General features: G+C 67.8%; 49 protein-coding genes and 1 pseudogene. 15 read left to right on the forward strand and 35 right to left on the reverse strand.

The window, feature by feature from the left end; genetic code table 11:
- Positions 1 to 191, reverse strand: a 191-nt coding sequence (locus ACTMTI_RS51195; protein ID WP_441128179.1) for a zinc finger domain-containing protein, incomplete at its 3' end; no start/stop codon positions are given.
- Between the two features lie 126 nt (positions 192 to 317).
- On the reverse strand, positions 318 to 572 hold the full coding sequence (locus ACTMTI_RS51200) for a helix-turn-helix transcriptional regulator (RefSeq protein WP_441128180.1): 255 nt from the start codon (positions 570 to 572) through the stop codon (positions 318 to 320).
- A 153-nt stretch (positions 573 to 725) separates the two neighbouring features.
- On the opposite strand from ACTMTI_RS51200, the gene ACTMTI_RS51205 reads away from it, so the two are divergent.
- Positions 726 to 2138: a hypothetical protein gene (locus ACTMTI_RS51205; RefSeq protein WP_441128181.1), complete on the forward strand. Its 1413-nt coding sequence runs from the start codon at positions 726 to 728 to the stop codon at positions 2136 to 2138.
- 100 nt (positions 2139 to 2238) lie between these two features.
- Here the strand turns inward: ACTMTI_RS51205 and ACTMTI_RS51210 are convergent, their stop codons facing one another.
- The 6 genes from ACTMTI_RS51210 to ACTMTI_RS51235 all read right to left on the reverse strand — a co-directional run bounded on the left by ACTMTI_RS51210 (position 2239) and on the right by ACTMTI_RS51235 (position 14491).
- Entirely contained in the window at positions 2239 to 3507 is a 1269-nt protein-coding gene (locus tag ACTMTI_RS51210; protein ID WP_441128182.1) for a Wadjet anti-phage system protein JetD domain-containing protein, read from the reverse strand.
- Positions 3494 to 6886, reverse strand: coding sequence for an ATP-binding protein (locus tag ACTMTI_RS51215; RefSeq protein WP_441128183.1), 3393 nt, complete (start codon positions 6884 to 6886; stop codon positions 3494 to 3496). The genes ACTMTI_RS51210 and ACTMTI_RS51215 overlap by 14 nt, the downstream gene beginning before the upstream one ends.
- A complete protein-coding gene (locus tag ACTMTI_RS51220) occupies positions 6879 to 7814 on the reverse strand; it encodes a DUF4194 domain-containing protein (protein ID WP_441128184.1) in 936 nt (311 codons plus the stop codon). The genes ACTMTI_RS51215 and ACTMTI_RS51220 overlap by 8 nt, the downstream gene beginning before the upstream one ends.
- Before the next feature lie 10 nt (positions 7815 to 7824).
- Positions 7825 to 9351: a DUF3375 family protein gene (locus ACTMTI_RS51225; protein ID WP_441128185.1), complete on the reverse strand. Its 1527-nt coding sequence runs from the start codon at positions 9349 to 9351 to the stop codon at positions 7825 to 7827.
- A gap of 517 nt (positions 9352 to 9868) precedes the next feature.
- Positions 9869 to 13162: an AAA family ATPase gene (locus tag ACTMTI_RS51230; protein WP_441128186.1), complete on the reverse strand. Its 3294-nt coding sequence runs from the start codon at positions 13160 to 13162 to the stop codon at positions 9869 to 9871.
- A 27-nt stretch (positions 13163 to 13189) separates the two neighbouring features.
- Positions 13190 to 14491 (reverse strand): metallophosphoesterase family protein, encoded by a 1302-nt coding sequence (locus ACTMTI_RS51235; protein ID WP_441128187.1) that lies wholly within the window; start codon positions 14489 to 14491, stop codon positions 13190 to 13192.
- 107 nt (positions 14492 to 14598) lie between these two features.
- On the opposite strand from ACTMTI_RS51235, the gene ACTMTI_RS51240 reads away from it, so the two are divergent.
- The 4 genes from ACTMTI_RS51240 to ACTMTI_RS51255 all read left to right on the forward strand — a co-directional run bounded on the left by ACTMTI_RS51240 (position 14599) and on the right by ACTMTI_RS51255 (position 19537).
- Positions 14599 to 15462, forward strand: coding sequence for a hypothetical protein (locus tag ACTMTI_RS51240; protein ID WP_441128188.1), 864 nt, complete (start codon positions 14599 to 14601; stop codon positions 15460 to 15462).
- A gap of 69 nt (positions 15463 to 15531) precedes the next feature.
- Positions 15532 to 16665: a hypothetical protein gene (locus ACTMTI_RS51245; RefSeq protein ID WP_441128189.1), complete on the forward strand. Its 1134-nt coding sequence runs from the start codon at positions 15532 to 15534 to the stop codon at positions 16663 to 16665.
- On the forward strand, positions 16662 to 18182 hold the full coding sequence (locus ACTMTI_RS51250; protein ID WP_441128190.1) for a hypothetical protein: 1521 nt from the start codon (positions 16662 to 16664) through the stop codon (positions 18180 to 18182). Before ACTMTI_RS51245 ends, ACTMTI_RS51250 begins: the two co-directional genes overlap by 4 nt.
- A complete protein-coding gene (locus ACTMTI_RS51255) occupies positions 18179 to 19537 on the forward strand; it encodes an AAA family ATPase (RefSeq protein WP_441128191.1) in 1359 nt (452 codons plus the stop codon). Before ACTMTI_RS51250 ends, ACTMTI_RS51255 begins: the two co-directional genes overlap by 4 nt.
- Before the next feature lie 322 nt (positions 19538 to 19859).
- On the opposite strand, the gene ACTMTI_RS51260 is transcribed toward ACTMTI_RS51255, so the two are convergent.
- The gene (locus ACTMTI_RS51260) at positions 19860 to 20210 is read right to left on the reverse strand and encodes a restriction endonuclease (RefSeq protein ID WP_441128192.1); all 351 of its coding nucleotides are present in this window, start codon (positions 20208 to 20210) and stop codon (positions 19860 to 19862) included.
- On the opposite strand from ACTMTI_RS51260, the gene ACTMTI_RS51265 reads away from it, so the two are divergent.
- Entirely contained in the window at positions 20209 to 20550 is a 342-nt protein-coding gene (locus tag ACTMTI_RS51265; protein ID WP_441128193.1) for a hypothetical protein, read from the forward strand. The two genes, ACTMTI_RS51260 and ACTMTI_RS51265, sit on opposite strands and share 2 nt — an antisense overlap.
- 70 nt (positions 20551 to 20620) lie before the next feature.
- Here the strand turns inward: ACTMTI_RS51265 and ACTMTI_RS51270 are convergent, their stop codons facing one another.
- The 4 genes from ACTMTI_RS51270 to ACTMTI_RS51285 form a co-directional block, all read right to left on the reverse strand.
- The gene (locus ACTMTI_RS51270) at positions 20621 to 20959 is read right to left on the reverse strand and encodes a MazG nucleotide pyrophosphohydrolase domain-containing protein (protein ID WP_441128194.1); all 339 of its coding nucleotides are present in this window, start codon (positions 20957 to 20959) and stop codon (positions 20621 to 20623) included.
- A 78-nt stretch (positions 20960 to 21037) separates the two neighbouring features.
- On the reverse strand, positions 21038 to 22234 hold the full coding sequence (locus ACTMTI_RS51275) for a DNA glycosylase AlkZ-like family protein (protein ID WP_441128195.1): 1197 nt from the start codon (positions 22232 to 22234) through the stop codon (positions 21038 to 21040).
- A gap of 23 nt (positions 22235 to 22257) precedes the next feature.
- Complete coding sequence (locus tag ACTMTI_RS51280; protein WP_441128196.1) at positions 22258 to 23568, reverse strand: B12-binding domain-containing radical SAM protein; 1311 nt, start codon at positions 23566 to 23568, stop codon at positions 22258 to 22260.
- Between the two features lie 3 nt (positions 23569 to 23571).
- Positions 23572 to 24186: a dTMP kinase gene (locus ACTMTI_RS51285; RefSeq protein ID WP_441128197.1), complete on the reverse strand. Its 615-nt coding sequence runs from the start codon at positions 24184 to 24186 to the stop codon at positions 23572 to 23574.
- Positions 24187 to 24407: 221 nt separating this feature from the next.
- Here ACTMTI_RS51285 and ACTMTI_RS51290 point away from each other — a divergent pair, with 221 nt between their 5' ends.
- The gene (locus tag ACTMTI_RS51290; protein ID WP_441128226.1) at positions 24408 to 24599 is read left to right on the forward strand and encodes an ArsR/SmtB family transcription factor; all 192 of its coding nucleotides are present in this window, start codon (positions 24408 to 24410) and stop codon (positions 24597 to 24599) included.
- A gap of 32 nt (positions 24600 to 24631) precedes the next feature.
- On the opposite strand, the gene ACTMTI_RS51295 is transcribed toward ACTMTI_RS51290, so the two are convergent.
- From ACTMTI_RS51295 to ACTMTI_RS51325, 7 genes are all read right to left on the reverse strand, one after another.
- The gene (locus tag ACTMTI_RS51295) at positions 24632 to 25336 is read right to left on the reverse strand and encodes a cytidylate kinase family protein (RefSeq protein WP_441128198.1); all 705 of its coding nucleotides are present in this window, start codon (positions 25334 to 25336) and stop codon (positions 24632 to 24634) included.
- 60 nt (positions 25337 to 25396) lie between these two features.
- Complete coding sequence (locus tag ACTMTI_RS51300) at positions 25397 to 25621, reverse strand: hypothetical protein (protein WP_441128199.1); 225 nt, start codon at positions 25619 to 25621, stop codon at positions 25397 to 25399.
- Between the two features lie 375 nt (positions 25622 to 25996).
- Positions 25997 to 26395, reverse strand: a complete 399-nt coding sequence (locus ACTMTI_RS51305) for a DUF4145 domain-containing protein (RefSeq protein WP_441128200.1) — start codon at positions 26393 to 26395, stop codon at positions 25997 to 25999.
- Positions 26396 to 26520: 125 nt separating this feature from the next.
- Complete coding sequence (locus ACTMTI_RS51310) at positions 26521 to 26805, reverse strand: hypothetical protein (protein WP_441128201.1); 285 nt, start codon at positions 26803 to 26805, stop codon at positions 26521 to 26523.
- Positions 26792 to 31285, reverse strand: a complete 4494-nt coding sequence (locus tag ACTMTI_RS51315; RefSeq protein WP_441128202.1) for an AAA domain-containing protein — start codon at positions 31283 to 31285, stop codon at positions 26792 to 26794. The genes ACTMTI_RS51310 and ACTMTI_RS51315 overlap by 14 nt, the downstream gene beginning before the upstream one ends.
- A gap of 448 nt (positions 31286 to 31733) precedes the next feature.
- Positions 31734 to 33665 (reverse strand): WD40 repeat domain-containing protein, encoded by a 1932-nt coding sequence (locus tag ACTMTI_RS51320; protein ID WP_441128203.1) that lies wholly within the window; start codon positions 33663 to 33665, stop codon positions 31734 to 31736.
- Positions 33643 to 34860 (reverse strand): AAA family ATPase, encoded by a 1218-nt coding sequence (locus ACTMTI_RS51325; protein WP_441128227.1) that lies wholly within the window; start codon positions 34858 to 34860, stop codon positions 33643 to 33645. The genes ACTMTI_RS51320 and ACTMTI_RS51325 overlap by 23 nt, the downstream gene beginning before the upstream one ends.
- Here ACTMTI_RS51325 and ACTMTI_RS51330 point away from each other — a divergent pair.
- Positions 34815 to 35156, forward strand: a complete 342-nt coding sequence (locus ACTMTI_RS51330) for a hypothetical protein (protein WP_441128204.1) — start codon at positions 34815 to 34817, stop codon at positions 35154 to 35156. The two genes, ACTMTI_RS51325 and ACTMTI_RS51330, sit on opposite strands and share 46 nt — an antisense overlap.
- 186 nt (positions 35157 to 35342) lie before the next feature.
- On the opposite strand, the gene ACTMTI_RS51335 is transcribed toward ACTMTI_RS51330, so the two are convergent.
- The 3 genes from ACTMTI_RS51335 to ACTMTI_RS51345 all read right to left on the reverse strand — a co-directional run bounded on the left by ACTMTI_RS51335 (position 35343) and on the right by ACTMTI_RS51345 (position 38953).
- Positions 35343 to 36194, reverse strand: a complete 852-nt coding sequence (locus tag ACTMTI_RS51335; RefSeq protein WP_441128205.1) for a Mu transposase C-terminal domain-containing protein — start codon at positions 36192 to 36194, stop codon at positions 35343 to 35345.
- 771 nt (positions 36195 to 36965) lie between these two features.
- Complete coding sequence (locus ACTMTI_RS51340; RefSeq protein ID WP_441128206.1) at positions 36966 to 37736, reverse strand: AAA family ATPase; 771 nt, start codon at positions 37734 to 37736, stop codon at positions 36966 to 36968.
- A gap of 455 nt (positions 37737 to 38191) precedes the next feature.
- Positions 38192 to 38953, reverse strand: coding sequence for an AAA family ATPase (locus tag ACTMTI_RS51345; RefSeq protein ID WP_441128207.1), 762 nt, complete (start codon positions 38951 to 38953; stop codon positions 38192 to 38194).
- 854 nt (positions 38954 to 39807) lie between these two features.
- Between ACTMTI_RS51345 and ACTMTI_RS51350 the strand changes: the two genes are divergently transcribed.
- The gene (locus ACTMTI_RS51350) at positions 39808 to 39948 is read left to right on the forward strand and encodes a hypothetical protein (RefSeq protein WP_441128208.1); all 141 of its coding nucleotides are present in this window, start codon (positions 39808 to 39810) and stop codon (positions 39946 to 39948) included.
- Positions 39949 to 40334: 386 nt separating this feature from the next.
- On the opposite strand, the gene ACTMTI_RS51355 is transcribed toward ACTMTI_RS51350, so the two are convergent.
- Positions 40335 to 40562 (reverse strand): winged helix-turn-helix transcriptional regulator, encoded by a 228-nt coding sequence (locus tag ACTMTI_RS51355; RefSeq protein WP_441128209.1) that lies wholly within the window; start codon positions 40560 to 40562, stop codon positions 40335 to 40337.
- Between the two features lie 13 nt (positions 40563 to 40575).
- Positions 40576 to 40839 carry a hypothetical protein gene (locus ACTMTI_RS51360; RefSeq protein ID WP_441128210.1) on the reverse strand — a complete coding sequence of 88 codons (264 nt, stop codon included), beginning with the start codon at positions 40837 to 40839 and terminating at the stop codon, positions 40576 to 40578.
- A gap of 744 nt (positions 40840 to 41583) precedes the next feature.
- Between ACTMTI_RS51360 and ACTMTI_RS51365 the strand changes: the two genes are divergently transcribed.
- Positions 41584 to 42828: a tyrosine-type recombinase/integrase gene (locus ACTMTI_RS51365; protein ID WP_441128211.1), complete on the forward strand. Its 1245-nt coding sequence runs from the start codon at positions 41584 to 41586 to the stop codon at positions 42826 to 42828.
- A gap of 506 nt (positions 42829 to 43334) precedes the next feature.
- On the opposite strand, the gene ACTMTI_RS51370 is transcribed toward ACTMTI_RS51365, so the two are convergent.
- Complete coding sequence (locus tag ACTMTI_RS51370) at positions 43335 to 44306, reverse strand: GlxA family transcriptional regulator (RefSeq protein ID WP_441128212.1); 972 nt, start codon at positions 44304 to 44306, stop codon at positions 43335 to 43337.
- 72 nt (positions 44307 to 44378) lie between these two features.
- Between ACTMTI_RS51370 and ACTMTI_RS51375 the strand changes: the two genes are divergently transcribed.
- The gene (locus ACTMTI_RS51375) at positions 44379 to 45584 is read left to right on the forward strand and encodes an MFS transporter (RefSeq protein WP_441128213.1); all 1206 of its coding nucleotides are present in this window, start codon (positions 44379 to 44381) and stop codon (positions 45582 to 45584) included.
- On the opposite strand, the gene ACTMTI_RS51380 is transcribed toward ACTMTI_RS51375, so the two are convergent.
- The 6 genes from ACTMTI_RS51380 to ACTMTI_RS51405 form a co-directional block, all read right to left on the reverse strand.
- Positions 45533 to 45709, reverse strand: coding sequence for a hypothetical protein (locus ACTMTI_RS51380; protein ID WP_441128214.1), 177 nt, complete (start codon positions 45707 to 45709; stop codon positions 45533 to 45535). The two genes, ACTMTI_RS51375 and ACTMTI_RS51380, sit on opposite strands and share 52 nt — an antisense overlap.
- A 23-nt stretch (positions 45710 to 45732) precedes the next feature.
- The gene (locus tag ACTMTI_RS51385) at positions 45733 to 46113 is read right to left on the reverse strand and encodes a hypothetical protein (RefSeq protein ID WP_441128215.1); all 381 of its coding nucleotides are present in this window, start codon (positions 46111 to 46113) and stop codon (positions 45733 to 45735) included.
- A 253-nt stretch (positions 46114 to 46366) separates the two neighbouring features.
- A complete protein-coding gene (locus ACTMTI_RS51390) occupies positions 46367 to 47110 on the reverse strand; it encodes a hypothetical protein (protein ID WP_441128216.1) in 744 nt (247 codons plus the stop codon).
- Entirely contained in the window at positions 47103 to 48728 is a 1626-nt protein-coding gene (locus ACTMTI_RS51395; protein WP_441128217.1) for a hypothetical protein, read from the reverse strand. Before ACTMTI_RS51395 ends, ACTMTI_RS51390 begins: the two co-directional genes overlap by 8 nt.
- Positions 48725 to 49522: an AAA family ATPase gene (locus ACTMTI_RS51400; protein WP_441128218.1), complete on the reverse strand. Its 798-nt coding sequence runs from the start codon at positions 49520 to 49522 to the stop codon at positions 48725 to 48727. Before ACTMTI_RS51400 ends, ACTMTI_RS51395 begins: the two co-directional genes overlap by 4 nt.
- Positions 49523 to 49580: 58 nt before the next feature.
- Positions 49581 to 51179, reverse strand: coding sequence for a Mu transposase C-terminal domain-containing protein (locus tag ACTMTI_RS51405; RefSeq protein WP_441128219.1), 1599 nt, complete (start codon positions 51177 to 51179; stop codon positions 49581 to 49583).
- A 510-nt stretch (positions 51180 to 51689) separates the two neighbouring features.
- Here ACTMTI_RS51405 and ACTMTI_RS51410 point away from each other — a divergent pair.
- The 4 genes from ACTMTI_RS51410 (at position 51690) to ACTMTI_RS51425 (ending at position 55558) form a co-directional block, all read left to right on the forward strand.
- Positions 51690 to 52271: a hypothetical protein gene (locus tag ACTMTI_RS51410; protein ID WP_441128220.1), complete on the forward strand. Its 582-nt coding sequence runs from the start codon at positions 51690 to 51692 to the stop codon at positions 52269 to 52271.
- Between the two features lie 103 nt (positions 52272 to 52374).
- Complete coding sequence (locus ACTMTI_RS51415; RefSeq protein WP_441128221.1) at positions 52375 to 53550, forward strand: hypothetical protein; 1176 nt, start codon at positions 52375 to 52377, stop codon at positions 53548 to 53550.
- On the forward strand, positions 53532 to 54050 hold the full coding sequence (locus ACTMTI_RS51420) for a hypothetical protein (protein WP_441128222.1): 519 nt from the start codon (positions 53532 to 53534) through the stop codon (positions 54048 to 54050). Before ACTMTI_RS51415 ends, ACTMTI_RS51420 begins: the two co-directional genes overlap by 19 nt.
- Entirely contained in the window at positions 54047 to 55558 is a 1512-nt protein-coding gene (locus ACTMTI_RS51425) for a hypothetical protein (RefSeq protein WP_441128223.1), read from the forward strand. Before ACTMTI_RS51420 ends, ACTMTI_RS51425 begins: the two co-directional genes overlap by 4 nt.
- A 61-nt stretch (positions 55559 to 55619) precedes the next feature.
- Here the strand turns inward: ACTMTI_RS51425 and ACTMTI_RS51430 are convergent, their stop codons facing one another.
- The 3 genes and pseudogenes from ACTMTI_RS51430 to ACTMTI_RS51440 form a co-directional block, all read right to left on the reverse strand.
- Positions 55620 to 56321 (reverse strand): ATP-dependent DNA ligase, encoded by a 702-nt coding sequence (locus ACTMTI_RS51430; RefSeq protein ID WP_441128224.1) that lies wholly within the window; start codon positions 56319 to 56321, stop codon positions 55620 to 55622.
- Positions 56300 to 56587 carry an ATP-dependent DNA ligase gene (locus tag ACTMTI_RS51435; RefSeq protein WP_441128225.1) on the reverse strand — a complete coding sequence of 96 codons (288 nt, stop codon included), beginning with the start codon at positions 56585 to 56587 and terminating at the stop codon, positions 56300 to 56302. The genes ACTMTI_RS51430 and ACTMTI_RS51435 overlap by 22 nt, the downstream gene beginning before the upstream one ends.
- Positions 56547 to 57203 (reverse strand): annotated as a pseudogene (locus ACTMTI_RS51440) (IS256 family transposase); the annotation flags it as partial. The gene ACTMTI_RS51435 and the pseudogene ACTMTI_RS51440, both read right to left, overlap by 41 nt.
- Positions 57204 to 57437 lie beyond the last annotated feature (234 nt).

Here is a 57437-nt window from a genome sequence, read left to right on the forward strand (position 1 = left end):
ACCAGCAAAGATCGAGTAGCCTGACACTGGCCGCATGACACACCCCACCGCGTGTCCACTTCCGTGGGGGAAGGCCCCGGCATCCGTCGTGATGGATGAATCTGCGCCAACTCCTGCCCCTGGGAAATGCAGCTTGTTCCGGGCAATGCCCCGCATACAGGGCACGTCAGGTGATGGGTCTGGTGAGCCATCCGCTCATTGTGGCGGCGCTCACCCCGAGCTTACGGAAGCCGCGGCGGCGCGGCGCGCGGAAATCCAGCGAAGACGAGGCCAGGGGCGACGGCAGTCGAAGCCGGCGCCCGGGGGAAATGGCTGCATCAGTGGCGGCTTGACGCGCCCTCCCATTCAAACAGCTCCCTGACGGAGACTTTCAGCGCGTCAGCGATCTGGAACACCTTGTCTAGATGCGGGCTGTACATGCCGTTCTCGATCCGATTGATCGTCTTACGGTCGACCTCCGCCAGTTCGCCCAGTTGTTCCTGGGTGAGGCCGTGCCTTTCGCGAAGCTCACGCAGGCGCAGGCCGAACTGTCTGCGCAGCTCAGTGAGGCGTGGCGTGATCGGATCGGGCACTCACCCACGGTGACGTGAATGATCACCACAGGTCTGTACCAACGTTGGTACAAATGGCGGTAGTGGTGCCGGACCGCACAGCTGTGACGTGCAAGCATGCAGCCGCACCCCGACGCGTGCAGCCGTTCCCGCAGCCCCTTTGGAGAAAGAGGCATGACCCGTTCCCGCCAGCCCCGATCCCTCCCGGCCCGCACCATCACCCCGCCCCGACGCGACCGCCACGGCGGCTTCTCACCCGCCTGGCTGCTCATGCAGGCCGCCCGGCTGTCCTGGGAGATCCGCAACGTCCTGCAGCTGATCAACGGTATGCGGCTCAACCTCAGCGAAGAGCTCCATATCCACAGTGAGGCCAGCGACATGCTGCTCAACGCCGCCCACGCCACCGCCATCATGGAAGCCCGGCTCCCGCTGGCCCCGGCCTGGGGCAGCGGCCCGCCCCGCGCCCGCTCCATCTTCGCCCAAGCCCGCGAGGCCGGCACCGACCCCGCCGAGGTCCGCCCGGACGTGGAACTGGCGAGGCCGCCCATTGACCCGCAGATCATCTGCGACGTGGAGGCCGCCTATCGCGAGGATCCGGACCCCGACGCGCAATGCGCCGGCACCACACTGAAGAAGGACCGCTGCGCCAAGACCATCGTCACCGGCATCGGCTCAGAGCACTGCGCCGTGCACCTCACTCCCGCCGAACGCCAGCGCCGTGACAAGCTGCGCGCCGCCCAAGACCGGCGCATGCAAGCCATCCAGGACGCGCTCGAGGAACACCGCCTGACGTTGGCCACCGCCTGGATCGACCGCTACGGACACCGCCCTCACCGGGTCGAGTTGCCCGCCGCACCGAGTCGACCCCGCCAGATCATTCCCTTCGACGGGCATCCCGGGCTGACCCTCGGCAAGGACGAGCAGGCCATGCTGGCCTTGTTCGACACCGGCTGGCCGACGCTGTGCCCCCGCTCGGCGGAGATCGTCGGCGCCCTGCTGGACTGCCCGCGAGTTACCACCACGGGCCTGGCTGAAGTCGCCGCCGCCCGGACACCAGAGCGCTGGTCCAGCCCGGAGCAGTGGCTTGACTCCAGCATCTGGGACGGCATCCGACCCCCTGATCTCACCCTGCCCGCCGCCGGGGAAGACCCTGAACTGGACGAATACCCTGCCGTGCAAGAGTTGCGCCGTCACCTGCACGTGACCCGGCGCGAGTGGGAATGCTGGCAGGCCGGTTTCGCCACCCTGATCGAGGCCTGCGACGACCCGCCCATCGAGACCATGGCCGAGCTGCTGGCCTTCTGGCAGGACGTCGGCCTGCTGGTCACCGACAACGGTGAGGCCGGCAGCGCGGTCTGGTCTCTTCCAGCCTCGCCGCCCTCACCGTGGCGGGTGGTGTATGCCCGAGGGCCTCTCGTCCCGCCGTACGTCCTGGCGGCCGCATTGGATTGGCTGCTCGACGGTGACGTGCCCTTGGACGCCGAACTCCCGCCGCGCGAAGTCTTCAATCTGATCATGACATCGAGCGCGCCCCACGGCCCTGGCACCAACATCGTCACCAGCGGCACCGTCCCTGCGGTGTCATGAACGGTGCACGGCTTCGTCAGCCCGAGCGGCTTTCGGCACGATGCCACCCAGTTGGTCGCGGGACGCCGCCGAGGTTCATGGCCTTCCGGAGCGTGGAGGGTCAGTCATGCGCAACGGGCGTACTGGGCTCGGCGCTGTCCGTCACGACCTGCTCGTGCAGAGCCGACGTGAGGGTTTCATAGGCATGTGGCCACGGGATGCGTTCTTGTTCCAGCAGGAGTCCGTCGTGATGGGTATCCGCATGGTGGACAAGCCGCGCGTACACGGCGCTCTCGGAGGCGGTCAGGCGCGAGAGCGCTGCCCGTTGGGGGATGGCGCCGTTGGTCGACAGATGTCGGAAGCGGTCGAGGGTGGCGGTGTCCATCAGGACGGTGGTGACGGGGATGCCGTATCCGCGGAGGTCGCTGACGAATTGGAGGCCGGGGGCATCGATGTCGCCCCAGTAGATGATCGTCTGGGCGCTCCGTATCCAGGTGATGCGGGCGTAGCCGGCCACATTGAATCCTTGCCCGTGAAGAACGACGGTGCCCGGGTGGTCCTCGGTGATGGCGTAGCCGGTTTCCTTGTTCTCGATCATGATCACGGTGTGGGGGTGGTGTGGCCATCGATTGAGGTCGTCGATGGAGGCGGCGAAGTGCCGCATGCCGCCCACGTGGGCGCGGAGGGCGGGGTCGAGGACCGCGACTTGGATGAGTTCAGGCGGGGTACGCAGGCCGAGCCGTTGATGCAGGCGCAGCCGGGCCGTGGTGGGCACGCTGTCATCGAGGGCTTCTTCCGGGGCGTCAGGGGCGTCACCTTCACCGTTGCTGTCGTCGGCGGCGTCGCCGAGCAGGGCGAGGACCAGGACGCGGTGCTTGGCGAGCCATTTGGTGTCGATTCCTTCGATGGGCAGTTGCCGGAGCAGCAGCCCGGAGGTGGGGTGGGCACTCAGCCATTGCACGGTGTCCGCCAGTCGCCGGTAGTCGCGCTCGTCCAGTTCGGTGACGCGGCGGATGATGCCGTCGAAGCATGCTTGCGGGAAGGCGTGCTGCAGGTGGACGAGTCGCTCGCCGCACCGCTGCCAGGTGGCCTGCGTCTGCGGGTGCAGGGCGGCCGCTTGGCTCGGGTGGGCGAGGATCAGTACTTTCGGCATGGCGTGGGTGGCGGTGGAGAAGCGCAGGCCGGCGTAGTGAACCTCGCCGGGCCCGGTGTAGGCCTTCCAAGCCGCGGCCCAGCGGTGGCAGGCGATGGGGTCGGCCGAGCGTTCGCTGACGGTGGGAGGCTGGAGGTTGATCCGCATCGGCCAGGTGCCGCGACCGCGTGCCCAGTGCGGGTAGTCGCGTTCGAAGCGTGCCCGCAGCCGCTGAGTGATCTCCTCAGGCCGCAGCATGGCCGGCTCCGTCGGTCTCGGCGGCGTGCCGCGTGGCCAGTTCACCGAAGGTCGCCGATGCCGCGTTGGAGTGGGCGCCGTCGGCCGTGATGCGTTTTTCCACCAGGATGGCCTGGCCGATGAAGGGCTCCAAGACGCCGGACATACGGATGGGCGCGGCGATGAGGAGTTGGAAGCCGAATTCGTCGAAAGCCGCCAGCGCCTGCGCGGCGAAGGTCTCATCGGACTTGCTGAACGCCTCGTCGAGCATGAGGGGAGCAAAACGGGGCCGGCCACCGGAGCTGGCGTCCGCGAGGTTGTAGCTGAGGGCGGCGGCCAGGCAGAAAGCGACCAGCTTCTCCTGCTCGCCGCCGGAGCCGGCGGCGGTGTTGCGATAGGTGTGCACCGTGCCGTGGTCGGCGCTTTCCTCGCGGCCGTAGAAGGAGAAGGACAGACGGACGTCGAGGACCGCTTCACGCCATCGCTTGGCTTCGGGGTCGTCAGCGGTGAAGCGGATCATCAGGTCCCGGACACGGGTGAACTGATCGAGCAAGGGATCGCGCTTCCGACCCGCTGCTGAGGCGTGCAGGTGCAGGTCGTCGACGATGCGCCGGAATTCCTTGGCGGCTTGGAACTGGCGGGGGTTGTAGGCGATCTGCAGGGAGGTTCCCTCGTTGAATTCCACGCGCCGCAGTCCGGCGTTGACCATGTCGATTTTCTTCTTGATGGCGCTGGTGGCGGTTTCGATGGTGCGGTACAGGACGCTGACCGAGGGCACCATGTCCTCGCTGATCATCTTTTGGAAGCGGGTCATCGCCTCCGGCAGGCGCCGATCGGCGATCTCGTGGTAGAGGGCGACGTAGGCGGCGCCGCACCGGTCGATGTCGTCGCTGTCGTCGGGGGCCACATCGCGCCACCGGTGCTGGAACATGCCGATGGCGCTCTTGATCTCGCCGGCGGCGGTTTGCTGCTTGGCATCGGCGGCCCGCCTGCGGTGTTCGAGTTCCTTGTGCAGGGCTCGCTCCAGTTCGGACCTGCGGTCGACGGACGGTGTGATGTCGAGGCCGGCGTACACCTCGTCCAGGAAGACCCGGTCGTCCTCGTCGACGTGGTGGCCGTGGAAGCGTTCCTTTCGGTGCTCGTCTTCGAGCTGCCTGTGGCGGGTCTTCGCAGTCGCGATGGCGGCCTCGGTCTGTGCGCAGGTGCCGATCTTCTCCTCCCAGATGGACTTGGCCTGGTCGCAGTCGTCCTGCAGGCGCTTGAGGTTCACATCGCGCGCCTTGATGTCCTCGATGCGCCGGTGCAGGTCGGCTGCGGCGCGGGCGCTGGCCCAATGGTCGAGATCTGTCCACGTGGGGTACGCCTCCAACTGGGCGGCGGCGTCGATGGCCGTCTGGCTCGCCTGCCATTGCTGGTCCAGGTCGTCGGCTTCGGCGTCGGCCCGCTCCTGGGCGGCTTGGAGCTCGGCGACTTCGGCCTCCAGTGCGGCGATCTTGGCCGTGGTGTTGGCGCCCAGGATGAAGGACGAGGGCGCGGTCAGTTCGGGCCGGTCGTCCTTGCGGTAGTGGTTGCCGCGCATCTTCACGGTGCCGCGCACGGTGACGGCGACGGGATGGTGGCGCAGATCGAGGGCTGTCTCCACGCACACGTGGTCGAACTGTCTGGCGATCTGGGCGGCCAGCCACAGGCCGCTGGGGTGGCCGCGGTCGACGGTCAGCTTACCGGCGAGGGTGCGGGGGGAGGGCTGCGGCTGATGTGCCGAGGTGGCGGTGACGATGCTGTATTCGACGATGCCGCGCATGTCGTGGTCGTCGATGAAGGTCTTGACGGCGTCACTGTGTCTCTCGGGTACCAGCAGCCGCAGGCCGAAGCTGCGCAGCACCCTCTCGGCCGCGGGCCGCCAGCGCTCCTGCCCATCGGCGATGTCGATCAGCTCGGCGGCGTACACGAGGTCCTGCAGCGGTACGCCCGCGCCGTGGGCGATGCGCTCGCGGCGTTCGGTGGCCTTGAGCGGGATGAGGGTTCCGGCCTGGCGCAGGGCGGCCAGTTCTGCTGCGCGGTCGCGGTGCCGGGCGGCGGCTTGGCCGGCGCGCTGGCCGGCGTCGCGACGCCGGGGCTGGATGAGCGCCTGCTTGGCGCGGGCTTGCTGCAGGAGCGAACCCAGCTGAGCCCGCAACGCGGTGAAGCCTTCTTGGTCGTGCGGGGCGGGTAGGCCGAGCCGCTGAACGTGGCTGCTGAACAACTGGTAGGCCGTCTTGCGGGTGTTCTGCTGTGTGGTGGCCTGGTCGTATTGGGCCTGCAAGGCCGTGAGCGCTTGGCCTTGCTCGCGCAACTGCTCGCTGAGCGAGGCGTAGGCCCGCTCAGCTTCCCCTTGTTGTACCCGCTCATCGGCGAGTTGCTCGGTGAGCCGGCCGATGTGCTGGCCGAGGCGGGTGATCTCCTCATGCAGGAGACGCAGGTGCACGCCGCGCAGATACCGTTGGGCCGCTTCCCCGTGCAGGGTGGCGGCGCGGCTGGAGTCGTGTTTGGCGCTGCGGTAGCGCTGCCAGCTGGCCGGGATCGGCTCGAGGACCTGTTGTTGCGCGTGGGCCCGGTAGGCGGTCTGATACGCCTGGTCCAGCGGCTTGAACAGGGCGATCATGGTGTCGGCGGCGGTGAAGGTTTCGGGTTCGTCCAGCATGTTCTCGCGGATGAACAAGTTCAGGTCCCCGACGTTCTTCATCGCCTTGGCCTTGCCCAGCAGTGACAGGGCCGTCTTGGACTCGCCCAGGCCGATGCGAGCGGCCAGTTTCCGCGTGTAGTCGATCTCGCTGGGGGGATAGACGGTCGCCGGAGCGGGGTAGGCGGCCTTGAGCCATCGCAGGTCAAAGGGTTGTTGCTGCCGGTGAGCCCAGCCGTCCAGGGCGGTCAGGTCGAAGTGGCCGTCGTGGATCAGGTGCATGGTCTTCAGTGCACTGCCGTCGTTGTCGGTGCCGGTGAACCACTTGACCACGATCCCGGTGGTGACCGTCTCGTGCCCGTCGTCGTAGGTGGCGGCCACGGCCGACCATGTGGGCTTGCCGCCGCGCAGGTATCGCACCTGTGATTGGCCGTGTTCGTCATCGTTTTCCGACCATGCTCCGCGCACGTAGTCGGCTCCGTTGCGGGTGCTTTGCTTGGCGCCTTTGGCGGTCAGGTCCGCCGAGGCGTTGAAGCGCTGGTCCCGGCTCGGCAGCAGCGCGACGGAGTGGGCGTCCAACAGCGAGGATTTGCCTGATCCGGATGGTCCGGTGAACAGAACGCCGCGTTCGTCGATGGGCAGGTCCTTGTAGCCGCAGAAGGTGCCCCAGTTGACGACCTGCAGGCGGGTCAGCCGGAACTGCCCCAGGTTGACCGATCGGGCGCCGGTGGAGTCAGTCATCGTCGTGCTCCCTTCCATAGTCCCCGTCGGTGTGCCTGCCGTGGCCGCCGTCGTGGCCGCCGTGGGCGTCTGCTTCGGCAGGGGCGTCCGCGGCCTGCGTGGTGGTGATGGGCGTCGGGGAGGGTGCCGTGGTGGTGTCCCTCGCGCCTGGCGTGCCGGCTGAACGGGAGGCTGTCTCGGCGGGTGCGTCAGGTGCGGTGAGCGTGCCGGCCGCCAGGGCCTGGTATCGGGCATCGAGCGCCTCGACGCGTTCGGCGGTCAAGATGGCGGTGATGACGCCGTAGATGACGTACCGGCTGGTTCCGATGACGGGTTTGATGATGGAGGCCTCCTCCAGCACCTTGATCGCCGTGTGGATCTTTTTTTCGAAGCCCGCCTCGTCGGTGTTGTCGGCTGGTTTGTAGCCGAGCATGTGCTCGACCATGTCGGAGGTTTCCACGACGGGGTCGTCCGGCGCGAGCAGATACTGGTTGTACAGGTACAGGGCCAGGGCGCTGGCCGCCAGGCTCAGAGTCCGGGTGCGCAGCAGGACACGGCTGTGCGGGCTGGGATCCTCGGCCTGGCGGGTGAAGGCGTAGCCGCGGTCCCGGTTGATCTCCAAAATCAGACCCAGTTCCGACAGGCGGCTGCGCAGGATGTCCTCATACTGCAGCAGAACCGGCCAGTGTTTCTTGGACTTGTCTTCGCTGATGTGCGGCGCTGCGACCAGTTCCTGTAGCGTCCAGCACGCCTCGGGCGGCAACTGGCTGGTGTCTCCGTCGAAGCGTGGCATCGGCCGACCTGGATCGACGTGTGCGCCGACCTCGGCGGGGCCACAGGCGGAAAACAGCTCCTCGATGGCCTGAGGTGTGGCCGCGGCGGCCGGATCAGCCGATGCGCCCTGGTCGTGGAAGACGTCGTGGAACAACGGCTGGGTGGTCTCCCGCATCGGTGGCTCCTTACAGGTCCAGGGGTGTCAGGGCGGGCGTGTGCAGATGCCGGCGGCGTGGGGCTGCGGCGACAGGGGCGGGCAGTTCCTCGCCGAAGAACAGGTAGGGCACGATGAGCTCGCGCATGCCGCGGCTGGTGTGAGCCCAGACGCGCTCGCAGGCGGTCTCCTCGACGATGCCGTGCCGGGTGGCCAGGGCCCAGATGGCGATGACATCGCCGGTGCGTGGCTCGCTCAGGTGGGCCATCACCTCCGGCAGGGTGGCGTAGCCGCCGTGGGTGTCCATGGCGGCGTGCACCGCGGCGTGTACCGCGGCCCAGTCGATGGCTTCCCGACCGGCCAGGGCCGCCGGATCGATGACGAATTCTCCGCTGGAGTCGGTGACCGGATCGGGCGCGGTGCCGGTGCCGTCATCGAGGTGCAGCCGGCCTACCGACGTGGTGACGGCCGGGCTCATGGGCACGGCGAAGCCCGTGTCGCGGCCGCCGTGACTGGCTTGGAAGGCGCGCGCCGCCGCGGCCTGGGCCTCGGTGATGCGGGTGCGCATGCTGCGGTAGTGCAGGGCGTCCCCGCCTCGTACGAAGTTGCTGATGCGCCTGAAGGCGCCCTTGCGGACGTCTTCGACTTCCCGCATGCGCTTCCACATGGTGTCGATGAAGGCGCCGAGGGTGTGGGCCAGGTGCCCGGGCAAGGGCTGCACGCGTAGGAGGATCTCGTTGATGTCGCTTTCGAGCTGGGCGCGCTGGGTCGGGTTGCCCAGCAGGGTGGCGAAGGCTCGAAAGGCCTGACCTTCGGGGGAGGCTGCGATCACGTCATGCCCGTCGAACATGTTGATCAACGTCTCGGCGAACTCGGCCGGTTGCCCGGTCAGGCTCTGGCGCAGCAGGGCTGCGGTGTTGGCGTGCATGTGCTCGCCGTAGCGCGCCACATCGGTGGGGATGCGGTCGATGAGCTGCGCCAGCGCGGCCACCTTGTCGACGAGTTCGCCGAGGTTGATTTCGGGGACTGCACCGGCTTCCAACTCCTCGCGCTGGGCCGTCAGCATCGCGATCTGCTCGTCGAGGGCCTTCTTGCGCGCGCCCGGGTCGGGGTTGGCCGCGACGGCGATCTGCCGCAGTTCAGCCATCACCATCGACAGCGCCGACTCCGTGGCGATGGAAGTGTGCTGGCGCAGGCTGCGCATCTGCCGGACGGCCTGCGCGGCTCCGGAGGCCAACTGGTAGCGCTCGAGCCGGGTGGCCGGGTCGAGGCTGCGGTGCACCCATCCCTTCTTGGTCCACTTGCGCAGCAGGCTCTCCGAGGCCGCCTCGCCGTGCCGGTCGTCATCGGCGCCAGGGTTCTTGCCGGGCAGGGTGAGCAGATCCTCGCCGATCGACGCCGTCAGGGTCATCCCGTCGACGATCTGCCCGTCGCCCAGGTGCGCGGCCATGAGCGCCACATGCACCATCGCGTCTGGGGAGCGCAGCAGCGACATCGCGGCATCGGCGGCTGCGTTCGTCGTGAACTCGTGGAAGTAGTGTTCCGCGCTCTTGGCCATCGTTGCTGCACCTCACCTTTTCGCACGCGGGTGTCGGTGGTTCGTCGTTGCTCGGGCTCGATTGCCGGGGCCGGTTGCCTGGCCCGATGGGGCCGTCTTGGCGCTCACCTGGTCGGCTCATGGGCGTAGGGCGCTCTCGCGGTCGGGGTACGCAGGCAGTCTTACAGACGAGTGTGACAAAACGCTGTGGCACGATTACGTATAGTTCGCAACCGTGTTTTTCGATGGCCCGATTCTCCGGCGGTGCTCGTTTCGGAGCCGTCGTGGCGGAGCCGCTGCCGGAACCGCGGTCTGACGAGGTCAGGTGACTGGGGTGTCCGGGCGGGGCGGTGAGGCCGTGCCCGCAGGACTCGATGATCATGTCGTGGGCTCCTCGCCAGGATCGGTGCGTCTGGTAGCGGGCAGCGCAGCGGCACGACAGCGCCGGGCCAGAGCGGGGGCCGCACGGATCGGCGATGAGGATGTCCGCAGAGGTGCGCGAGCAGGTGTGCGTGCCTTGCCGATACCGGTGCGTGCTTCAGCTCGCCTGCTCCGCAAGGCCCAGCAGCCCGGCCTGGGCGTGATCGTCGATGAGGGCTTCGCGCTCGGCGTCGCTCAGCCAGTGCGCTTGGGAGCCATCGGGCGTGCGGGTGATCCACAAGACGTGGTCCACGGCCTCGGCGACGGCGTGCAGGTGGCTGATGACGGTGACGAGCTTGTCGCCGCCGCTTTCGCGCCGCAGGATGCTGAGTGCCGAGGACAGGGCGGTCGAGTCGAGGGCGCCGAAGCCTTCGTCGAGGAACAGCGAGCCGAGCCGGGCGCCGTTGCGGCTGTGCAGCTCGACCAGAGCCAGCGCGAGCGCCAAGGAAGCGAGGAAGGTTTCGCCGCCCGACAGGGTTTTGGGGCTGCGGGCTGTGCGTGTAGCGAGGTTGACGATGCGGAAGTCGTCGCTGAATCCGAACCGGCCGGACGACAGGCGGGAAAACAGCTGACTGGCCAGGATGAGCAGGGATCGGGTCCGCTGGTCGGTCAGGTAGCGCAGGAACTTGCCGTCGGCCAGGTGGCTGTGCAGGCGGGTGAGCGTGTCCAGGCGTGCTGTCGCGTGCTCGATGGCGCGATCGAGACGTTCGGCCGGATCGATCTGTGCTTCGGCGCGCTGGGCGAGAGCGATGTGCTCGGTGTGCTTGAGCCGGGCCGCGCCGATGGCCTCCGACACGGGGGTGAGCGCCTGAGGTTCGGACAGCGGGATGTCGTCGGCGAAACGCACCAGGGGTGCGGCGGGGTCGCCGCTCTGGCCATCGGCTTGCAGGCGGCGGGCCTGGAGGCGCAGGCCGGAGTGGGTGGCCTCCAGTTCGGCCGCGGCCTGGTGGCGGGCGGCTCGCAGGTGCCCGAGCAGGGTGGCCGTGGCGGTGGCGAGGTCCTCGCAGAAGACGCGCAACGCTTCGGCGTCCAGCTCAGCGTCCATCCCGGCGTCCGGCGTGGCGGAGGGGAGCGCCATCTGGGGGGCAGAGTCGGCGTCGAGCATCTGATGGGCGCGGTGGAGCGTGCCAAGGTAGGCGGTGGCGGCGGTGTGCAGTGTGGTGAGCGGAGTTTTGATCTCGGTGTCTCGCCGGTGCTCGAGCCGGGCCTGTTCCGTTTTGATCTCCGCCAGGTCGGCTATGGCCTGCTCCAGGTCGCTCTGGGCCTGTGTGACCTGTGCGCTCAGCCTGGTGCAGGTGGCGGTGGCGGTCGTGATGTCGTCGCGGGTGATGGTGGTCGCCATGGTGGGCAGCGGGTCACCTACCGCGGCCGGCAGGCGGCGCAGGCTCTCGCGCACGGCGTCGATGGCGGCCAGGTGCTGCCCGCGGGCTTCGGCGTATGCGGTGTTGCGGGCGGCGTTCTCTTGTTGCCGCGTGGTCAGGAGGGCGGCCGCGCTGCGGGCATCCGCGGCCGCGCTCTGAGCCTGTTGCCGAGCGGTGTCGGCGGCCTCGGCCAGCGATCGGGCCAGGCGGTGCGCAAAGGCGCACAGCGATGCGGTCAGCTGGACGGCCCGCGCGTCGTCGTCGCCGTTGCCCGCCTCACTGTTGCCCGTCTGGCCGTCGGTTGCCTGGCCGAGCAGCCTTTCGGCGGTTTCCTCAAGGCGACGGGCGAAGGCGGCGCCGCCGTGGCGCGCGGCTGTGGCGAGCGAGGCCGCCGCCATCAACGTGGAGCAGGCGGCGGCGGCCTTGGCCGCGGCCAGGCGCTCGGCCAGACGGCCCGATGCGGTGGTGTGCTGCTCGGTGAGGGCTGCCAGCGCCTGCTCGGCGGTCTCGGCGTGACCTTGCGCGCGGATCAGGGCCTCCGAGGTGCGGGTGAGGGTGTCGTCGGCTTGCGCGCGTGCCTGCTCCAGGTGCTGTAGGCGAGCAGGGTCGACGGGAGCGGGTGGCTGGAAGCCGGCAGGCAGGTCGCGGGCGCACACGGTGCAGCTGTCGCCGGGACGGAGCCCGTGGCCGGCGGCGTGCGCGGCCTCCTGTCGCCGGGCCGCCTCGTGTTGTCGTGTCGCGGCGCGGGCGGCGGTGTGCGCCTCCTGGCGGGCCGCGTGCAGCGCGGGAAGTTCGCGCTGCACAGCCAGGTGGGTGGCACGGGCGGCGGTCATGGCCGTGGCCAAGTGCCCGGCCGCGATGGCGGCGGCCAGCGCGGCCCGGGTGGCACTGTCCAGCGTGGCGACGTCGGCGGCGACGCGCTCAGCCCGCTCGTGGGCGGTGCCGACGTGAGCGGCCAGTTTGCCGGCGCTGCCGCGAAGCTGATCGAGGTCGGCGGCCATGCGCTGGAGGTCGCCGCCTTCCTCGCACAACTTGTGCTCGTCGTCGGTCAGCCGGGCCTCGGTGCGCTGCAGCGCATCCTGCCGGGCGGGCAGATCGGCGAGCACGGCCCGTGCACCGGCGATCGTCTCGGCGGTGATGCCCTGGGCCGCGGCCTGCTCCAGCCGGGTCCGGGCCTGGACGCGCTGCGTGCGTGCCCGCTGGCTGCGCTCGGCCAGCTGTCGCTGGGCTTCGCCGAGGTTGTGTTCGGCCCGGGCGACCGTGTCCAGCACCGTGGTGTCGGGCCGACCGGCCGCATCGGACAACTGGTCGATGGCCGCCTCGAGGTCGTCGCGGCGTTGGGCGTGCCGGCTGCCCGAGGTCTGCAGCTCCCGCATCGTCGCGTACGCGGCGCTCAGCCGGTTGGCCAACTGCTGGGCCGCCTGGGCGGCGGCGGTGGCTTGCTCGGCGCAGGCCCGGGGCTGGTCGAAGAAGTCGCGGCGGGTGAGCTGCGCCCGGTGCAGCAGTTCCTTGAGGGTGTCGCGCTGTCGTTCGGCGTGGGTGCGGGCCGTTTCCAGGAAACGCGTGCCGAAGATGCCTTTGAGCAGTTCGGCGCGCTCGGCGTCGGTGGCGGTCAGCAGCCGGTCGAAGCGGCCCTGGGGAAGCAGGACCGCCGCCTGGAACTCGTCGCGCTTGAGTTTGAGCAGGTGCTCGATGCGATGGTTGACGGCCCTGCTGTCGTCGACCTCCTCACCGGTGTCCAGGTTCTGCAGCAGATGCGTGCTCGGGCGGGTGTTGGCGTAGTAGACGCGGCGCACCCGCCAGGTGTGCTCGTGGTGGGCGAAGGTCAGGTCGACGGTCATCGCGCTGGCGCCTTCAGCGAGCAGCTCCTTGACCCGGTTGCTCCAGGAGGAGGCGCCGTACAGGGCCAGGGTGATCGCCTCCAGGATGGTGGTTTTGCCCGCGCCGGTGTCACCGAGGATGGCGACCAGCGCTTTGCCGGAGAAGTCCAGCGTCTGGGTCTGGCCGGGATAACTGCGCAGGCCGGAGAAGGTCAGCTGAAGCGGACGCATCGAGGTTCCTTGGGGGCTGAAGGGTGCTCAGAGGTGATCGTGGCCAGCCGGCAGGGCGTCGCGCAGCATCTGCTCGACGGGGTCGGTGACGGCGTCGTGGTCGGCGGCGGTCAGCAGGCCGGCGAAGGCCTGCTGGAGCTGGTCGGCGTGATGCGGCGCGACGCCCGTCTCGGTGAGGTAGTCGCGGAACAACTCGGTCAGTTCGGGTTCGGGGGAGATGTCGCTGTGCGCGTCCAGGACGGGCACGTCCTGCCAGCCGGGCAGCCGCTCGTCGAGGCCGACGATGGTCGCTCGCGGGATGATCGCCCGCACTGTGGCGGACAGGCCCAGTCCCAGGCCAGGGCCGTCGACCTCGATGACGGCCTTGACGAACGCATCGCCGAAGTCGTGGGCCTGGTCCGCCAGGCGCTGCAGGTCGCCGGTGAAGGTCATCAGCCGGCGGCCGGAGCGCAACGCGATGGTCTCGACCCGGGTGGGGCGGCCGGGCGTGGCCTCAACGAGGACGACGCTCTTGGTTTCGCCTTCCTCGCCGAAGTCGAGCTGCAGGGGGCTGCCCGCGTAGCGGGCGGTGATCCCGGCTCTGCCGATCGCTTGAGGTTTGTGGATGTGGCCGAGCGCGCAGTAGGTGATGTCGGGCAGGGCGTCGGCCTGGCAGGCGTAGTCCTGGGTGATGTCGAGCGGCCGTTCGCTCCAGGACGGCACGGCGCCTTCGACGAACAGGTGGGCGGCCAGGATCAGGACGTCGTGTTCGGGGTCGTGCCCCGCGCGCAGCCGGCCGGCCAGGTCCTGCTGCAGCTGTCGCAGGTAGCGGGCATAGACCCGGCCGGCCTCGTCGGGCCGGTCGCAGGCGGCCAGGGCCCGGTTGCGGTGCACGAACGGCAGCGGGGCCAGCCGGATGCGGTGGCCGTCGGCGGTGGGGAAGGTCAAGATGCCGCTCATCGCCGCGGTGGCTGCGGGGGCTGCGGTGGCTGCGGGGGCTGCGGGGGCGATGAAGCGCAGCCGTGGCGGCCGCCCGTCATCGCCGACGGGCAGGGCGTTGACCAGCGTGTCCAGCGCCTGCAGCAGGGCCGGCGAGTCGTGGTTGCCGCCGACCAGCACCGTGGGGGCCACGCCGGCCAGCTCCACCAGCGCACGGATGCCCAGGCCGAGGTCGGCGGCGGCGGGCGGGGAACGGTCGAACAGATCGCCGGTGTTGACGATGAGGTCGGGCTTGACCTCGCGCGCGATGTCGGCGATCTCGGCCAGAACGGCCTCGAACTCGGCGTACCTGCTGTGGCCGCCCACCACCGACCGCCCGATGTGCCAGTCCGAGACGTGCAGCATCCGCATGGCTTTGCTCCTGTCGTCGTTGAGCTCATCACCCCCGAGCGCCCACCACGTTACAACAAAGTTTGGAGTTTCTTGGAAGAGTTTGGAAGTCTGGTAATCTCGGCCGCATGCACAGCGACGATGAGACCTTGGACGAGCTGGAAAACCGGATGGCTCAGCTGAGGCGTGCCCTGCGTTCGGCGATGCTGGAGCGGGACACCGCCCGGGTGGCGCGCCTGCGGCAACAGCTGCGCCGGGCAGAAAGCCTGTGGGAGGACAAGGCCGCCGCTGAGCAGGCCGACTCGGCTGCCGGCACCCCGGGCGCGCCGGTGTCCGAGCCCGAGGTGACGGCCCTGCTGCCGACGCGCGAGCAGGTCCATCAGGTGCTGACCCTGCTGGAGGTGCCGGCCGCGCCGAAGCTGATCACCGCGGTGCACGACGCGTTCTTCCCCGGCGAGTTGCCCGCCTCCCGGCTGGCGAGTTTGCGACGCGATGAGGAGCGCTCCTTTCGGGCGGCGCCCAATGCCCGGCCGTTCTACCTGTGCCCGGCGCTGACCGCTGATCGGCTCGCTCCGGCACGCGCGCTGTTGACCGTGAGCACCTGGCCGCTGGAACGGCGCGTCATCGGGGCGCACAGCCCGCGCGTGGACTTCCTCACCGCCGCCACCACGATCGCCTCCGCGCTCGTCTCCTACTCCCGGCTGGGCCCACGCTGGACGCCCGATGGCAAAGCCCGGGCCGAGCGCCTGCTGCGCAGCTTCGCCGTCAGTATCCCCGGTGCCCTCGGCCCGCCCACCCTCACCGGGCATATCCCGGCGCTTGATCCCCATCAGGTGGCCGAGGCCGCCGAGGCGGAGCTGAGCGTGCACCTGGAGATGGATCACCAGCAGCGCGGCGAGGCGGCCGCCTGGGCCAGAAGCCGGCTCTCGGAGGCCGAGCGCCTGTTCGGCAACCGCCTGGCGGCCGTCCGCGACAGCGCGAGCGCGGACTAGATGGACTCGCTCGACCCGATCGCGCATCTTCCCCCGTCCCTACGGCGCTCTCAGCAAGGTCACATCCTGGTGAACACCACAACCGCGCGGCTCGACGCGCTCAGAGGCGGCCAGCCTCCTGTCAATCACAACGCCCGCACCCTGGTCGGGCTGTCGGTCAATCCCGGCTGCGCCCGGCGCGCCCTGCTGGACGCGTGCGGCGCCGACAAGGGCAAAGTCGCCCAGCGGGCGGGCCATCCGTGGCAGTTCGGCCAGTCACGGTTCGCGCTGGCCCGCGGTAACGCCTTCGAGCATCAGGTCAAGGACTACGGCGGGGCGCAACTGCTCGCGCTGCTGCGCGAGAGCCTCGGCCTGCCGATCGAACAGGTGGCCTACATTCCGCTGGAAAGCGTCGGCGACAGCACCAGCCGGGAGCGGCGCTACCGCCAGACCTGCCGCGCCCTGGTGAACGCCGCCCGCGGCGGCCCCACGCCCGGCACGCTGTATGACCATCCGATGTTGCGGCTGAACGTCGGCGGCCACGACGTCTACCTCGAACCCGACCTCATCGCCTTCAAGATCGGCGACCGGTTCTACGTCGTGGAGATCAAGTCGTTCCCGGTCATCGACCGGCAGGCGGACGGCACACAGGTAGCGGCCGCAACGCGGCAAGCCTCCATCTATGTGATCGCGCTGCAGGACCTGTTCGCCAGCAACGGACTCGACCCGGCGCTGGTGGCCACCTCGGTGTTCCTGGTGACGCCGAGAAACTTCGGCAACACCCCGATCGCCACCCTCATCGACGCGCGCAAACAGATCAGCATGCTCAAGAGGCAACTGACCCGCATGGACGGCATCGACACCCTGCTGGACCTGCTGCCGCCGGGGCTGACCTTCGACCTCGCCGTCGATGCCACCGGCATGGCCACCCGGCCGCCCGCGGAACTGGCCGCCGACCTGCGCCGGATCCCCGCCCGCTACCGGCCCGAGTGCATGGCCCACTGCGAACTGGCCGGCCTGTGCCGCGCCGAGGCACGCGAGAACGCCTCGCTTGATGTGTACGGGCTGGGCGTTGCCGACATCTTCGGCGGCGTCGACACCATGCACACGGCGCTGGCCCTGGCCGAAGGACGGCGCCAGCCCGGCGACGATCAGGCCGACGTCGCCCGCACCCTGCGGCACGCCGAACGGCTGCGTGCCGAACTGGCCGGAGGCGCGGCATGAGCAGCCTCGCCGCGCTTGCCCGGCTGCGCGCCACCCGGCAGGGCCGTGCCGAGCGCCTGCGCCAGATGCGCCACCACCACCTCGTCGACGAGCCCCTCGTCTTGATCATGTTGACGATGGCCGGTGAGGCGGCCGCGCCGCTGGCCTGCATGGTCGGCACCGAGCGCCGGCGGCCGACGCTGCTGACCGTCACGCAACCCCGTAACCGTGACCAGCGGCAGGCCTTCTACGCCCAGCTGGCCGCCGTCATCCTGCCCCACATCAGGCGGCGGGAGAACACGCTGCAGCAGTTGCCCGCGCGGCCCGGCAAGCCGGTCCGGCAACGGTGCGCGGACGCGCCGCAAATCATCGTCGCCAACCACGCCACCGTCGAGTATCTCAGGCTGGTGGGGCGGTCCATCCGTTTTCAAGGGCCGCCGAACGTCACAGAAGCCGACCCGTCGGTCGCGCTGCTCGGCCGCTGGCTCACCTTCTTCGCCGAGCGCGCCGAGTACCCGGGCTCGTCGATGCTGCTGCCGCTCACCGCGCAACTGGCCGCCCATTGGGCCACCGGCCAGAGTGGCCTGGAGGATGAGAGCCTGTCGGCGCTGCTGGCCTGGATCGAGCCGCCGGCCGGGCTGAGCGGCGCCCAGGCCGCGTTGCGCACCGAGAACCCGGTGCTGTTTCCCCCCGCCGGGCCGGCGAGCGACCCGACGTTCGACGACGTGGAGCTCGAACCGAGGATGATCGCGCACCGGCAGGCGCTCGCCGCCGGAGATCACCGCACCGCGGCGAGGCTGGCCGCGGAGTTGCAGCAGGCGCTGGCCGGGCAGCTGGAGCCGACCTGGGATCAGGTCTGGAACGGGCTCGCGCTGCTGCGTGCCATCCCGCAGGCGCCCCGATGCGCCCGCCGCTGGGATGACGACCGTGACCGCTTCACCGGCCACAGCCTGCTCATCGCGCGGGGCGGAGCCCCGCAGCCGGTGTACGACCAGGCCGTCGACGCAGCCCGGCGCCTGGCCCGCCTCGAACAGGCCACCCACATGTTCGACGACGAACAGGCGCTCGATGACCCCTTCGTGCTCGCCGAACGCCGCACCGCCGGCGCCGCCTTCGCCGGCGTCGTGGTCACACGCGAGCCTGACCGCCAGGTGACCAGCGCGAAAGGCAGACGAGTCCTGCGCCCGCGCTTCACCGTGCGCACCGAGGATCCACCGCCTATCACCCGCGACCAAGATCTGGTCGATCCCCGGCGTCCCCGCACCATCGTGCGCGTGCGCGAGGTCGTGCCCGACGGGCAAGACGCCCACCTCATCACCGTGGAGGTCACCGCCGGCATGGGCACGGTCAGCCGGCCCGTGGCCGACGCCGTTCCCGAGCTGGACGAGCCGGTCTGCTACACGGCCTCGCCCAGCCAATGGGGCGCGGCCGAGTTCCCCTCACGCGAACAGACCCCCTGGACTCACACCGGCACCTCCGCCGACGAAACCCCCGCCGACCAAACCTCCGCCGATCCATCGGAAGCCGACCAGCCATGACATCCACCCCGCCTGACCCGGCGGCCGCCGCCGCAGTAGCCGTCCAGACCATCCTCGGCGACCTCGAGACCATCGGCCGCGCCGACGGCGGCCGCGGCGTCGTCGTGGACTCCCCGCCGGGCGCCGGAAAGACCACGCTGGTCCGCAGAGCCGCCCGGGAACTCGTGGCGGCAGGCGAACCGATCATGATCATCGCGCAGACCAACAACCAGATCGACGACCTGACCGTCCGCCTGGCCGCCGACGATCCGGCCCTGCGCGTTGGGCGCATCAGCGGCGAGGACTACGCCGCCGGCCGCAGCCCTTTGCGGGGTCTGGACAACGTGACCATCGCCACGAAGATCGACGATCTGCGCGGCTTCGACATCGTGCTGGGCACCGCCGCCAAATGGGCGCGGGTCAAGGACCACCGCCGGCGCTGGGCCATCGTCGATGAGGCCTACCAGATGCGATCCGATGCGCTGCTCCTGGTCGCCTCCCAATTCGAGCGCGGCCTGTTCGTCGGCGACCCCGGCCAGCTCGACCCGTTCACCACCGTAGCGACCGAGCGGTGGACGGGCCTGACCTACGACCCCCGCCACAACGCCGTTGACGTCCTGCTGGCGCACAACCGCGAGGCTGTCATCGAACGCCGGCTGCCCGTCTCCTGGCGACTGCCGGCCAGCGCGGCCACCCTCGTCGCCCCGGCCTTCTACCCCTACACCGCCTTCACCGCCGGCGTCCCGGACGGGGTACGGGAGCTGCAGTTCACCACCGCCGGCGTGCGATCGGCGCTGGATGACACCCTGGACATGGCCCGCCGGACCGGCTGGGCTCTGCATCAACTCCCCGCCCGGCACACCCAGCGCACCGATAGCGACGTGGCCGGCGCCGCGGCGGGCCTGGCCGCCCGGCTGCTGGCACGCGGCGCCGTCGAACGCTGCGAACTTCACCCAGGCGGGCGGCGCCTGACTCCCGCTGACGTGGCGATCGGTGTCGTGCACCGCGACCAAGCCGAGCAGATCAGGTGGTTGCTGCCCCGCACGAACGTTCCCGGCGCCGATCAGGTCGTCGTCGACAACGCCAACCGGCTGCAAGGCCGGGAGTTCGAGGTGGTCATCGTCGTCCACCCGCTGTCAGGCCGGCGTGACGCCACCACCTTCCACCTGGAGGCGGGCCGGCTGTGCGTGCTCACCTCACGCCATCGGCAGGCCTGCATCGTCGTCGCCCGCGCCGGCATCACCCATCTTCTCGACGCCCATCCCGCCACCGACCCGGTGCGGCTCAACGTCCCCGTCAAGTTCCCCGACGGCTGGGAAGCCCACCACACCGTACTCAGCCATCTGGAGCCGCACACGATCGTCGCACCCGGCTGATCAGGTCCGTCGGCCACATGTGGCCGACGGTGTGACGGGCCGGCGCCTCGGCGTGCGCGATCGTACAGGCCAAGCCGCGCGACGCCAAGCGCGCTTGGCCTGCCGGTCCCGCGGATAAGCCCGCAACGCCGAGCGCACGTAGCCAGGAACATCCACGCTGCGGCAGGCATGCCGTGTCGGCGCAGGACGTGTCTGCGGAGAAGGGCCGCGGATCGCCGAGCCGGTGCACCGCGAACCCCGCCTTTGACCCCTTCACCGTGTCCTCCTCCCCCGGCTTGCGGGGGAGGGGCGGAGATCGCCCCTCGTCTGGCGAGGGCGGATGTCACAGTCCCAGCGGCTTGCCTCTCATCCATTCGACGAGTCGGTTTCGGTCGATCAGGACGACGTGCCCGTGGCCTTCGTCGAGCGCCGGGCGGGTGAATCGTGCCGAGGTGACCAAGACCGCCTGGTGGCCGGTGTAGGCGCAGTGGACGGCGCCGATGAGGTTGCGGATACGGTCGGCGCCGACGGGCGCGGCCTGTCGCTTGCACTGCACGGCGATCTTGCGTCCGTTCCTGGTACGGGCGGTGATGTCGGCTCCTTGATCGCCGCTGCGGCCGACCACCTGGACGTGCAGATAGCCCTCGTCGCGGAGCAGGTCGGCGATGAAGTGTTCGAAGTCCTGGCCGCTCATGGAGTCGATCACCTCCAGCCGCGCGGTCTTCGATCTGCTGCCGGCGCATCTTCGCCTCATGCACATGCACCGCGCGTACGGCCGCGCCGATGATGAGCAGGATGGCTACGGCGATGAGGACGGACACGATGGCGGTGCGGTGGGCTACGACGAAGGCGATGACGATGCGGCAGATCGTGATGAGCAGCCAGATCACGCCGACCGCGGCCGCCAAGGCGGCGGTGAGCGGCACCGCTCCGGTCATCACCGATCGCAGGCGAAAGCGGGCGCGTCAGTAGGGAGTGCTGGACCTGCCAGACAAACGCTCGCGTTCGATCGGGTTGGTGACGTCGTCCGCTGAGTCCGAGCGAGGCGAGCTGGCGGTGCTGGAGGGCTTTGAGGTTGCCGCGCAGCAGATCAGAAGAGTCCGGCTACGAGCTGACCGCCGTTGTCCAGACGCGGGTCTCGTTGATCCGTTCCTTGGCGCGCAGGGCTTCGGCCAGGTCGATCCCTGCACGATTGGCGATGGCCGCAACGTAGATCAGGACGTCGGCCAGCTCATGCCCGACAGTGCCGACCTGGCTGGTCGGGTCGATCGACATGGCGGCTTGCTTGCGCACCGCCTTGCAAACCTCTCCGGTCTCCTCGGCCAGCTTCAGGCACTGATCGACGATGCTGCTGTGCGCGAAGCCCCGTTCCTGCTCCATTTCGGCGACGTAGCGCTGAAGTTCTTCCAGTGACGGTGAATGCGTGTTGGGAAGAGGGTGCATAGTGATCCCGCCTGTGACGGATGAGAGAGCGCCACGCTAGCAGCACCACCCGTTACGGCTCACCGGAAACCCCGACTTTCACAGGGTCAGCTGGCCTTGCGCGATTCGAGGGACGGGTACGCGGCACAGGCCGGAGCGCAGGACGGCCGTGTGCCGGGCGGCGGCCGCCCGAACGTCGGGGTGCCGGGCAACTGGCACCATGCCGGGGATGAGCCGGTGGCGTACCCGCTTGGCGGTGGGGTCCCACGCCCAGGTGCCGACCACGCGGCCGTCCAGCACGATCGTCGGTAGGACCTCGCCGATCTGGTTGAACGCCGCCTCCTGGGCGAGGTCGCCGAGGTAACGCCGGCGGGTTTCGAAGTACGCCTTGAGCGCGACATCCTCGTGCGCCAGCAGATTCACCCCGCTGACGCAGTCGGCGTCGTCGGCCACCGTGAACTCGGCGAACCGCTGGGCGCTCATGTACATCGGGCTGTCGCTCCACAGGGTGAACAACCGGACGAGTTTGACGCCCGACCGCTCCAGGCCGCCGACTACTGCGGTGCGCGACAGCGCCGACCACCAGGTGGCGTCTCGGATGCTGATCGGGCCGTACCGGTCAAGGTAGGCGGCCATCAGGTAGTCGACCGCAGCGTGCGGATCCAGCACGGTGTCGAGCGTGGGATAGGCGCTGGCAGTGAGCGCGAAGGCGCGCACCTCACGGTTCCAGCCCGCGGCCTGGTTCAGGTAGGCCAGGGTGCCGCGCTCCCAGGCGAGCTTGAGCGCCAGCCGTGTCACCATCACCGGCATCCCCGCCGCGCCGAGCCGGGCCTCGATGGTGCGATGGAACAGCGGCCCGAACTCGCCCAGCAGTTCTACCACGGCGGCGGTGGCCGCGGTGATGGCGGCGTGGCTGTGGCCGGCGTTGGCGATCGCGCGCAGGGCGTCTCGTTCGCGGAAGCGCAGCGTGGCGGCGTGCGCGGCGGCGGCGAGGTGCAGCGGCAGAGTGTGCAGGGTTTTGCGCATGCATCGCACGGTCACCAGGCGGGAGCGTACGGCCGGGTCGAACAGCTCCAGGGGAACGGACTGGTCGGCTGCGCGGGCCGCCACGGTGGCGAATGGCGACGGCAGCCGCGCGGCGTGCAGGCCCAGCCCCGCATCGGCGATCTCCTCGACCCCGGTCCGGCGGGTGTGGAGGGCGAGGCCTTGGCGGGCTAGCACCCAGTTCCACAGCCTGTCGGCCTCCCGAGGGCTGAGCGTGTGCGTTTCTGCCGTCTCGGGGCCGGGACTAGCCATGCGGGGCAGGCTAGCAACGACGGTCACCCCTGTGGACCCCATTCGCCTTCCACGAACCTGCGCAACTCAGCGTAGGACCGTTCGGTTTCGGCCCACGCCTCGTCGTCGCCCCACCAGCGGCGGGTGTTGTGGTGGATATGGAACTTGCTCCAGTCGCCATCCCAGCCCGGCTGCTGGTGGGTTCCACGGATGCCGTGCAACAGCGCGTTGGCATACACCTCGGTGCCGGGCAGCGGCACGAAACGAAACAGCGACACCCGGCCGAGCATCGGCCGCAGCTCACGCAGCAGGCCGATGGTCTGCCTCGTGCTCTCGATGTCCTCGCCGGGGTAGCCGTGGATGATGAACACCTTCGCCGAGATCCCAGCGGCCGCAGTCATCTCGACCGCGGCGCGGATCTTGGCCTGAGTGGTGTTCTTCCGCATGGCCTTCAGCAGGCGTTCGCTGCCGGACTCCATCCCGTACTTGATCTCGATGCAGCCCGAGGCAGCCATCGTCTCCAGCAGTGCCCGGTCGACGGTGTCGACCCGGGACAGGGCCGACCAGCGCAGGCCCAGATCCGCGATCTGGGTGCAGATGTCGGCGACCTTGTTCTTGTTGACGATGAAGTTGTCGTCGACGATCGCGAACCCCTCGATGCCGTAGGCGTCGATCAGGTGGGCGAGCTCGGCGCGGGCGCTGGCCCCTCCGCGGTACTGCATGCGCCGCTGGGCGACCGCGCAGAACGAGCACGGGAACGGGCAGCCCCGGCTGAACATCACGTGCGCCATCCGCGCATCGGTCCCGGCGAGTCGGTCGGTCAGCACGATGTCCTCGCGCGGCAGCAAGTGCCGGGCGGGCAGCGGCAGTTGGTCGATGTCGCGCATGAGCGGGCGGGCGGGGCTGCGCACGGTCTGGCCGTCGCGCGTGAACAACACGCCCGGCACGCCGGTGAAGTCCCGGTCGTCGGCATGGTCGAGGAGTTCAAGGACGGTGCCTTCGGATTCGCCGTCCGCGACGACGTCGGCGGCGAGGTCGTGCAGAACCTCGGCCGGGTAGAAGTTGGCGTGCACACCTCCGGCCATGACCAGCGTGCCGGGGTCGAGCTTGGTCTCCTGGCGGGCCTGGAGCATCAGGCCGTAGGTGGCCGAGGAGGCCAGGCTGAAGCCGACTGCGTCGAAGCCGGTCAGGTCCAGCGCAGTGCGGCCAGGGGCGACGCGGTGTATCTCCACCTGGTGTCCGGCTGCTTCGGTCACGGCCGCCAGGTACAGCACGCCGAACGGGGGGAACTCCTTGCGCTGCTCGCGGAAGCGCGCCATGTCGTAGACCTCGGGGTAGAGCAGTGCGACCTTCACACGTCACCTCGCTCGAGGTAGGGGGTGGGGGTGGGAGGCGATCGCCGCGGTGATCTGCTCGGCGAGCGCGGCGGCGACCGCGCCGGCGTCGGCGTGGCCAATCTGGTGGATCAAGGTGGGGGTGCCGGTGGCGCGGAACAGTTCGGCGGTCTCGGCGAACAGGGCGCGCTCCACTCTCGCGGCGGCTAGATTGCCGTGGTGGAAGCGGCTGTAGGTGCCGCGCTCCCGGGCTCGGCGCAGGCACACTTCGGGGTCGCCGAGCAGGAACACGGCCAGGTCGGCGCGGCGGGCGTGTCGGTACAGGTCGGTGATGAACTCGACGTCGGCGCCGTCGAGCCGGTCCAGGACGAACGCCGAGGGGACGTACCGGTCGCACACGACCACCCGCCCGGCTTGCAACTCGGGCTCGATCACGGTGGCGATGTGGTGGTAGCGGTCGGCGGCAACCAGACACGTCAATGTCAGGCCGTGGAAGTCGCGGGTGCCGGAGCGGGCTAACGAGCCGATCGGGGAGTCGGATGGCTGGGTGGTGCGGACCGCGGACAGTCCCGATTCGGCGAGGATCCCGCACAGGAGGCGACTGCAGGTCGTCTTGCCGACACCGCTGGGGCCATCCAACGTGATGAGGAAACCTGGAAGACCATTTGAGCAGGTAGGCGGCATTGCGCTTCCCTTCTCACGGGATTTGAGTGTATGTCGAGCGGATCGCTCCGGACATGGCGGGAGAAGCGAGCTCGTAGTGGCGAGCCCAGAGCGATGTTTTCTGCCAGGGTGGTCTTCTTCCCGGCCAGATCCAGCCCGCCGGCCAGGATCCGCTCGGGCGCGGCCGTGCGGCGGTCCTGCGCGGATTGTTGTCACCGACCACCACGACCAAGCTGGCCACCTCCCTCGGGCTGGCGCCGAGCACCGTGTCGCAGCACCTCGCCGTACTCGCCTCGGCCGGCCTCGTCCGGCGCTACCGCGTCGGCCCGCGCGTCCTGTACGAACTGGAAGACACCGGCGTCGTCCTGCTTACACAACTGGGCGACTGACCTGGGCCGAAGTGGCCGTGGTCGCATGGTCGTCAGATCCCGGGTACCGCCGACTGCGGTCGGACCTCCCAGGCCGGCCGGTGGAGCTGATCGTTGTACACGATGATGTCGGCGTGGTCGGCTGGGCGGGCCGTGGCGAAGTAGAGCTGCTGGGACGGGATGTAGCGATGGCGCCAGGACCGTTCGATCTCGGCGGTGTCGGCGGCGGATCCGGCCAGTGCCGCGCTGCGGTCCCGGGCGCGATCCACCGTCTGCTCGAAGGGGACGGATACGAAGATGCGCAGGTCCCACCGGTCGATGAGTTCTGGGCGCAGGAGGAAGACGCCGTCGAAGAGCAGGACGGCGTCTGCGGGGGCGGTCGTGGCCGGCGGGGACGACGGGGTGTCGGTGTCTCTGTCGTAGACCGCGGGCTGGAACCTCCGGTCTCCGCCTGGGCCCAGCGGATCGAGCAGGACCCGGCACAGGGCGGCGCGGTCGTGGGCGTCGAAGTAGCAGCCTTCGGCTGAGTACTGGCCGCGCCGGTAGCGCTGCGCACGGGGGACGAGGAAGTCGTCGACGGTCGCGCGGATGACGGCGCGGTCCTGCGCGCGCAGGACGGCGGCGAGCTCGTCGGCCAGCGTGGTCTTGCCTGCGGCGGGCGGCCCGTCGATGGCGACCCGCAGCGGGTGCGCGGTCGCCACGGAGCTGATCGCCTCGGCCAGCCGGCTGATGAGCTCGCCGCGGGTGCCTTGGTCCATTGCTGCCTCTCTCCCGGTGCCTCTGATGAACCCCTCCCTGCCGATCACAGGTCTCAAGCATTATTCCCGTGGTCCTCCATGGGTGTCTCTCCGCACGGCGACCACGGCGACAGTGGTGTACGGCATGCTGAAGCCGCCGCCCATCTTGTCGATCAGGGCTCCGACTGTCTCCAGCACGTTGGCCAGGTCGTCGGGCGGAAGCTTGGCGATGGCACCATAGGTGGGAAGCAGTTCCAGCCACTCGTCCCGTGAGTACGTCCGCTCCCAGTCGAAGCTCACCGCCACCGCCCATGGGGTGTCGGCGTCCCTGTTCAGCCAGCCTCTGGATCTACCAGACGGTGGGCGCCGCGGCGAGCCCACCGGGACACTCGGCCATCTGCAAATGCTGCTGCGGCTAGGGTACGGGCCCGGTGCCCGCCGTGCCACGCCGCCCCCTTCACGAAGTCTTCAACACCCGGCGGTGAAGAAGTGAAGCGCTCCGGTTTCGGTGGAGATGCTGACGTGCCCGAGAACCGTCCTCACGCTTCTGTCTCTCAGGGGATGGACACCATCACTTCCGACACGCTGGTTACTATCAGTTCGCCGGCCATGCCATCATCGCCATCTTCCGGCTGCCGAATGCTGTGCCCGGCCAACGCGCCAAGGCCGTTGGAGGGATCATCATGATGCCGAAGCGGCCAGATCGTTGAGGGTGGCGTTGACGACAGGCCAGCACATGTCGACGGTGTCCCGGTCGGGCGGCTCGCCCATGCGTAGCTGTTTGTGGGGATGGACGAGGTTGCGGTAATCGCGCAGAGTGTGGCAGAACTTCTGCACGTCCACACCGATGAAGCGGTGCCGCCGGGCCAGTTCGATGAGGTCGTGGAGCGATTGCTGCTGTGGTGAGGATGAGGACTGCCGCAGCCGGGTGTGGATGGCGTCGAGGAGGACGCCTTCCAGGAGGCTACCCAGCATGATGATCGCGGCGACGTGGCAGCCGTTGTCGGTGCAGGTGCGCGCCTCATCGAGTCGCCCTTGGAGGATTTTCGCGAACTGCGGGTCTTGGACGACTTGGGACATCGTCACTTTCAGGGTGACCGGCGCGAGCGAACCAGGGGACGCCGATCCGGGTTCGCACTCGACGATGCGCGGCCGGCCCGCTGGACGTTCGACCTTGTACCCCTCGTGAACGAGAAATTCGTTGATCAGTTTGGGATCTCGGCTGCTGTGCCGGGCGGCTCGCCCATGTACTCTCTCTGGTCGCACAGGCGTAGGATGACCCGTTCGATGTCGTCGGCATGGTCGCGGCGTTCTCGGAGCCGCTGGGTGACCCACTCCAGACGGGGGCCGTGGTCATAGTCGGGAACCTCTGCCCAGCCGGCGTCCTTGAGAAACTTCGGCAGTTCGTAGCTTCGGCGCGAGTAGGGCGTGTCGTCCCCGCAGATGATGCGACCGAGCTGACGCAGGGTGTTGTCGTCAAGGCGTTCCATCGCCGCTCCTCTCTTCGTCGTCGTGCAGGATGATGGGCTGCCAGGATGAGGGCCCTGCCGGCTTGCGGGTCTGGATGACTCCAGGTTTGATGCCGCGGCTGTCGAGTTCGCGCCACAAGGGCTTCAGGGCGCGGTTGGGATCGAGGGAGAAGTCGCTTTCCCGCAGCCTCCACAACTCCCAGCCCGCACGCCGGAGCTCTTGCTCCCGGCGGATGTCGTGGCGTACCTGATCGGGGGCGGTGTGCCAGAAGCGGCCGTCGCATTCGACGCCCAGCCTGCCTTTCGCGCCGACCACCACCAGGTCGATGCGCTTGCCGCCCGCGGGCACCTGCGGCACGACGCGATAGCCGCGCTCGCGAATGCGCAGGTATACGCGCTGCTCGAACAGGGAGTCGAAAGGCCGGGTGGGGACGTCGGGGGAGACGTCTGCGGGTTCTTCTTGGCCGAACTCATTGATCGCGGGGTCGGACATCCAGGTTTGCAGCGAATATCGCAGATCGTTGTGCTTGAGACGGTGGGCCGGCGTTGAGGTGAACAGCCACATCTGATCGCGTGCTCGGCTGGCCGCCACGTTGAAGCGCTGCTGCTGGACTTTGCTGCTGGCGATCTGCGGAGGGTTCGTGACGACCATGGACAGGAGGATCACATCGCGCTGATCGCCCTGGAAGTCTGGTGGTTGCCCCCAGCGCAGGTCGTAACGTTCGATGTCGGCAGCGTCGATGTGCTCGGGAATGAGGCGATCCAGGAGGCGGACCTGCCCGTCTCCCTGAAGCACGATGACGCCGAAGGTCTTGTCGGCGTATCGCGGATCGGCGAAGAGCTTGGCCAGCGTGTCCACGATCTGCTTGGCCTCGGGCTCGTTCCTGATCCGGCGCTCGGCTCCTTCGACGTAGCCGTCTTCGACGTGCACGACCTGGAGCGGGTCGAGTCGTTCGGCGCCGAATTGGCGCAGCGGCACGAGCTTGTCGTCGTAGAACTGCCGGGAGGACCAGCCGATGATCTCAGGCATACAGCGGTAGTGATCGGTGAGCAGGACAACGTCGGGGAAGCGGGCGCGAAGCAACGCGTACAGGTTCGATTTCGGGGCGAAATCGTCACGGAAGGCACGCCGCACATCGGGAAGGTTCTGATCGATACGGTCCTGGATGGGCTTCAGCTCGCCGTGCGAGATCATCGAGGGCGTGCACTGCTGATCGTCGCCCACGACGATGACATGGGGGGCGAGCCAGAGCAGGAAGGCGGAATCGACCTGCATCTGGCTGGCCTCGTCGACGATGACGACGTCGAAGCAGTCCGGCTCGGGCCGGATGGTCTCCACCACCAGCGGCAGTGGCATGATCCACGCTGGTACCGCGTCCCGCGCGAGGGCCATGGCGTCGCGCACCCCTTGGCGATACCGCTCGGCGTAGCGCTTGCTCGTGCCCTTGCCCAGGTCGCTCACCCGGTTCTTGTAGGCCTGCAGGCCTTGGCGTTGTTCCTGCGTGATACGGGTCAGGCAGCACAGCCAGGCGTTTTCGGCGGCCAGGTCGGCGGTGATGTCACCGACGGCGCGTTCTGCTTCCTCCAGCGCGGCGGTGAGTTTGCGGTCCAGGTCGGGATCGCTGAAGCGGCGGCAGCAGGCGGCGGCCCTGCCCCAGTTCCAGGCCGCCGCAAGCTGCGACAGCCGTTCGGTCCAGTGCGGATCGGTGGGGGAGTCGGCGATGGCCGCGGCCACCGGCGCGTGCGCCGTCCGCAGCCGGTCCAGCAGAGCGTCGCATCGCCGCTGCTGATCCTTCCTTCTGATCGCGGCGGACAAGGCGTCGATGCCGTGCTCGTAGGCGTGGCTGTCCCGCTCGCCAACAGCGCGTTGCAGGGTCCGCGTCGCCGCTGCGGCGCTCTCGTTCAGCCGCGGCGTGAGCTTTCCGGCGATCACTTCCAGTTGGGTGATGGCCTGCCGGGCCACGACCTGGCGATGGCTCCACGCGATGGTGTCGAGCAGTTCGTCCCATCCCTCGGCCGTGTGGATGAGGTGGCGCAGCCGGTTGTAGCGCAGGATGGCGCCGATGTGCTGGACGGCCCCGGCGAACGACGCGATGGCGCTCAGATCAGTGGCCCGATCGCACAGGTCGGACAGCCGGGCGAGCAGGGGCCCGGGCCTCGGGGTGAGGCCGGCATGCTTCCAGTGCTCATCCAGGGTGGCGACGAGTGCGTCGGCTTCGAGATGTATGAGCAGGGCTTCGACCTGGTTGAAGGTTCGTGGTGGCTGACCGTCGACGGTGCACCCGGCCAGAAGCCGTTCCGCCTGGCGGATCAGTTTGGGTCTCATCCAGCCGCGCTCCGGCCTGTTGGCCAGGTATCGGCGCAGATCTTGTGCCGCGCTGACCATCGCTCCTGACCCCTCAGAGGACGCAGGAGCGATCGTGACCTGGCGGGCCCCGAGACCCGTCAATGCTCGCTGATGAGCTACGGCCTTTTGGGTCATCTGCTGCAGGGTCTGCCACAGCGCCTGATCTCGTTGGGACAAGGCGCAGCGCAACGCGGTGGCGCGCCAGTCGGCCTCACCCCAGACGGCGGCCCGGCCGGGCATGCCGAGCCGGTACAAGGCATCCAATGCCTTGTTGCAGTGCGCGTCGATGGCCTCCACCTGGTCGGCCGGGAGCGCTGCCAGGTGCTCGCCGAGCGCCGTGGGCATGGGTTCGTGCTCGCACGCGGTCGCGGTGACGAGCGCGCCGAATTCCGCCGGCGATGGGAGATCGGTCTCGGCGGGCAGGAACTCGTGCGAGAGCCGGATACGCTCCGGATCCGCGCCCTGGAGCAGGTCGGCGAGCTCCCGCGCTTCATCCGCCGTCAGCGGAGGCTTCGGGTGCTGCGCCGCCGAGTCCGGGAGCGGGTCGATCCAGCCGAAGCCGGCGGCCTGCCGCTGCACGGCCTCGACGATGTCAGCGCGGGTGCCCACATATCCCGGGGCCGCGCTGATCGGCAGCGTTTCGCTCTCACGCAGCTCGAAGACCTGGCCTTGCAGATGGGCCCGTTGGTGAAGCGCTTGGCTCCGTTGCTGGTGCAGCCTGGCGATGTTCTGGCGAATGTGTTCGACATCGCTACTCGCCACCCGGTCCGACACCGCAGAGATGGTACGTTCCAGCACGTCGGAGCCCTTGGCGTAGCGATGGGAGAACTGCACGCACAAGTCCCGCAGAGCGGGTGGAAGCTGGTCGCGGACCACCTTCAGGGCCTGGTCCTTCGCGCTGGTGACCAGCACTCGTTTGCCGCGTGCCAGCAACGCGGCCATGAGGTTGGCGATGGTGTGCGTCTTGCCGGTTCCGGGAGGTCCTTGGACGACGACAGCGGTGTCGTGCTGCAGGCGCTTGAGCACCGATCGCTGGGCCGCGTTGGTCGGCAGCGGGAACAGCGGATCGTCGCCAAGGAGGAGATCGGCCTGCTGGCCGGAGCTGGTGCGCCAGGCGATGCGCTCGTCTTTCTCCAGATCGAAGACCAGCTGAGCGAGGCCGAGAGGAGCGGCCACGTCCGGTTTCTCCAGCGTGTTGAGGATTTCCTGATAGCACTCGACGACGAGATCGCTGTCTCGCTCGCGCAGGATCAACGCCGGCGCGAGGGCGGTGATGTGTGTGTCGTCTGCCGGGTCCGGCCTACTCCAGGACCGGCCGAATGGAGCGGAATAGCCGAACGCGCGGGTGTGCCATTCTTCGAGCATTTCGGCCATGGCATCGGAGAGCGGGTGAGGGCCTCTTTCCCGAAGCGCTTTCCGCACAGGCTCCACTCGATCAGCGGCGAACCCATCCTCGGGTTCGAGAAACTGTCGATCCTCAAATCGCGGTATTGCTTCTGGGGCGATCTTCACGGTGATGGTGGTAGTCGCTCGGTTGATGAGAAGGTCGACGCGAACCGTGATCAGATGACGGTGGATTTTCTTCCTGTCGACAGGCGCTGAGCGCAGCAGGCCCACGCCGAGCACCGCCTCCAGGGTGTCGTCGTGCTGGCTTATCTGGCGGGCGGCGGACAGCAGGTCCTGATACAGGTCACGGCGCGGCTGCGCGCGCCGTTCGGCGTCGGCCCATCGATGCCAGAAGGGCAGCCATGCCTTATGCGCGGCCTCATGGGGACCACCAAGACCCTGCGTGATCGCGAGAGCATCGCCGGGACGGGCGTCGCCTTCGGACGGGATCAGATCGCGCAGGACAGGAGCATCACCCCACGGATCAGCGATTTGGCGAGGGTCGATGCGACCGTTCAGCAGGGGCGGCAGATCTGGCGGAGGCAGGTGAGGTTCGTAGGCCAGTTCCAGAAGAATGGTGTCGCCGTGGTCTCGGCGGACACTGACCTCCTCAGGAAGCTCGGCCAGCCACCAGACTTCGCGGTAATCACCACAGTCGCGAATCGTTCTTTTTCCGGCGCGAGCGAGATCGCGTAAGTACCTGACGAGGCCGATGGTCGTCTCGACGACCTTGGGGTCTTGGGCAGTTCTCGCGGTTGGTGGCTTCATGTGAAAGGGCACCCTTCTGACAACCCAGCCCTTCAGAATGCATGAGCACCGACATCTGCTCAAGCGCCACGGTCAAAGTGGGTGTAACGGGTGTCCGCGCGCTCCAATAGCAGCCTTCCTAATTTCAGCGTGCTCGCGCTCTACACTTACGCGGGCAACGTGATCTTACCCAACGTCGAATTCTGTGCGATCAATGGCGGAATACCCATTTACCCGAAGATGGCTATTTGACGATCGTTGGGGAGGGTGAGCGCCGAGCTCGTAGCGGCCCGCGGTCGTGCACTGAGCGGCGGTTGGAGTCCGGCATCCGGCTCCGATCGTGTCCGGCCCGCCGTCGGCGAGCTGCCGGAGCCGGAGGGGCATCGCGGGGCCATCCCGGCGGGGCGCTGTCCGGAGGGGAGTCTCACGGCTCGCGCCGGCCGACGACAGTTGTGTGCGCATAGCCCTATCACCCGGGGGCTGCCCTGCCCGGCTCCCCGGGGTATGCGGGTCCGGCTCCCGTCGGAGCTGGTCGTAAGACCGCCACCTCCCATCCGAACGCCACCGCGATCCTGGCGTCGGAGGCCACGGTGACGGCGTGGACGGCGTCCGGCAACCGGTATTCGGTGATCTGGCCGCCGGTGGACAGATCCCAGCAGCGCTGGGTGGCGTCCGATCCGCCGCTGACCAGCAGTGGACGCGGTCCATGCGCGATGGCCAGCGCCCGGACCGCCTGCGCATGACCGTCCAGAATATGGATCACACGGCCGTCGGCTACGTCCCAGATGCGGATGCGGGCGTCGTCGCCCCCGGCCACGACGACGACACGGTCGCTCACCACGGCGATGGCCACAGCGTTGACCGAGTCGCTGTCGTCTGCCAGCGTCGCTCCCAGTTGCCGGCCTGATCTCATATCCCAGAGCCGGACCGTGCCGTCATCCCCGCCGCTCGCGGCAACGGGTGTGTCCTCGACGATTCGGGCGTCGACCGCGTTGATCCAGCCGTCGTGCCCGTCCATCTCGTGGATCAGCGCGCCCGTCCGGAGATCCCACGACCGCAGCATGGCGTCGTCGCCTCCGCTGACAGCCATGCTGCGGCCGTCGGCTTCGACTGTCGCGACGGCGTTCACCATGTCCACGTGGCCCACCAACTGCCGGGCAGCATCGGGTGCGTGGACGTTCAGGCTGAGCAGGCGTGCCGAGCCGACAGCGGCCACCACCCGCAGCTCGCCTTCCACCCACGCGGGGGCGAGCGCGTGTATCTCCTGGTCGTCGTAGCCGGGGACGGGCTCTGCCGCTGCTTCGGGAGAGGGCAGCGCGCTCCATGTCGACAACAGGGCGCCGTCGTCGAGACGCCAGAGCATGATGGTGCCGTCGTGGCTTCCGCTCAGGACCGCCGTCTGCCCGCCGACATCGGTCACAGCGAGCGTTTTCACGTCGCCCGCGTGGCAGGCCTGGTCGTTGCCGGAGTCTGGCCCGCGGTCCAAGGCTTGGGCGAGGTCCCACAGCCGGACGGTTTTGTCCCCGCCGCCGCTGACCGCGACAGGACGTCCCTGGAGCGAGCCGACGCCCAACGCGCTGACCGGCTGGAAGTGGCCGCTCATGGTGTGGGGCAGGGAGCGCTGCTCTGCCAGATCCCAGAGGCTGATGGTCCCGTCGACGCCGGTGGAGGCCACGATGAACCGGCCGTCGATCTCCGTGATCACCACGGCGGAGATCGCCTGGGGTCGTGGACGGAGTTCGGCCCTCTGCGTGAGGTCCACGAGATCCCATACCTTGACGATGCCGTCGGTGCCTCCGCTGACGGCCAGAGCGGACTCGCTCGTGCTGATGACGTCCACGGCGTTGATCCAGCTGTCGTGACCGGTCAGCTCGGCGAGCTGGGCACCGCTACGGGGATCCCAGACGCGCAGCGTCCTGTCTTGACCCGCGCTCACCAGGATCGGTTCGTCGCGCACTTTCCCGCAGGCCAGGCTGGTCACCGTCATCCTGTGGCCGCGCAACTCCCTCATCAAGGTACCGTCGGCCGGGTTCCACAGCCGGATGACCCGGTCGCTTCCGCCGCTGACCACGACCGGCCGGCCGGCGATGCTCGTCCAGGCCACGGCCTCGATCATCCTGGCGGATGCGACGATCATGCCGTGCCCGGAAGCGCCGGCGCGCGCGGGCTCGCCGCTGGACAGTTCCCAGAAGTGAACGGTCCCGTCATCGCTGCCGGCGACGACGATGGGGCGGCCGTCGAGCGTGCCGGTTGCCACGCTGCGCACCACGTCCCGCGGACCGGTCATCGGCAGCCCCACGGCTTCACACGCGGCGAGATCGTACACGCGCACGGTTCCGTCGTCGCCGCCCACGATGGCGACGCAACGCTCGCCGAGCTCACCCAAGGCGATGGAGCGCACCCACCGCTCCTCCACGAAGGTGAACAGCAGCCATGACAGCCCGCCTCCCCACGCCGTCCTGCCCGACCGAACGGCGCAGGTAAAAGCCGACAGCGTCGAGAATGGACTCCACATGCCAGGCCCCCGGAGGCTCCCACCCGCCGGTGGCTTCGGGTGGCCGCGGCCGAAGCTCAGTGGCCACACTGCCGAGCAGCCGCGCCGGCAAGCCAGGCTCTTTGGCAGAGGCCAGCGCCGCCAGCACCGGACGCCGCCAGCTCTGGGCCAGATCCAGTTCGAGAATCTCTCCCAGGGTCGCCGGGATCATCGAGCGGATCCGCGCCGGTTCGACGGCGGGCGCCGCGCGGTCGCGTGATGTGAGGTAGTGAGCGAACAGCCCGGCCACCAGGAAGGCGCCTCCGCTGGTGGCGGCATTTCTTTGCGGATCGGTGAGCGCCTTCGCGATCGCCTCGCTGATCGCATGACGCACGCCGGCCGCCTCCTCGTGGCGGTAGCTCGCGCAGGCCCTCAATCTCAGCTCGACGTATTGCGTGATGTCCTGCCGGACCTGCCGGGCGGGCACGGCGTCGAGGTCGCAGATCTGACCCGCCGAGGCGGCGGCGTCCAGCAAAGGAGTGAACTCCTCCCATGCCCGCGTGCCCACGAGGACCCGGCAAGCCGGTCCTGCTGATGGGCCGCCGCGTTCCAGGCGCGCGAGTTCGAGAAGCAGCAGCCGCATCAGGTCATCCGGAGCCGCCGCCTCGTCCAGCGCGTCGAGCACCACGATGGGCGGTGGGCCGGTCGCGAAGGCATCACGGATCGCCGCGATCAACGCGGCCGCAGTCCATCCGTGAGCGTCTGCCCGCGCCAGCCGCAACTGCTTCGCGATCGATCCGGTGACCTGCCGCAGAGTCTGGCCGCGGGCATGCACCCCCGCCAGGGGAAGGCCACGTCGCGGGAGCCGGCGCGCACCGCGAATCATGGGATCGAGCGGGGCAAGGTCGTGGTGGGAGGCGCAGACCAACATGCCCAAGAGAGCCGATTTGCCGACTCCGGGCTGGCCCGTCACGACGCGCAGGGCCGCCGCGGGACGCTCGTCGTCCATCCAAGCGGCGTGCTCTGCCAGTTCCTCTTCCCTCCCCGTGAAGTACGCGGGCGGTCGAGCGAAGTGGCATGGCCCTGGCGCGCGGCGCGACCAGACAGGGTCAGTGGCACGTATGCCGGGCCCTTAATCTTCTTCCCGCCGGGCAGTCCGGCCTCGATCTGGAAGGTCTCGCCGTTCATCCGGTGCCCGGCTTCCGCGCCATCGCGGCGGTTCGCTGGGCTCGCAGTCCCGATTCTCTTCCCCCGGACCGTGCTGTGGCCCTCGCCAGGGACGAGGAATACCTCGTGCGCTACAACCTCGCACTTGCCGTTCGCGACAATTACGGCACCATTCCGCCCCGCCAGCGCGGTTCCATCGTCGACATTCTTGGACAGGACAGTTTCAGGAGTATCAGGAAGTTGCTGACATGACCGCGCTTTCGCTGGCGAGCCGCAGCCGCACGTGCCGGTCAGTTGGACCACGGTCGAGCGGCCGCTCGGACAGAACCCGTGCAGGAACGTCATGCGCGTCAAGGCAGCCTGTTCGTCTCCGGCGGACCGGCGCCCACATCGCTTGGCCATGGGCGGCCCTTGAGCGAGACGCTACTGTCCGGTATCTCAGTCCGCCAGGGAGGCGCGGCCCAGATAGGCATCGTCTCGGGCGCTGAAGACTTCCACGTTGTCCTCGTAACCGGGTAGGAAGCGGAGCCGGACAGGCGTGCCTTCCAGGCTGGCCATCCAGGAGGCGATGTAGGTACGCCCGTGCAGTCTGATGCCGCTTGCCGTGATGCGGCGGTCCTGAGCCTCGGCATCCAGGAGCAGCATGTCAATATCGGCCCGGTCAGCGTGGCGAATGGGGGCCGGGTCGGCATCCCATGCCTCGGCGGGAGACTTCCCCTGTGCGCCGCTGACGTGCTTGGTGTTCCACCAGGTGACCCACTCAAGGAGGCGGGTGACGAAGTCAGCAAAGGCCAAGGGTGGTGCGTCGGCTTCGACAGGCGCGCCGCTCATCCTTTGCCCGGCCTCTCTGTAACCGGGCAGCGTGGAGAAGAACATCCGCTGTGCAGCGCCGTTCACTGTTTCGATGACCATCTTCTGGTGCGGCTGGTAGGGAGGCAGGCACTCCACGGTAACCCCGAGCTGATCGAGCACCGACCGCAGGGGTTCGGACAGGAAATCCTTCCCGCGGTCGACACAGATGCGCTCAGGTATCCCGCCGAAGGGCAAGGGCTGCTCGTCGGTCAGCATCGCGCTGCGCAGAGCGACCAGCACAGTGGACCGGCAGGGAGCCTCGGGGCCGACCGCCAGTCCGCAGATAGCTGCGTGTGCGCGATCGACGAACCAGGTGATCCAGGGGCTGCACGTCTTCCCATCAAGGCTAACCTCGACCGGCACCTGGAGATGGTCGCCTTCCCACACCGCATTGCGATGCGCGCCGGTCGGGTTCGCGGCGCCTGCTTGGCGGCTCACCAATTTCTCCACTGGCTAGTGACGATGCTGGCCAGCAAAGCGCGCTGCAGGGTGGCCGAGCTGGGAGCGAGATGACCGCCGGCATTGCTCTGCTGAACCAGCTCCCGGTGTAACGCTGCGGCATTACCCCGCCAGGCGGCGTACCTGGCGCGGATCTCTGGCGTGACCTCGAAGACGGCTCCACCACGCCGTCCGGTACGCCCGTCCCAGTCACGGGGCCGTCGTCGTGACGCTCGACCGTCTGCTGTCGTCGAATCCATTCGCCCTCCCGTTTCTTGAAGCTGCCCCAAAAGGATGGGGGTCCTTCCTGAACTCCGTGGAAGAGATATACACGCCCTTACGCCACATTCAACCTACGAAGTATATACCTCGACCACAATTCTCCACACATCTTTTCTTGATTTTATCCGACCACGTTCGGACATGAATGCGAGGGCGCGGAGCCAATCCAATATGAAATATAAATTCATTCACCTTTCGATGGATGAATGGGCCGCAGGCAAAGCCCGTGCGACGACCTCAACGCGACATCACTTGCGAACGTGAGCGTTATTGATCCTTTGTGTGGAGCGGCCATGGGAATCTCCGGGAATGCGATCCGCGACAAGCCCGAAGATCGGCGCATGCAGGTCATCTGCCAGGTTCGGCCGGCGGCCAGCTGGGCCCGCATCAGAGCCGTTCCTGCAGCCCGATACCTCACCGGTGAGGAGCTGTACCTCGTGCGTCCCCTGAAAACGTCACGAGCGTGGATCTCGGCGACAATCACAGCGGCTACTGCGGGCGTAGCCGGTCCAGCACATATCTCAGAACGTCCTCATCGAGGATGGGGCGCTGGAGCTGTTCGAGGGCGCGCGCTGCATCCGCCGTGAGGTGAGCCCAGGCCCGCCAGTTGCCGTGGGCGGCCTTTCGGTCGGCCAGCTCGATGAGCGCGGGGTCGGCATCGGCCCAGATCGGGTGGTAGATCGGGATCGCATCCAGCACTTCGACCAGGGGCATCCTCTTGAATCCCCGCCAGAGCGCGATGCGCGAGACCATCATCGGGCTACGTGTCGGCGCCAGTACCTCAAGGTAGTCCGCCTCGCCCACGAAGACGATCGCCGTGTCGGTGTCGCGGTTGTCCCAGAGAAAACGCCACCACTCAAAGCAGTGGGCCGTGAGGTTGTGTGCATCGTCACATACCAAAACACGGAACTTCTCCGCCAGCGCCGTCGTGAGCAGCTTGTCGTACTCCCGTGGTCCCCACGGCCTGGGTCCTTGCAGCCCCAGAGCGTCGAAAAGTCCATGGCGCAGGCTGGAGGCGTCAGCGCAGCACGACACGTAAATGCTATCCCCGGGGGCGAGGTGACGCACAGTGGCGTTCACCATGGTCGTCTTGCCGACGCCGGAATCGCCGTACAGGCATGCCATAGCCCGCTCCTCGAGAACGAACCGCAGGTCGGCATGCGTCAGATGGAGAGCTTCGGTAGCCACGAGATTGGCGCCGTCGGGCTGTTGCAAGTGATCGTTTCCGTCGTCGGGTGGGGGCACGTTGCCTGTGGTCATGACGAGTCCTCATGCTTGCTGGCAGGAGTGTGCTGGGCGGTCTGGGCAGGTGCCGTAAGGGAGGTGATCCGAGACAGCGCGCCCGGGACGATCGCCGCCCGTGAAGCCCAGCCCTTCGGCTTGGGCCCGGCGGGTCATCGTGTTCGGCAGCCGCGGACAGGTGCTGTCGTGGCGGGTCATAACGGACGCTGTGTCGCTGGACAGCGGGAACTTGTCGCAGCGAGACCTGCATCGCGGGGGCGGAACTACGTGCACCACGCCAAGCCATGCGGGGACCAGCAACTCCGCCAACCAGGCATGGCAGGTTGAGCTCTTCAGAGGGGCCAACCGATAGCCGGCGACCGGACACGTGGACCAGTACCGGGGTCGTTTCCTGCCCGCCAGCAGACACAGGTGAGGAAGCTGGCCTCGCCGTGCCACCCCGGCCCGGCACAGACGCGGACCCCCGGCGACGGTCACACCGGCCATCGCGGGCAGAGCCTGTCCAGCGCCCACCGCAGAACGTCCTCATCGACGGTCCGGCGCTGGAGCTGTTCTAGCGCGTTCACTGCATGCGCGGTGAGGTAGGCCCAGACACGCCAGTTGCCGTGAGCAATCCGTCGGTCGGCCAGCTTGATGACCTTAGCGTCGGCATCGGCCCAGATCGGATGGTAGGCCGGGATCACCCGCAGCACTTCGGCCAGGGTCATCCTCTTGAACTCCTGCCAGAGCAGGATGCGCGCGGGCTCCCGCGCCAGCACCTCGAAGCAGTCCGCGCGGCCCACAAAGACGATTGCCGTCTCGGTGTGGCGGTCGTCCCACAGATGACACCACCACTCAAAGCAGTCGGCCGGCAGCCAGTCCGCGTTGTCACACACCACGACCCGGGACCTCTCCGCCAGCGTCGTCTTGAGCAGATTGTCGCACTCCCGGGAATTCCTCGGCCGGGGTCTTTGCAGACCTAATGCATCGAAGAGTCCATCACGCATACGGCGAGGGCGGCAGTCCGACATGTGGACGGTCTCCTCGGGGGCGAGATAGCGCAGGGCGGCGTTCACCATCGCTGTCTTGCCGAGGCCGGAATCACCGTACATGCATGCCATGGCGCGCTCTTCGAGGGCCATTTTCAGGTTGGCGTATGTCATCTGGAGGGCTTCGGTAGCCACGACGTCGCCGCCGTCTGGCCGCGCACAGTGATCGTTTCTGTCGTGAGGTGGGGGCGCGCTGCCTGTGGTCATGACCAGTCCTCCTGTTCATCGGAAAGAGCGTGCTGCGCGGCTCAGGCCGGCGCTGCGCAGGTTCAAGATCTCAGGCAGCGCCCCGCAGAACCCCGCGCCCGTTCGTCCGCGACTTCGGCGTGAGCCTTGGCAGGTCATCGCGTTCGGCAACCGCGGACGGGTCTGGTGACGTCTCATAGTGGACACTGCGTTGCTGGGCAGCAGACTGGAGCGCCTGGCGGCCATTGTGGCCAGCGACGCGCTTGCTACGCCGGCGGTGGCCCCATCGTCCTTGGACGCTCTTACCCTTTTGCGTCGTTCTTGGAGGCCATCATGTGGTTGCCCAGCACTCTCACACCGGTGTACGGACAGACGCTCAGCCCTTGGAGGCGCTGCCTAACTCGGGAGGCCTGGCCGGTCGGACCGCGACCGCGTCCCCGGCTATTGGCCGTTTACGCGCGAAAGGCCTTCACCGCGTCGCCGGTGTGCGACGGTAGACGCGCCTGGACGTGGGAGGCCAGCCGTAGCGACCATTCCTGCGGCGCATAGCATCATCCCCGGCCAGAATGATGCCCGCCATGGTGATGAGCCGCAAGTGGGTGAGTACCTCGGCATCACCCGCCGCCCCTCGGCCCTCGCACAGGGAAGGTTGAGGGCAATGTTGGCGGCTCGATGCGCCAGCCTCTTGATGATCGTCATGGGGGTCTGCCTGTTCGCCAGCTCGCGCCCAGTGGACCGGCCCCTGGTGAACTGCGGAGGCCCTCGCTTGCCTGCAGGTGTAGCCGCCCCGGACCACTTGACCCGCTCCCAGTCAGATGCGGGGGAAGCGTTTGCGAAGACGTTCTCCGCGCTACCCGCATGCAGGACCGGATGGCGTGCTCACTCCGATCGAGAAGACAGGGCACCATCTGGATATGCTCGACGCTCAGGCGGCCTTGTTCCTGCAGCGTGAGCATGCGTCGCACCATGGACATGGCCAACGCACCCTTGTGGACCGCGAATTCGATGCCTGCTGATTCACTGACCGTCCCGGCCATCTGCTCCCCTCCCCGCGCCCGAGAATGAATCGTGTGCTTTGAAGAACAGAACGTACGCTTTAACCATCTTCCAGCGCAGCATACGCCGCACGGAAAGATTGTCCAGTCGTTCTGGGATTATCTTCGGCCGGCGCGGCAGAGGAAACCCCATGCGCCATCTGCTGATGACGAAACTAAGTCATATTCATCTTTCATCCGGGCGGGCGACGCAGGAGCATTCCCCGGCAGTACGCGAAGCGTAGAACTATTCATCTTGCGTCGCACTTCCCGGATTGCGTATGGGCGAGCCTTGACTACGTAGGCGGCGGCCGAGCGGTGATTCTCCTGGCGGTTCTGTGCCCCGCTCATGCCGTCGGCTGACGCGATCAGGCGACGGCACGGAGGGTCGGATCCGTCTCAGCACACCTGGGTAGGGCGACGGGTTGCCGTCCACGCCTCGATGTGTCCAGCGTCGCGCGCGAGGCCTCTCCCTGGTCTGTCAAGTGGTAGCTGACATGTGTCGGCGGCCCCTCGTCCACCATGCGCTGTACCAGCCCGGGACCGGCCAGTTGGCGCAAGCGGACAGCGAGCACACGACGGGAACGGCCGGGCACCCCGCGGGCCAGCTCACTGAAAACGGGCTTCCCCCTGGCACAGGACGTAGAGTACCTGCAAGATCCAGCGGTGGCTCAGCAGGTCGATCGCATCCGCTGTAGCGGCGGGCAAGAGCGGCTGGTGGCTCACAGGGAGCAATTCTTCTGAAACAGTAGCGCGATCGTCACCCAAGGTGTTCACTTCCATATGAGTTACTTCAGATAACGAGGCGATCAGAAATTCCTCGCGAGAAACCCTCGCAGTGTTGGCGGCTGCCGATGAGACCAGCGTAGCCATCAATGCCGTGTCATAGTGGCGTGCTTGCGAGGCTCCGTGAAGGTACCTGTGGGGCATCGATGGGCAACGCGTCTCCGTTCTCGACCACGCCAACCGCATTACATCGCAACAGCATCTGGCACATTGATCTGGCGCAATTGCCCATCGAAGCCGAGGCTGGCGGCGATGTGTTGACGCCATGGACCATCCGGCTGGTGGACGCCGCCACGCGGGGCATCTGCGGAACCGTCACCACGCCGGGCACGTCATGCCGGGCCGATGTGCTCGCCGCCTTACGTGCGGCACTGCTGCAGCACGAGCCGTATGAGCCGATGGGAGATCTCCCCCGGCATGTCCGACTCGCCCGAAGCAATGACACCACCACGCGCACAGTGGTGACCGACGCGTTGTGCACCTTGAATGTTCGGGTCGAACCGCCATTGGCCGTGCCATTCGCGCAGGTGGTAGACAAGATCCTGGCGTGGACCACTCGCTGGAATACCGCCTGCCCGCAGCCGGCGCTCGGTGGCCGCACCCCTCGCAGGCCTGGGAGGACGACCCCGCGCCCGTCACCAGCATCGCCCCGGACCTCTTGTGGACCTTCACCATCACGACCAACGTGGTCACCGCCATCACTGGGCAGGGCGTGACCTGGCATGGGCACCCCTACATGGCACCCTGGATGGCGGACAAATGCGGGGCCCGGGTGTACATTCTGCATACCTCACGACGATCGGGAGATCGTGGTGTGCGACGTCGTCTCCCATGCTTATCTGGGCCAGCCTTTTCTTCCTGATCATGACGGGCTCCCTTAACGCGGCCCTCTGCCGACAGCCAGATGCTTTCGCACAGCGACGAACACCGTCCGGCCTGAGCTTCCCGGTCCTCGGCAAGGCCGACCGACATCCCCGTTCCGCGATGAACGCTGGGCATCGATGTGCTGACGAGGTGACGATGAGTCTCAATGACGTCGACCGGCAGCAGCGACGGCTGCGCCCGTCGCCCCCTCTTGATGGGGATGGGCAGGATGAGCTGCGCGCTCTGGCTGGCGCACATCTGACAACCCGCCTGCCCGCCCCGGGTACCGCCGCGCCGGCGCAAACCCTGGATGAGCTCTCGCTCCTGCTCTGCCGGGCGTCACGAGCAGTGCGCGATGCCACCGTGGAGTGGCTGTCGGCCGAGCCACTGTCCGCGGCGACTCGTACGCGGTACCGGCGCGTGATCAGTTGGTGGTTGTGGTGGTCCAACCGACGTCGCCTGTGGCCTGAGGAGTGTTCCGCCCTCGATGCCGACCTGTACGACGCGGCGATGCGTAGCGCGCGATGGAGTGAGAACACTCGGGCTGAGCACATCACCGCGCTGTCGTCCTGGTACGGCTTGCTCTACCGGCGCGAGCTGGCCCCGCACAATCCCTTCGCCGGGCTGCGGCGGCCCCGCCCGCTGCCCTCACACGTCCCGCTTCTCACCCACGAGCAACTGATCTGTCTTCTGAGCCACGCCGTGTTACACGAGAGCGTCCGCATCCAGGCGATCATGTTCGTGGTGATCTCCGCCAACTGCGACGAAGACGGCCTGGCGATGCTGGCCCTGCAGGACGTCGTCAGGGCTGGCAGAGATCGCATTCTCAACATGCCTGCAGCGGGCGGATCCCACGCGGTCCTGCTGCCGCCCTGTCCAGCACACATCCTGGATGGCTACCTGACGGTGCGCGGCTCTACGCCCGGGCCGCTGTTCCTCACGCGTGCCGGCGCCCCCTTGAAGATCAAGGACACCACTGAACAAGTCCGGCGTGTAGCGCGAGCGGCAGGAATCGATCACGCCGCCTCACTGACCCTCGAGCTCATCCGGCACAGTGCCGAGGCTCCCCATCCGCCAAGGCGCAAGCCACGGCGAGCCACCCTCGCCCTACCTGGGTTCCCGGCCCCCGTCTACCGCTCCGGCGAGATCCTGCTGTGTCGGCGTATTGCCACAGAGGTCGCACGCCGCCGCGTCACGCGGAACAAGCATTGACGCGCTCTCCAGCGTGAACGCCGAAGTTTCAGCCCGCCCCCGCTGCGCCGCTTCTGCGACTTCCTGCTTCACCGACCTGCGCCACCGCAGTATTCGCATCACGTTTCCATAGGCTTCGGATCCATCAACCCCATTCCCTCTGGCGGTACCTGACACGGTCGACGCACCAGGCGCCGATCCGCTGCGCGAGCTGGTCCGCTTCACCCCACGTGAAGGCCGAGCACTATCCGCCTTATCTGGGGTTGCTTGCCTCTTCTCGCAGGTCAAAGCAAGATGATCTTTTCAGGCATGTAAGGCACGTTGACCGGCTTTGCTGGCGTGTCGCAGGGATGGCGGCTGTGTTCTCGCGTGCCTTGGCATGGTGGGCGCAGCGTCCGCGCCGCTTCCGCCAGGAGCCCTCAGATGATCGCAGTCGATGGGGCGAGATCAGACAGGCGCTGGAGCGGTCGGAAGCCGGAGAGGGCCCCGTCCATCGGCCGTGATCGCGGCGGGACCGCCCGGGGCCTTCAGCGGAAGGAGCGGCGGTAGGCGGCCGGGGTGGTGCGCAGGGCGGTGTGGAAGCGGCGGCGGAGGTTGACCGCCGAGGAGAGGCCGACGCGGGTGGCGATGGTCTCGACGGGCAGGTCGGTCTCCTCCAGCAGGGCGCGGGTGGCGGCCAGGCGGCGTTCCAGCAGCCAGCGGGCGGGTGGGACGCCGAGCTGGTCGGCGAATTGGCGGGTGAGGGTGCGGGGGGAGACGCCCGAATGGGCGGCCATGTCCTCGACGGTGATCTGGTCGGGCAGGCGCGAGAGGAGCCATTCGAGCAGGGGGGCCAGGGAGTCCGGCATGGGGCCGGTGGTGGGGAGGGGAGGGTACTGGCGCTGGCAGCCCTCGCGGTGCGGACCGGCGGCGAGCTGGCGGCCGATGCGCATGGCGTGGGCCGCGCCGTACTCCTGGAGGATCTGGTGAAGGCAGAGGTCGAGGGTGGCGGCCGAGGCCCCGGCGGTGGCGACGTCGCCGTGATCGACGTAGATGACGGTGTCGTCGGGGATGACGCGGGGGTGGCGGGCGGCGAGTTCGCCGGAGAGTTCCCAGTGGACGGAGGCGCGGCGGCCGTCCAGGAGGCCCAGGGCGGCGGGGATGAAGATTCCGGCGCAGACGGCGACGATGCGGGCGCCTCGGGCATGGGCTTGGGACACCGCGTGGAGTACGGCGGGCGAGGGGGTGAGGGTCCAGCCCGCGATGACCACGGTGGCGGCGTCGTGGAGGGCTTCGAGGCCGCTGTCTACCTGGATGGGGACGCCGAGGGTGGTGGGGAGGGAGCCGGGGTGTTCGGCGCACAGGCTGAAGGTGTAGTGCTGGGGGATGTCGGGGCCGTGGTAGCCGAAGACGGCTGAGGCGGAGGTGACGGGGTAGAGCTCCTGGTTCGGGGCGACCAAGGCCACCACGCGATGCGGGCTGGGGGGCATCGGGGGCGTTTCCGGGCAATCCAGGGGCATGGCGCAAATGTACCCAATGATGACTTTTGGGACACCGGTGCTCTGAGCTGGAAAAATCCAGAATTGGGGCTCATGTGGACGAGGAGCTTCACCCTCTACTTCGGGGCCCGCACGGTCTCGCTGCTCGGTGACGCGATGATGCCCGTCGCCTCGGCGCTGGCGATCGGGAAAGTCTATGGGATCGCGGGCGTCGGCTACGTGCTCGCGCTCTGGACCGCGTCGGCTGTGCTGGTCATGTTGTTCGGCGGGGTTGTCGCCGACCGGATCGGCGCCCGGCGCTTGATGATCGGCGCCGACGTGGTCAGGATCGTCACTCAGGGGGTCGTGGCTGTCACCTTCTTGGATGGTGCTCCGCCGTACGCCCTGTTGCTGGTGATGGCGTTCTTGTCGGGCACGGCCGCCGGGATGTTCGAACCGGGCGTCAACGGTATGGTCCCTCTGGTTGCCGAAGATCCGCAGCGGGCCAACGCGACGCTGAAGATCGCCGAGGCGGTCACCCATCTGGCGGGTCCCGCACTGGCTGGAGTCCTCATCGTCGCCGTCGGGCCGGTCTTCGTCTACACGGTGGACGCCGCGACGTTCCTGGTCAGCGGGGTGTGCCTGCTGCTGGTCCGGGTCACCGTACCCAGGCCGGAGCCCTCCGACGTGCTGAGCGACCTGCGCAGGGGCTGGGAGGAGTTCACGGCCAGGAGCTGGATGTGGTCGGTCATCCTGGTCTGGGTGTTCTGGGGCGTTCTGGTGGTCGGGCCGTACGTGCCGCTGTCGTCGCAGGTCATCGGGGCCGACTACGGCTGGGTGATGGCGGCGCTCGGCCTCGGCACTGTGCTGGGCGGGCTGGTGGCGATCAGGCTCAGGCCGCGCAGGCCGCTGGCGGCCGGGGCGGTGGCGCTGAGCGGGTACGTGGCGGTGCCGCTGACGGTCGCGCTCGGGCTGCCGCTGCCACTGCTGATGGCCGGGCACCTGCTCGGGGGGTGCGCGTGGGCGTTGTGGTCGGTGATGTGGTCGACCAGCGTGCAGACGCAGGTCGCGCCGGACGTGCTGAACCGGGTCAACGCCTACCAGGTGGCCGGGTCGGTCGCGGGCATGGCAGTGGGGCAGGCGCTGGCCGGTCGGGTCACCACGCTGGTCGAACCGCGTGCCTTCATGCTGGGGTCGGCGGTGGTGGCGGTCGGTGTGGTGGCGGCGCTGCTGTTGATCAAGCCGGTCAGGCGGCTGGGCCGGGAACCTCAGGAGGCCGCAGGCCAATCGATCCCGGTCTCGGCCAGCTTGTTGACGTAGCTGGTCATCGTCTGCGGGGCGACGAGCGTGGTGATCTCCAGCACCCGCTGGTCGGTCCAGCCCGCCGCGCGGGCCATCACCGTCCGGTGCTGGTCGTCCTCGCCCGCGTCGAACCCCGCAGGCACAAAGCGCAGATACTTCGGCTGGCTCAGCGCGTTAACCAGCGTTGGCGGCACCCACCCCTGCAGGCAGCACCACGGCAGGAACTCCCGACCGTCCCCATGATCGCGTTCGCGGTGGCTTCGCTGCGATACCCCGCCGCCGCCCCCGGCCTACGCGACCGCGCCAGCATCGGCTCGTCCACCAGCCAGAGCATCATCGCCATCAGCTGCGCCAGGCTCGGGCTCGACCAGTCCATCCCGTGGCCCAGGCAGTACCACAAGTACAAGGCGATCCGGCCGGCGTACGTCTTCTCGGTGTTGAACGCCCGACCCGCCGCGCGCGGCCCCACTAGGTACGCGCACGCCTCGACATGCAGCCCGAGGTCCTCGTCGATCACCACCCACGACACCGACTCGTCGGCGGCCATCGCCTGCTCAGGCCGCTAATGCCGAGGCAGTGCACCTGACATGACTGACATGCCTGAAGACCCCTGAATACTGTGAAGGCAAGTACGCTCCCACGTACCTTGCCTGACATAACTGACTACTAAAAGTCACCCAAGATAACCGACGATTACGGTAGCGTCAGCCCTTCTTGCCACACTGCCTACGCCTCGGCGCAACGCTAGTTGGCCTCTTCCGGGGCGGCACACAGACCCGCTGCCGACAGCCACGTTCACCTCAAGGGTCACCGCCATGTGCAACTCCCGGGATCGAACGATAGGAGAGCCTTCGCGGCGCTCTTCTTTTCACTTCATCCGGCAGTTTGGGTATCGGCAATAGCGCCAAGGCGAACGACAGGTCCGGATGCGGATGCAGGCCATCCTCGTCCTGCTCTGCCAGGCCCCGATGGATGAGGACCTGCGTCGTCTCCCAGTCCAGCGGCAAATGCTCCAGCAGTGGGTCATGGCGCTGGTGCAGCAGGTACAACAGCACGCATGCCTCCCGCGCCGACAGCGGGATCCGCGCCTGCTGCACCGCTCTCAAAGTGGCGTCCGCCTCCGGTGACAGCACGCGGGGGCGGGCTTCCAGATGCACATGGCTGTCCATCCGTACCACCTGCACGGCCGTGCCGAGCAGCCGCAGCGCCAAGAGACGAATCGCCTTGTCCACCCGCTGCAGCGGCCACCGCAACGCCTCGGCCAGGTCGGCCTCGGTCAACTGACCGTGCTGGGTCAGCGCCGCCTCGACCACCAGGTCATCGTGATCAGGGCGAGCAGCCGGGCCAGCGGGGTGACGACCTAGAAGTTCGCTCACCTCCATGTCCAGCATCTCGCAGACGCGGACAATCACTTCCACGCTGAGCGTCGCCGGAGCCGGATCCTTGCGCAAGACCTCCAGGGAGATGCCTGTACGCAGACGAAACTCGACCTCGCCGATGCGCAACTCGGCCACTCTGCGCTTGATCGCTTCGATGTCAAGCATCGCTGTCCTGCGCCACGGCACCATCCCACAAGGTTGCGGGCCCTCGGCGGTGCAGGGCCTGTCCCACTCGCCAGCAGCGCGTGCGCAGATCCCAGGGCAACTGCCCTGCGCGCCTGTCCAGGCACACAGGAGCCGACACCGCGACGAGCCGGCTCGTCGCGAGCAACTGCTGGCCATCCCGCCCGATGCCTGCTTCCAGCAGCGGGGCGAGGGCATCGTGCCCGCACAGTTGCAGGAAATGTCGGGCGGCGAGCATCAGCGAGCGAGCGTAGACCGGCACCCCGTATGTGAGTTTCTCGCCCGCGAGCCGGTAGCCCTGCACGGGTGATTCGACCAGGTCCAGCGTGGCGCCATCACGGCTCAACGCCGCCAGGCGAACCATCGGTAGGTCTGCGGGATCGGCTCCGGTGAACAGCGCAGCGGCCAATGCGGCTGCGTGCACGGGATGCAAGACGCCATCCCGGATGCGCTCAGCTTGGTCAAGGTCCAGCCGGGCCATCAGCCCGCGCCCGGTGGCGCGATCGAGGAGCGGTGGTACAGCGAGCAGCAGGCCGTGCGCGAAAAAGCCCGCCTGCGCGCCGCGAATGCGGGCGATGGCGTGCTCACGCGTGGGACAGTCGGCGACCAGATTGGCCAGGAACAGCCGTAGGCCCCGGTCGTTGTCCACGAGGTAGGGGTAGGGCTCTAGATGGACGGGACCAGGGTCGGATACTTGACGGGCGAGTGCGGCGGGTATGGGTGCTGCCGCGGCCAGTGCGGAGCGCTCCAGACGATCGTCCTCCTCCTGGCCAAGTGCCTGGAGGGCTAGCCGACTGGAGACGGACGCTTCCGGTGGATTCTGGAACTCGTCCTGGCCGAGAATCCAGGTGCAGGCCAAGTCCATGCCGTAGCCGTAGACGGCGTCCACTAGCTCAAAGCCTTGAGAGCCAAAGACCGCGTACTGCTTGTCGTCATGGTGCGTGAAAAGGCCGAGCCGGCGGTAGGCATCGGCCCGGAAGTTGGGAAAGTCACTGGCAGGGAGGGGCGGCAGTGTGCGCTTCTCCGCATCTTGCTCGGCGTACGGGCTCGGTTCCCGCCCTTTGCTGGTGCAATGCAGCGCGCGCGGCGGCGAAGCGGATGTCCGCCACGGTTTGCGGTCAAACCGCGCCGCGACGATGGCCTGTTGCAAGGACGGCATGAGCTTCCAGCCATGATGACCCGGCAGTTCCTCAGACCAGTCTCTGGAGGCCGTCGTATGCCAGACCATGGTCACGACGGCGTGCACGTCGGAGCCGAGTTCGATCAATCGGGTACGCTGGGCGCGCGTAAGCAGATGCGCCCGCATGACGATGAAGTGCCAAATGCCCTCTGCGTGCGTCCAGGCCGTGGCCGCGTGGCCAATGCGTATCTCCCTGCCGCCGGGACCGGCAAGGGCATTGGCCTGGTCGATGGGTTTTCCGAGCGCGTTCAAGACGTCCAGGCAGATGTCGCCGACGCCGCCGGCGCCGGGCGTGGGATGTATAGCGATAACACCAGCGGCCGGATCGTGGGCTCCCCAGGCAGTGTTCATACATGCGACATCGTCATCGGTATCCACGACGATGAAGACGGGGCGGTGGCACGGATCCGGCGTGGTCACGCCGCCCTCCTCGCTTTCTTCCCACCGAGCATACCCGCGACCTTGCGTAGTAGTCGCTCATTGATGACCTTGTCCTCTGGGTCATGCTTCAGCAGCCAATCGGCGTGACTGGTGATCTTCGCCCAATTGCGGAAGTTGCCGTGTCCACTGAGATTGTCGGCGAGCAAGATGAGTTCGTCGTCGACGTCACTCCATATCGGATGGAAGTCGGTTATCACGTTGAGAACTTGTTCGGGCTCCATCTTGCAGAACTCTTGCCAGATAAAGATGCGTGAGGAGAGCATGGGCTCGTTTTTGAGCACCTCGAAGCAACCTTCTCCTCCAACAAAGATCACGGCTATTTTGGTTTTGGGGTCGTCCCACAGAGAACGCCAGTATTCGAAACACTTCTTCGGCTGCCGCTGCGCCTCGTCGCACACGAGGACTCGGGGTTCTTCGGCGAGCACCTCCTTAAGCAGCCGATCGAATGGTGCAGGCCTCTGGGGAGGCTTACCGGCCACCCCTAGAGCGCTAAAAAGCGCTTCCCGAATAAAAGTCGGAGTTGGCCCGTCGCGGAGCTCAATGCGGTATGATCGATCGCACGCCAGGCATCGTAGCGCTTCATTCACACAGAAGGTCTTGCCGGTGCCAGCGTTTCCGTGGACGCACATCATCGCATTTTTTTCAATCACCTGCTGGATATAACTCTTCGTATGTTGCAACGCGTCAGTAGCCACCACCCTTGCGCCGGGCAGGGCCAGATAGTGATCTTCACTTGCTTCTGTCAGCAAACTGCGGCTCGGACGATCTTTCATGATGTTCCCTTTCCTTTGGATCCTTGCATCGTCTCTTGAGCTTTGCAGGGCACGGGTGTCATTGGCTGGAGGGCGGCTCGCCTTCCGCCCTTTTCAGACGGGCCGCCCGGGCGGTCCCCGGCACGACCCAGTCGTCAGGGATATCGGAAGCAAGACATGGAATGGGAATAGCCAAGGCCACCATTTCGTCATCGTCGATACGCCTGATGGTTGCTCGAGCTTCGGACGACGTCACCGCATTCAGGTGACGCGGCTCCTCCGGTTCGCTGACCGCCCCCAATCGTTCTCTGCGCTCTCGCCGTGCTTGTCCGCTGTCCTTGAAGACCTTCATCATGCGTCGCCGCTCTTGTGCTCGCGCCCTCTTCATATCGGCAATTTCCTCAGGGCTGGCTTCGTCGGACAAGTAGGCCGATCCCAGATAACGTTCCGTCGCCGCCTCGAACACCTCGATCTCGCGGTCGTGATAAGGCATCACCCGTAGACGAACTTGCAAGCCAACTCTGCCCTGCATCCAGTCATTCACATAGTAACGATTCTTGCGACGAATCCCCTTCTTTGTGATCTTTCGAGTCTCTTTCTCATCTTCCATGGTGAGCATCCGAAGATCATCCGGAGACACCTCATATATAGGTGTGGGATCTTCTTCCCAAAGCTGCGCTGGTGTTTTGTTAACACCTTCTACCCGATGTTCGAAGTTCCACTGGTGGATCCACTCGCGCAGCTTCGTCACGAATTCTTTGATGGTCAGCGGCGGCTGCTCAGGCTCCATTGGCTTGCCGTTGAGCTGCTTGGGGGCATGCGTGTAGCGAGGCAATGAACAAAAGAACATCTTCTCGGCGCTGCCATTCAGGTTCTCCACGGTGCCTTTAAGGTGCGGGTGATATCCCGGCTGAACATCAACGATGACCGCAAAACGCTGTAGCGCCTCCGTCACCGCCTTCGAAAGAAAATCTTTCCCGCGGTCCATGCGTACGCGGGCAGGAATGCCTCCAAACGGCATGTCAGGGTCATCGCATAGCAACGCAACACGCAGTGCGACTAATATCCCTTCTCTACTGGGAACTCCGGGCGTCACAGCCATCCCGCAAATGACGTTCTTCCCCGCGTCGATGAACCAGGTGATCCAGGGTTTACGCAGTTTTCCCTCGACCTCAACGTAGACGGGCACCTCAACATGGTCCGTCTCCCACACGGCGTTACGATGTTCGGCGGGCCGGCCAAAGTAGACCGAGTGTTCCCGCAAAGCCTTCTCACCAACACGAATCGCTGCCCGCTCACCAGTGGTCAGACCGTCCCGGAACGCTCGCTGAAGGGTAGACAGGCTCGGTGGTTGCGGCCCTCCATGTTCTGACTGAGACACCAACTCTCGATGGACCGCGGATACGTTTCCCTGCCAATACGCGTACCGTTTCAACAGGTCTTCGTTGAGCGCCAAGCTCGGCCGTTGCAGGCTCTCGTAGCGCCCCTCCAGTCGAGCCAGCCGCACATACCGCTGGACAGTTCGAACATGTTTTCCTAGAAGTTCAGCGACTGCCTTGATGTTCTCAGGCTTGAGCTCTCCGGTCCTATCCAAGAAGATCAGTCTTTGCACGGCGACCTTCCGCAGATAGTCGGCCTTCTCTCCGACTGTGCGGCCTCCAGCGCTTTCCTCGCCCACCAGGCGCACCTCACTGAATGCGAGTTATTTTCGGGTCTCTGCTGGTTTGATTGCCGAACTGCACTGAGAGCTCGCAATTACCGCAAGGCTACTAAGCGTAGCGCCCCCCGTCCACCATAAACGACAAGTTCGCGACCAAAGCACTTATGACCTGCCTATTCGTCACACTCTTGTCAGAGAGGAGCGCACCTCTGCAGCGCGGACATCACATGCAGGCCCTGCGACCTGGGCGACGACAACTATTGACCAGCTTTTATACCGGTCGCGAAGCCAGTCTTCCCCTATCAGGCACTTCGTCAGCGCATGTCGCTGGCTGGTCATTTAGCTGTCGCTAGGCAAAGGCGAACCTTTTTCAAGATTTCGCCCTAGCGATCTATCAAGGGAACAGAAACTGCCGCATGAGCTGGGCCGCGACAGCAACTGACGAATTGGCGGCGACACTTTCGTGCTCCGTCTCAGCTGGAAAACGACCTACTGCAGCAGCGCGGTGACAGCCTGCTGATCCGGCTGGTGATCCGGTCACTGCAACTGCTGATCGGGGAGGTCGGGCGCAAACGGGAGCGACACGCCCCCGCAGAGTCAGAACCGATCGTTCGCAACAACGAGCAACGCGGCAAGCTCGAGCGGCGGATCGCTGAGGCCACGCCCGACTCTGCTACCCACCCGACCGACGCGGGCCAGCACCTCAGCGAGGTCGCGACCGCGCTGCGTTCACTGGGCGAGGTGCCGGTCGCGGAACTGGAGCGGATGCTCGCGGCCAGCATCGACTCCGCAAACCACCGCATCGACCCATGGTTCCTCACCGTGCCGCAACGGCGGCTGGATGACCCGCGCTTCGCCCAAACCGTCCAGCGACGGCTGGGCGCCTACGGCTGGGTCGACGCTCCGGCGCCGGGACATCCGGGTCCCACCGCCGCCGGACTACTGCGCTCACCGTCGGCCTCGGCTTCCCTAGCCGCCGCCGTCCTGCGCGACCGCGCCCGGCGGCGGCCGCTGGGACCTGGACATCACCTCCCGCAGCGCCCGGGTCGCCGACCGGCTCGCCGAACACGTCCGGGTTGGCGCGCACCTGGCCGAAGCGCTCGGCCGTGAGGTCGAACGCATCGTCGCCCAGACCGCAAAGATCGAGCAGCTGCGCCGCCGCTTCCCCGTCCGTGCCGAACACGCCGGCCGACGGGTCTGCGACGGCCTGGCAGTGCTCGCTCAGCAATCCTTCCCCGTCTCCGTCGACGCCGGACAACAAGCCGCCCTGCAGGAACTACGAGACGGCCTGGATGCCTACAGCGACCTGCTGGTCGCCGACGCCGTACACCACCTGGTCGAGGGACGCCCCGAGGCCGCCGGAGCGGTCATGAACGGCGCCGCCGGACTGGCCAGGCCCCCCGAACTCGGTCTGCTGCGCACCCCGCGGGAGGGCCGGGCGGTGTCGAGCTCGGTCGTGCTGGCCCTGGCCCACATCCCGGCGGCGCCGTTGCCCGCCGACGACGACAGCCGGTCCCTGCTGTCGCCCGCCGGCACGCTGGACCCCTCGGTCGCCGCCTACCTTGCGGCCACCGCCGGAGCCGCCTCGGCGTGGGACTTCGAGGTGCGCCTGACCGACCCCGCGCTGGCCACAGCGATCCGCCGGGTGGTCCACCTCACCGAGCTCGATCTTGAACCGGCTGACGCGCTGGCGCTGACCCGCACCCGACTGGAGAGCCTGGCCGTCGAACGTGCGGCCGAACTCGAAGGCGTCGACCTGGGTGCGCCCGGAACCGACGGGATCGTGGTGGCAGGCACCGGCGGGCATCGCTACGAGCACGCGGCGAGCCTGGTGGGCCTGGTCGGGCGCAACCCCGCCGAGCCCCGGACGCTATCGGAGGAGCCTTCCACCGGGGACCCGGTGAGCCAGGGCGAGGTCGGCATCGATCCGCTGCTGCTGCAGCGCTACCTGGCCACTCGCGACGTCTGCGCCGCGCTGCTGCGCCGGCTGCGGGGGCAGGTCGAGCTGCTTGAGCCAGAGGCGGGGATCGGCGGCGCCGATCCGGAGGTCTTGCGCCGGCTACTGACCGCGTGTGCCGGTTGGGGTATCGCCCCTAATCCGCCGGACGAAGCAGCCGACCAGACCGAACCACCCGCCCCGGCCGACCAACGACGGGTGCGGCGGCTGGCCAGGGCGGCCGTGCTGGCGCTGGCGGGGCTGGCCGAACGGCTGGCCGCAGCCCCGAGACGGCCGACGGGCTGTCTCGGGCGGAGTTCCTCGACGCCGCCGCCGCGCTGGTCTCACCCACCGGACAGGTGGCGCTCACCGGCACCACACGGGCCGACGGCCTGCCCACCCTCCACCCCGCTGGCGACGGCGACGGCGACGGGTTGGACTCCTCGTGGCTGACCATCGTCGCCGCGGTCCGCCCGGCGCTGACCCGGCTCGAGGCGCACCAGCTCACCGAGGCCGCACCACTGCGGCCATGGACGAACCGACCCGGCGACCCATGGCAGACCAACCCATCCGACGGCCGCAGACTGATCGCCACGTACGCGGTGCCAGAGCTCGACCTGGCGAACATGACGGGGCAAACACCGATCGCGGTGGCCGCCATCGACCGGTTCAGCGAGGTGATACCCACAGCCGAGCAATACACCGGCGCGGCCTTCGGCTTCGACGCCCCGGTCGCCCGGGCCCAGCAGGCCATCCTGCTCGCCGTACCACCATCGACCCCCCAACCGCTCGACCAACGGATGCTGGTCCAGATCCTCACCGAGACCAGAGAACTCACGCGCGTCAGGATGGCGCGCCCGGTCGACCTGGACGAGCAATTCCGGGCCCTGACGCCCAGCGCACTGCTGCCTGCGTCCGGGGCGGTCGCGATACCACTGGAGGCACGTGAATGATCTTTGATGTGGTGCTGCGGCTGGAGTCGGACCCCCATCAGAGCGACCTCGCCCGAGGCTGGGCCGCCGAAGTGGCCGACCCGCTGTGGCTGCTGGGCCGGCAATGGCAGCTCGGCGAGCACCAGGCAGAGGACGCCGCGTCCCCAGTGAGCGTGGAGATCCTCGCACGGAGCACACCGATCGGCGCCGCCGCCGGACAGCCCGGTCTCGACCCGGCCACCGTCCCCGCCGAGGCGATCATCGAATCCGAGCCGCAGGACTGGTGGACCATCGGCCGCCGAGTACGGATCGGGCGCGCCGTGGCGACGGCCGCCAGCGGCGGCGGTGTCAGCCTCCCTGATGAGGAATCCCTATTGCTGGCCGAACTGCCCGTGCCCTACGACGGCCTCAACGGCACCGGCCCGGACGGGCGGATCCTGTGGCAGCGGCGCACGGAGCTGGGCCTGCCCGATTCCTGGTTCGGCGACCCCGGCCCGCCCCGGACCGAGCCGGTGGACCTATGGGACCCCGCCGAACTGAGCTACACCGCGACCCTGCCCGCCGGCTCGGCGACGCTGGTCATCGACCGGCACGACGGCGGTGCCCTGGACTGGTTCAGCGCCGACGCCACCGGGCCCCTCGACAGCGCCGACGCCGCGACGACGATACGGACCACGCCGGGACGGCTGCGCTATCCCAGCGCGCCGCTGCCCCGCTGGTGGCAGATCGAGGACGCCCGGGTCTCGATCGGCGGCCAGGCTCCGGATCGGGCTGGCCTTGCGACCCTCGTCCTGATCGACCTGATCGTCAACCACTCCGACGACTGGTTCACCTTCGCCGTCCCGGCTCCTACCGGCACGATCGCCACCTTCGACCAGGTGAAGGTCCTCGACGCGTTCGGGGATTGGTGGCCGCTGGCACCCCCGCCGGACTGGAGCCTGTTCACCACTACCGGGCTCGACCCGCGCTCCCTCGTCGTGTGGGCCACGGCGCGGACCCCGCTGGTGGGACCCATCCTCGATGAGGTGGTGATTGGCATCGATGAGGACGCCAACCTGGTCTGGGCCGTCGAGCAGGTCATCGCAGGACGGACCATGCCGACCCCGCCAGCACCCCCTGCCCCGCCGCCCGCCCAGGCCGACACCACCACGCGCCGAGCGTTCGACTACCTTCCGATGACACCCATCCCACCACACTGGCACCCGTATGTTGTCGAGAACGATGTCGATGGGCGTCGACGGTTCGTCCAGGGCCGCGCCGCGGACCTGTCCGGACCAGCCCCCGTCCTGATGCCCGCGCCCACCTCAGACCTGCTCACCGATCCGCGGCACCAAGACGGCCAACCCATGCACCAGTTGGAACCCGGCGCGATTCCCGCCGACGGGCTGCGCGTGGAACGGCGGGCCATGCTGGCCCGCTCCACCACCGGGCAGCCCGTGCTGTGGACACAGCGACGCCGACAACCTCTGCTCACCCCTCCAACGTTCGGCCTTCGCTTCGACCTGCTGAAGCCCGACGATCCGGCGTAGCCACAAGCCCCGGATCATGGACGAGCCGCTTGCGTCGTCAGCGTGTTGTGATCTCGCGGTGTTATTGCATCAAACGCAATTCAGCCATGTTGAGATCGGATGGGGCCAGATCTGGTCTGAGACCTCGCCAGGACGCCAACCGCAGGTGTCGGTTGGCGGTCCACTCCATGGCGCGCACCTCCCCAACGAGCTCAGGCCGGACCCAACGCACACCATGGACGGGCTCATCCTGCGGCTGGCCCGTGAACGGATTGCGTTGCTGCTGCAAGGGGCGCAACCGGGTGGCCAGGTCGGTGCGCATCGCATCAGTGAAGCCGGTCTTGACGGTGCCGACATACGTCAGCCGCCCGGCACTGTTGGGCAGGCCGAGCAGCAATCTGCCCACCCGGCGGCCGCCACGGCCCGTAGCCCTCCAGCCGCCGATCACCGCATCGGCCACCTGCGAATTCTTGATCTTGCGCCATGCCGGCGAGCGGCGACCCGGTCTATACGGTGCATCCGGCCGCTTGCAGACGATGCCCTCCAGGCCGAGCTGGCGGGTGGCGTCGAGAACGGCCATGGCGTCGTCGAAGACCGCTGACACCTGCCAGTGAGTTCCCGGCGTGATGAGGCCTTCCAACCGTTCACGCCGCTCGCGGTAGGGACGGCGCACCAAGCTTTCCTCGCCGGCATACACAAGGTCGAACGCCATGAACGTCACCGGTACGACCCGGATCAGTTCGGCAACGCGCGCCGGTCGACTCACATGCAGGCGCCGTTGCATCGCGGCGAACGAGATGCGGCCGTCCGGGCGAAGGCTACGAGCTCGCCATCGAGAACCGCCCGCTTTCCTCGGACGGCTCCGGCAAGCCGCTGCACTTCCGGAAAGGATGCCGTCATGTCCAGTCCCTGGCGTGAGCGCACCCGAACCCGGCCGTCCTCCACGTACATCAGGGCTCGCGCACCGTCCCACTTGATCTCGGTGAGCCACTCTCCGCTCTCATGAGGGGGCGACCAGACCCCGCAGGAATGCCAGCCAGCCGGCCCCATCCTCGCTGGAGACCACGTCGATGCCGAGGATTTCGCGGTGTCCGTCGGCGTTGACGCCGGTCGCGACCAGGGCGTGCACGTTGACCGTGCGCCCGCCCTCACGCACCTTCTGCGTCAGCGCGTCGATCCACACGAACGTGTACGGCCCGGCGTCCAACGGCCGGTTGCGGAACTCGCTCACCATCTGATCCAGCTCCCGGGCCATCACGCTGACCTGCGACTTGGACAGCTTGGTCACCCCGAGCTGCTCGGCCAGCCGTTCCACCCGCCGGGTGGAGACGCCCAGCAGATAGGAGGTGGCCACCACCGAGGCCAGCGCCCGCTCGGCCCGCCGCTGCCGCTCCAGCAGCCAGTCGGGGTAGTACGAGCCCTGCCGCAGCTTGGGGATCGCCAACTCGACGGTCCCGGCGCGGGTGTCCCACTCGCGTCGCCGATAGCCGTTACGCGAGTTGATGCGCTGGTCGGACACCTCGCCGTAGCCGGCGCCGCAGCGCTGCTCGACCTCGGCGTCCATCATCATCTGCGCCATCCGCACGACCATCTCGCGCAGCACATCGGGCGAGGCCTGCGCCAGGCTCTCGTCGAACCACTCGCCCTCAGCAGGCAGAATGTCCATAGCGGCCACTTCTCGTTCTCCTTCTTATGCCTTCGACAGCTGTGAAGGATCGCGGAGTGGCCGCCCTCATGTCACATCGATCTTCCCTCACGGGCATCAAGGTGACGAGTAGGTTCAAACCCGTACACCACTCCCGTGGACGCTAACCAACTGACAATGAGGTGCCCAGCAGATTCCAGACAGTCGGCTACATAAGCTGACAGAAGTCTGGAAGAGGTAGGTACGTGACGAGGC

It is taken from the genome of Nonomuraea sp. H19 (assembly GCF_052068215.1).
Classification (GTDB): Bacteria; Actinomycetota; Actinomycetes; order Streptosporangiales; family Streptosporangiaceae; genus Nonomuraea.

Bases quoted from the DNA above. Each gene is read 5' to 3' on its own strand.
- ACTMTI_RS51265 (WP_441128193.1), top strand. From the start codon at position 20,209: ATGGAGTCGATCACCTCCAGCCGCGCGGTCTTCGATCTGCTGCCGGCG.
- ACTMTI_RS51250 (WP_441128190.1), top strand. From the start codon at position 16,662: ATGAGCAGCCTCGCCGCGCTTGCCCGGCTGCGCGCCACCCGGCAGGGC.
- ACTMTI_RS51255 (WP_441128191.1), top strand. From the start codon at position 18,179: ATGACATCCACCCCGCCTGACCCGGCGGCCGCCGCCGCAGTAGCCGTC.
- ACTMTI_RS51390 (WP_441128216.1), bottom strand. From the start codon at position 47,110: ATGCTTGACATCGAAGCGATCAAGCGCAGAGTGGCCGAGTTGCGCATC.
- ACTMTI_RS51230 (WP_441128186.1), bottom strand. From the start codon at position 13,162: ATGCGTCCGCTTCAGCTGACCTTCTCCGGCCTGCGCAGTTATCCCGGC.
- ACTMTI_RS51215 (WP_441128183.1), bottom strand. From the start codon at position 6,886: ATGACTGACTCCACCGGCGCCCGATCGGTCAACCTGGGGCAGTTCCGG.
- ACTMTI_RS51340 (WP_441128206.1), bottom strand. From the start codon at position 37,736: ATGACCACAGGCAACGTGCCCCCACCCGACGACGGAAACGATCACTTG.
- ACTMTI_RS51270 (WP_441128194.1), bottom strand. From the start codon at position 20,959: ATGCACCCTCTTCCCAACACGCATTCACCGTCACTGGAAGAACTTCAG.
- ACTMTI_RS51370 (WP_441128212.1), bottom strand. From the start codon at position 44,306: ATGCCCCTGGATTGCCCGGAAACGCCCCCGATGCCCCCCAGCCCGCAT.
- ACTMTI_RS51385 (WP_441128215.1), bottom strand. From the start codon at position 46,113: ATGGCCGCCGACGAGTCGGTGTCGTGGGTGGTGATCGACGAGGACCTC.
- ACTMTI_RS51315 (WP_441128202.1), bottom strand. From the start codon at position 31,285: ATGAAGCCACCAACCGCGAGAACTGCCCAAGACCCCAAGGTCGTCGAG.
- ACTMTI_RS51400 (WP_441128218.1), bottom strand. From the start codon at position 49,522: ATGAAAGATCGTCCGAGCCGCAGTTTGCTGACAGAAGCAAGTGAAGAT.
- ACTMTI_RS51330 (WP_441128204.1), top strand. From the start codon at position 34,815: ATGGCCCTGGCGCGCGGCGCGACCAGACAGGGTCAGTGGCACGTATGC.
- ACTMTI_RS51225 (WP_441128185.1), bottom strand. From the start codon at position 9,351: ATGGCCAAGAGCGCGGAACACTACTTCCACGAGTTCACGACGAACGCA.
- ACTMTI_RS51275 (WP_441128195.1), bottom strand. From the start codon at position 22,234: ATGGCTAGTCCCGGCCCCGAGACGGCAGAAACGCACACGCTCAGCCCT.
- ACTMTI_RS51220 (WP_441128184.1), bottom strand. From the start codon at position 7,814: ATGCGGGAGACCACCCAGCCGTTGTTCCACGACGTCTTCCACGACCAG.
- ACTMTI_RS51365 (WP_441128211.1), top strand. From the start codon at position 41,584: ATGCTTATCTGGGCCAGCCTTTTCTTCCTGATCATGACGGGCTCCCTT.
- ACTMTI_RS51205 (WP_441128181.1), top strand. From the start codon at position 726: ATGACCCGTTCCCGCCAGCCCCGATCCCTCCCGGCCCGCACCATCACC.
- ACTMTI_RS51430 (WP_441128224.1), bottom strand. From the start codon at position 56,321: ATGCAACGGCGCCTGCATGTGAGTCGACCGGCGCGCGTTGCCGAACTG.
- ACTMTI_RS51260 (WP_441128192.1), bottom strand. From the start codon at position 20,210: ATGAGCGGCCAGGACTTCGAACACTTCATCGCCGACCTGCTCCGCGAC.
- ACTMTI_RS51235 (WP_441128187.1), bottom strand. From the start codon at position 14,491: ATGCGGATGCTGCACGTCTCGGACTGGCACATCGGGCGGTCGGTGGTG.
- ACTMTI_RS51240 (WP_441128188.1), top strand. From the start codon at position 14,599: ATGCACAGCGACGATGAGACCTTGGACGAGCTGGAAAACCGGATGGCT.
- ACTMTI_RS51295 (WP_441128198.1), bottom strand. From the start codon at position 25,336: ATGGACCAAGGCACCCGCGGCGAGCTCATCAGCCGGCTGGCCGAGGCG.
- ACTMTI_RS51210 (WP_441128182.1), bottom strand. From the start codon at position 3,507: ATGCTGCGGCCTGAGGAGATCACTCAGCGGCTGCGGGCACGCTTCGAA.
- ACTMTI_RS51360 (WP_441128210.1), bottom strand. From the start codon at position 40,839: ATGGCTACGCTGGTCTCATCGGCAGCCGCCAACACTGCGAGGGTTTCT.
- ACTMTI_RS51435 (WP_441128225.1), bottom strand. From the start codon at position 56,587: ATGGGGCCGGCTGGCTGGCATTCCTGCGGGGTCTGGTCGCCCCCTCAT.
- ACTMTI_RS51425 (WP_441128223.1), top strand. From the start codon at position 54,047: ATGATCTTTGATGTGGTGCTGCGGCTGGAGTCGGACCCCCATCAGAGC.
- ACTMTI_RS51305 (WP_441128200.1), bottom strand. From the start codon at position 26,395: ATGTCCCAAGTCGTCCAAGACCCGCAGTTCGCGAAAATCCTCCAAGGG.
- ACTMTI_RS51345 (WP_441128207.1), bottom strand. From the start codon at position 38,953: ATGACCACAGGCAGCGCGCCCCCACCTCACGACAGAAACGATCACTGT.
- ACTMTI_RS51375 (WP_441128213.1), top strand. From the start codon at position 44,379: ATGTGGACGAGGAGCTTCACCCTCTACTTCGGGGCCCGCACGGTCTCG.
- ACTMTI_RS51310 (WP_441128201.1), bottom strand. From the start codon at position 26,805: ATGGAACGCCTTGACGACAACACCCTGCGTCAGCTCGGTCGCATCATC.